The 57,671-nt window shown below is 48.5% G+C and carries 53 protein-coding genes, 2 rRNA genes, 1 pseudogene and 1 riboswitch (1 of these 57 running past the window's edge); of the genes and pseudogenes, 9 read left to right on the top strand and 47 right to left on the bottom strand.

Annotated elements, in window-relative coordinates; genetic code table 11:
- On the bottom strand, positions 1–1,450 hold the 5' portion of the coding sequence (locus BC351_RS20690) for a cache domain-containing sensor histidine kinase (protein WP_079414626.1). Its footprint begins 377 nt before the window's first position; only the first 1,450 of its 1,827 coding nucleotides appear in the window; it begins with the start codon at positions 1,448–1,450; its stop codon lies off the left edge, out of view.
- Between the two features lie 126 nt (positions 1,451–1,576).
- A complete protein-coding gene (locus BC351_RS44385) occupies positions 1,577–1,645 on the bottom strand; it encodes a hypothetical protein (RefSeq protein WP_425270936.1) in 69 nt (22 codons plus the stop codon).
- Between BC351_RS44385 and BC351_RS43525 the strand changes: the two genes are divergently transcribed.
- Both BC351_RS43525 and BC351_RS20680 read left to right on the top strand, forming a co-directional pair.
- Positions 1,638–1,865, top strand: a complete 228-nt coding sequence (locus BC351_RS43525; protein ID WP_079414625.1) for a hypothetical protein — start codon at positions 1,638–1,640, stop codon at positions 1,863–1,865. The two genes, BC351_RS44385 and BC351_RS43525, sit on opposite strands and share 8 nt — an antisense overlap.
- 216 nt (positions 1,866–2,081) lie before the next feature.
- Positions 2,082–2,495 (top strand): thiol-disulfide oxidoreductase DCC family protein, encoded by a 414-nt coding sequence (locus BC351_RS20680; protein ID WP_079414624.1) that lies wholly within the window; start codon positions 2,082–2,084, stop codon positions 2,493–2,495.
- Positions 2,496–2,528: 33 nt separating this feature from the next.
- Here BC351_RS20680 and BC351_RS20675 read toward each other — a convergent pair whose 3' ends face one another.
- Entirely contained in the window at positions 2,529–3,314 is a 786-nt protein-coding gene (locus BC351_RS20675; protein WP_079414623.1) for a DODA-type extradiol aromatic ring-opening family dioxygenase, read from the bottom strand.
- Positions 3,315–3,351: 37 nt separating this feature from the next.
- Between BC351_RS20675 and BC351_RS42940 the strand changes: the two genes are divergently transcribed.
- On the top strand, positions 3,352–3,756 hold the full coding sequence (locus tag BC351_RS42940) for a hypothetical protein (RefSeq protein ID WP_158082167.1): 405 nt from the start codon (positions 3,352–3,354) through the stop codon (positions 3,754–3,756).
- Between the two features lie 730 nt (positions 3,757–4,486).
- Here BC351_RS42940 and BC351_RS20665 read toward each other — a convergent pair.
- On the bottom strand, positions 4,487–5,497 hold the full coding sequence (locus BC351_RS20665) for an N-acetylmuramoyl-L-alanine amidase family protein (protein WP_158082166.1): 1,011 nt from the start codon (positions 5,495–5,497) through the stop codon (positions 4,487–4,489).
- A gap of 158 nt (positions 5,498–5,655) precedes the next feature.
- Here BC351_RS20665 and BC351_RS43950 point away from each other — a divergent pair, with 158 nt between their 5' ends.
- The gene (locus BC351_RS43950; RefSeq protein WP_279628354.1) at positions 5,656–5,787 is read left to right on the top strand and encodes a hypothetical protein; all 132 of its coding nucleotides are present in this window, start codon (positions 5,656–5,658) and stop codon (positions 5,785–5,787) included.
- A gap of 24 nt (positions 5,788–5,811) precedes the next feature.
- Here BC351_RS43950 and BC351_RS20660 read toward each other — a convergent pair whose 3' ends face one another.
- From BC351_RS20660 to purE, 13 genes are all read right to left on the bottom strand, one after another.
- Positions 5,812–7,860, bottom strand: coding sequence for a methyl-accepting chemotaxis protein (locus BC351_RS20660; protein WP_079414620.1), 2,049 nt, complete (start codon positions 7,858–7,860; stop codon positions 5,812–5,814).
- Positions 7,861–8,029: 169 nt separating this feature from the next.
- Positions 8,030–9,289: a phosphoribosylamine--glycine ligase gene (purD, locus tag BC351_RS20655; protein WP_079414619.1), complete on the bottom strand. Its 1,260-nt coding sequence runs from the start codon at positions 9,287–9,289 to the stop codon at positions 8,030–8,032.
- A 66-nt stretch (positions 9,290–9,355) separates the two neighbouring features.
- A complete protein-coding gene (gene purH, locus BC351_RS20650; RefSeq protein WP_079414618.1) occupies positions 9,356–10,903 on the bottom strand; it encodes a bifunctional phosphoribosylaminoimidazolecarboxamide formyltransferase/IMP cyclohydrolase in 1,548 nt (515 codons plus the stop codon).
- Between the two features lie 101 nt (positions 10,904–11,004).
- Positions 11,005–11,616, bottom strand: a complete 612-nt coding sequence (purN, locus tag BC351_RS20645; RefSeq protein ID WP_079414617.1) for a phosphoribosylglycinamide formyltransferase — start codon at positions 11,614–11,616, stop codon at positions 11,005–11,007.
- Positions 11,616–12,656, bottom strand: a complete 1,041-nt coding sequence (purM, locus tag BC351_RS20640; protein ID WP_079414616.1) for a phosphoribosylformylglycinamidine cyclo-ligase — start codon at positions 12,654–12,656, stop codon at positions 11,616–11,618. The genes purN and purM overlap by 1 nt, the downstream gene beginning before the upstream one ends.
- 108 nt (positions 12,657–12,764) lie before the next feature.
- Entirely contained in the window at positions 12,765–14,297 is a 1,533-nt protein-coding gene (purF, locus tag BC351_RS20635; RefSeq protein ID WP_079414615.1) for an amidophosphoribosyltransferase, read from the bottom strand.
- On the bottom strand, positions 14,282–16,525 hold the full coding sequence (gene purL / locus BC351_RS20630; protein WP_079414614.1) for a phosphoribosylformylglycinamidine synthase subunit PurL: 2,244 nt from the start codon (positions 16,523–16,525) through the stop codon (positions 14,282–14,284). The genes purF and purL overlap by 16 nt, the downstream gene beginning before the upstream one ends.
- Positions 16,503–17,198, bottom strand: a complete 696-nt coding sequence (gene purQ, locus BC351_RS20625) for a phosphoribosylformylglycinamidine synthase subunit PurQ (protein ID WP_079414613.1) — start codon at positions 17,196–17,198, stop codon at positions 16,503–16,505. The genes purL and purQ overlap by 23 nt, the downstream gene beginning before the upstream one ends.
- Positions 17,199–17,238: 40 nt before the next feature.
- Complete coding sequence (gene purS / locus BC351_RS20620; RefSeq protein WP_079414612.1) at positions 17,239–17,478, bottom strand: phosphoribosylformylglycinamidine synthase subunit PurS; 240 nt, start codon at positions 17,476–17,478, stop codon at positions 17,239–17,241.
- A gap of 99 nt (positions 17,479–17,577) precedes the next feature.
- A complete protein-coding gene (locus tag BC351_RS20615; RefSeq protein WP_079414611.1) occupies positions 17,578–18,477 on the bottom strand; it encodes a phosphoribosylaminoimidazolesuccinocarboxamide synthase in 900 nt (299 codons plus the stop codon).
- A gap of 24 nt (positions 18,478–18,501) precedes the next feature.
- Positions 18,502–19,797, bottom strand: a complete 1,296-nt coding sequence (gene purB / locus BC351_RS20610; RefSeq protein ID WP_079414610.1) for an adenylosuccinate lyase — start codon at positions 19,795–19,797, stop codon at positions 18,502–18,504.
- A 26-nt stretch (positions 19,798–19,823) separates the two neighbouring features.
- A complete protein-coding gene (gene purK / locus BC351_RS20605; RefSeq protein WP_079414609.1) occupies positions 19,824–20,996 on the bottom strand; it encodes a 5-(carboxyamino)imidazole ribonucleotide synthase in 1,173 nt (390 codons plus the stop codon).
- Positions 20,993–21,478 (bottom strand): 5-(carboxyamino)imidazole ribonucleotide mutase, encoded by a 486-nt coding sequence (purE, locus tag BC351_RS20600; protein WP_079414608.1) that lies wholly within the window; start codon positions 21,476–21,478, stop codon positions 20,993–20,995. The genes purK and purE overlap by 4 nt, the downstream gene beginning before the upstream one ends.
- 180 nt (positions 21,479–21,658) lie before the next feature.
- A riboswitch (purine riboswitch) is annotated at positions 21,659–21,760 on the bottom strand.
- Between the two features lie 311 nt (positions 21,761–22,071).
- On the opposite strand from purE, the gene BC351_RS20595 reads away from it, so the two are divergent.
- Positions 22,072–23,151: a stalk domain-containing protein gene (locus BC351_RS20595; protein WP_079414607.1), complete on the top strand. Its 1,080-nt coding sequence runs from the start codon at positions 22,072–22,074 to the stop codon at positions 23,149–23,151.
- A 75-nt stretch (positions 23,152–23,226) separates the two neighbouring features.
- On the opposite strand, the gene BC351_RS20590 is transcribed toward BC351_RS20595, so the two are convergent.
- The 4 genes from BC351_RS20590 to BC351_RS20575 form a co-directional block, all read right to left on the bottom strand.
- Positions 23,227–23,499, bottom strand: coding sequence for a Fur family transcriptional regulator (locus tag BC351_RS20590; RefSeq protein ID WP_079414606.1), 273 nt, complete (start codon positions 23,497–23,499; stop codon positions 23,227–23,229).
- Between the two features lie 38 nt (positions 23,500–23,537).
- Positions 23,538–25,001, bottom strand: coding sequence for a catalase (locus BC351_RS20585; RefSeq protein ID WP_079414605.1), 1,464 nt, complete (start codon positions 24,999–25,001; stop codon positions 23,538–23,540).
- Between the two features lie 196 nt (positions 25,002–25,197).
- Positions 25,198–25,551, bottom strand: coding sequence for an Rpn family recombination-promoting nuclease/putative transposase (locus BC351_RS20580; RefSeq protein WP_279628353.1), 354 nt, complete (start codon positions 25,549–25,551; stop codon positions 25,198–25,200).
- Positions 25,552–25,607: 56 nt separating this feature from the next.
- On the bottom strand, positions 25,608–26,477 hold the full coding sequence (locus BC351_RS20575) for an Rpn family recombination-promoting nuclease/putative transposase (protein ID WP_079414603.1): 870 nt from the start codon (positions 26,475–26,477) through the stop codon (positions 25,608–25,610).
- A 129-nt stretch (positions 26,478–26,606) separates the two neighbouring features.
- Here BC351_RS20575 and BC351_RS20570 point away from each other — a divergent pair, with 129 nt between their 5' ends.
- On the top strand, positions 26,607–27,380 hold the full coding sequence (locus tag BC351_RS20570) for a hypothetical protein (RefSeq protein WP_079414602.1): 774 nt from the start codon (positions 26,607–26,609) through the stop codon (positions 27,378–27,380).
- A 60-nt stretch (positions 27,381–27,440) separates the two neighbouring features.
- On the opposite strand, the gene BC351_RS20565 is transcribed toward BC351_RS20570, so the two are convergent.
- From BC351_RS20565 to BC351_RS20555, 3 genes are read right to left on the bottom strand one after another with little or no spacing between them, the layout of a single operon-like run.
- Positions 27,441–28,337, bottom strand: coding sequence for a polyprenyl synthetase family protein (locus BC351_RS20565; RefSeq protein ID WP_079414601.1), 897 nt, complete (start codon positions 28,335–28,337; stop codon positions 27,441–27,443).
- A 42-nt stretch (positions 28,338–28,379) separates the two neighbouring features.
- Complete coding sequence (locus tag BC351_RS20560; protein WP_079414600.1) at positions 28,380–29,012, bottom strand: response regulator transcription factor; 633 nt, start codon at positions 29,010–29,012, stop codon at positions 28,380–28,382.
- A complete protein-coding gene (locus BC351_RS20555; RefSeq protein ID WP_158082165.1) occupies positions 29,009–31,231 on the bottom strand; it encodes an ATP-binding protein in 2,223 nt (740 codons plus the stop codon). Before BC351_RS20555 ends, BC351_RS20560 begins: the two co-directional genes overlap by 4 nt.
- A 174-nt stretch (positions 31,232–31,405) precedes the next feature.
- Between BC351_RS20555 and BC351_RS20550 the strand changes: the two genes are divergently transcribed.
- A complete protein-coding gene (locus BC351_RS20550) occupies positions 31,406–31,591 on the top strand; it encodes a hypothetical protein (protein WP_079414598.1) in 186 nt (61 codons plus the stop codon).
- Between the two features lie 142 nt (positions 31,592–31,733).
- On the opposite strand, the pseudogene BC351_RS20545 reads toward BC351_RS20550, so the two are convergent.
- Positions 31,734–32,366: pseudogene (locus BC351_RS20545) on the bottom strand (Rpn family recombination-promoting nuclease/putative transposase); the annotation flags it as partial.
- Between the two features lie 220 nt (positions 32,367–32,586).
- Here BC351_RS20545 and BC351_RS20540 point away from each other — a divergent pair.
- Entirely contained in the window at positions 32,587–33,024 is a 438-nt protein-coding gene (locus BC351_RS20540; protein ID WP_079414596.1) for a hypothetical protein, read from the top strand.
- Between the two features lie 12 nt (positions 33,025–33,036).
- Positions 33,037–33,213, top strand: a complete 177-nt coding sequence (gene sda / locus BC351_RS43945; protein WP_338042423.1) for a sporulation histidine kinase inhibitor Sda — start codon at positions 33,037–33,039, stop codon at positions 33,211–33,213.
- Positions 33,214–33,279: 66 nt separating this feature from the next.
- Here sda and BC351_RS20530 read toward each other — a convergent pair whose 3' ends face one another.
- From BC351_RS20530 to BC351_RS20425, 22 genes are all read right to left on the bottom strand, one after another.
- Positions 33,280–34,257 (bottom strand): aromatic ring-hydroxylating oxygenase subunit alpha, encoded by a 978-nt coding sequence (locus BC351_RS20530; RefSeq protein ID WP_079414594.1) that lies wholly within the window; start codon positions 34,255–34,257, stop codon positions 33,280–33,282.
- 20 nt (positions 34,258–34,277) lie between these two features.
- Positions 34,278–35,423 (bottom strand): BMP family ABC transporter substrate-binding protein, encoded by a 1,146-nt coding sequence (locus BC351_RS20525; protein WP_079414593.1) that lies wholly within the window; start codon positions 35,421–35,423, stop codon positions 34,278–34,280.
- 8 nt (positions 35,424–35,431) lie between these two features.
- On the bottom strand, positions 35,432–35,917 hold the full coding sequence (locus BC351_RS20520; protein WP_079414592.1) for a (2Fe-2S)-binding protein: 486 nt from the start codon (positions 35,915–35,917) through the stop codon (positions 35,432–35,434).
- Positions 35,910–38,303 carry a xanthine dehydrogenase subunit D gene (gene pucD, locus BC351_RS20515; protein ID WP_079414591.1) on the bottom strand — a complete coding sequence of 798 codons (2,394 nt, stop codon included), beginning with the start codon at positions 38,301–38,303 and terminating at the stop codon, positions 35,910–35,912. The genes BC351_RS20520 and pucD overlap by 8 nt, the downstream gene beginning before the upstream one ends.
- Positions 38,287–39,201 carry an FAD binding domain-containing protein gene (locus tag BC351_RS20510; RefSeq protein ID WP_079414590.1) on the bottom strand — a complete coding sequence of 305 codons (915 nt, stop codon included), beginning with the start codon at positions 39,199–39,201 and terminating at the stop codon, positions 38,287–38,289. Before BC351_RS20510 ends, pucD begins: the two co-directional genes overlap by 17 nt.
- A gap of 763 nt (positions 39,202–39,964) precedes the next feature.
- Entirely contained in the window at positions 39,965–40,612 is a 648-nt protein-coding gene (locus BC351_RS20500) for a nucleotidyltransferase family protein (RefSeq protein WP_079414588.1), read from the bottom strand.
- Positions 40,609–41,625, bottom strand: coding sequence for an XdhC family protein (locus BC351_RS20495; RefSeq protein ID WP_079414587.1), 1,017 nt, complete (start codon positions 41,623–41,625; stop codon positions 40,609–40,611). Before BC351_RS20495 ends, BC351_RS20500 begins: the two co-directional genes overlap by 4 nt.
- Positions 41,626–41,658: 33 nt before the next feature.
- Complete coding sequence (gene ggt, locus BC351_RS20490) at positions 41,659–43,254, bottom strand: gamma-glutamyltransferase (RefSeq protein WP_079414586.1); 1,596 nt, start codon at positions 43,252–43,254, stop codon at positions 41,659–41,661.
- On the bottom strand, positions 43,248–44,492 hold the full coding sequence (locus tag BC351_RS20485) for a pyridoxal-phosphate-dependent aminotransferase family protein (RefSeq protein WP_079414585.1): 1,245 nt from the start codon (positions 44,490–44,492) through the stop codon (positions 43,248–43,250). The genes ggt and BC351_RS20485 overlap by 7 nt, the downstream gene beginning before the upstream one ends.
- Entirely contained in the window at positions 44,479–45,768 is a 1,290-nt protein-coding gene (locus BC351_RS20480; RefSeq protein WP_244209113.1) for a M20 family metallo-hydrolase, read from the bottom strand. Before BC351_RS20480 ends, BC351_RS20485 begins: the two co-directional genes overlap by 14 nt.
- Positions 45,761–47,152 carry an allantoinase gene (locus tag BC351_RS20475; RefSeq protein WP_079414584.1) on the bottom strand — a complete coding sequence of 464 codons (1,392 nt, stop codon included), beginning with the start codon at positions 47,150–47,152 and terminating at the stop codon, positions 45,761–45,763. Before BC351_RS20475 ends, BC351_RS20480 begins: the two co-directional genes overlap by 8 nt.
- Before the next feature lie 36 nt (positions 47,153–47,188).
- The gene (gene uraH / locus BC351_RS20470; RefSeq protein ID WP_079414583.1) at positions 47,189–47,545 is read right to left on the bottom strand and encodes a hydroxyisourate hydrolase; all 357 of its coding nucleotides are present in this window, start codon (positions 47,543–47,545) and stop codon (positions 47,189–47,191) included.
- Positions 47,542–49,011 carry a factor-independent urate hydroxylase gene (gene pucL / locus BC351_RS20465; RefSeq protein WP_079414582.1) on the bottom strand — a complete coding sequence of 490 codons (1,470 nt, stop codon included), beginning with the start codon at positions 49,009–49,011 and terminating at the stop codon, positions 47,542–47,544. Before pucL ends, uraH begins: the two co-directional genes overlap by 4 nt.
- Before the next feature lie 189 nt (positions 49,012–49,200).
- Positions 49,201–50,199, bottom strand: coding sequence for an ABC transporter substrate-binding protein (locus BC351_RS20460; protein WP_244209112.1), 999 nt, complete (start codon positions 50,197–50,199; stop codon positions 49,201–49,203).
- 222 nt (positions 50,200–50,421) lie between these two features.
- Complete coding sequence (locus tag BC351_RS20455; protein ID WP_079414581.1) at positions 50,422–51,351, bottom strand: ABC transporter permease; 930 nt, start codon at positions 51,349–51,351, stop codon at positions 50,422–50,424.
- Between the two features lie 42 nt (positions 51,352–51,393).
- Positions 51,394–52,482: an ABC transporter permease gene (locus BC351_RS20450; RefSeq protein ID WP_425270935.1), complete on the bottom strand. Its 1,089-nt coding sequence runs from the start codon at positions 52,480–52,482 to the stop codon at positions 51,394–51,396.
- A gap of 29 nt (positions 52,483–52,511) precedes the next feature.
- Entirely contained in the window at positions 52,512–52,763 is a 252-nt protein-coding gene (locus tag BC351_RS43520; protein WP_244209111.1) for a hypothetical protein, read from the bottom strand.
- Positions 52,760–54,046, bottom strand: a complete 1,287-nt coding sequence (locus BC351_RS20445; RefSeq protein ID WP_244209110.1) for an ABC transporter ATP-binding protein — start codon at positions 54,044–54,046, stop codon at positions 52,760–52,762. Before BC351_RS20445 ends, BC351_RS43520 begins: the two co-directional genes overlap by 4 nt.
- Positions 54,047–54,675: 629 nt before the next feature.
- Positions 54,676–55,209 (bottom strand): chromate efflux transporter ChrA, encoded by a 534-nt coding sequence (gene chrA, locus BC351_RS20440; protein ID WP_079414579.1) that lies wholly within the window; start codon positions 55,207–55,209, stop codon positions 54,676–54,678.
- A complete protein-coding gene (gene chrB / locus BC351_RS20435; protein ID WP_079414578.1) occupies positions 55,206–55,796 on the bottom strand; it encodes a chromate efflux transporter ChrB in 591 nt (196 codons plus the stop codon). Before chrB ends, chrA begins: the two co-directional genes overlap by 4 nt.
- A 255-nt stretch (positions 55,797–56,051) precedes the next feature.
- Positions 56,052–56,168 (bottom strand): 5S ribosomal RNA (gene rrf, locus BC351_RS20430).
- Positions 56,169–56,300: 132 nt separating this feature from the next.
- Positions 56,301–57,671: ribosomal RNA gene (locus BC351_RS20425) — 23S ribosomal RNA — on the bottom strand; the annotation flags it as partial.

Raw genomic sequence — 57,671 nt, 5'->3', positions numbered from 1 at the left:
TTGGAACGGGGAGCATATTTAATGAAGGATCTACATCTAAAGTATAGGTAAACAAACTTGCATAACGTTTGGCCATAAGCTTTAAAAAATTATCTACATTCTGAAGTTCAAAAATCAAAACAGTCTCTTTTTCACCAAACTTCATGGCATAACGCAACATATCTGAGAGCGCAGTACACATATCCATAACTTCATCATTGCCCTTACTTTTCCCATAAGCACCAATGACGGTTAATGTGTTATATAAAAAATGTGGGTTTACTTGAGCCTGTAGGGCGTTCATATGAGCAGCCATTTCTCGTTGATTTGCCTGATCCACAACAATAATTGAATCCCTTAATTTATCCAGTAAATCCTGAAAGGCTTGACCAAGCAATACTATTTCATTCTTAGTATGCAGCCGAGTCGAGTGTAGAATTAAATTCTCCATATCAAAATTAGCAAGCGACTCCCTCAATCTTCGAATGGGCCTTGTCACCATGCCAATATATAAATATAAAAGTCCAAGTATTATACATAAAGCAATAAAATAGATACTAAATGTACTGTACCTTAGATATAAAATTGGTTTATGAAATGAGCTTTCATCGTCTAATAACATCAACGACCAATTCACCTTGGATAAACCAACTGTAAACGCCATGAATGTTTCATTGTTGAGTTTCCAAAGTTTATGATTTACAGTATTTTCGTTTTTCTCGCCTGCTTCTGGCTTCAAACAGCTTATTTGTTCTTTGGGAAAAGGTGAAACCCTAGCATAAATTACCTTCTGATTTCCATCGCATAATAAAATCTGACTAGAAGACTGGGCGTTCCTAAAGGATGCGATTCTTTCAAGTTCTGAAATATTAAAGCTGACCACAACAAGCCCGAGAACCTGATAGTTATCACGAAGTGGGCGCACCAAAGAAATTTCAAGATCTGCATCTGCGGACCAATAACCCGGATGCAATGGTATCCAGATCTTATACATATCAGAGTTCATCCACTCTTGAAATTCAGGCATTCTACGTATAAAATCTTTTGTTACTTGCTGACTATTCATTTTGTTACTAATTTCGATATAGTCGCCATCCTTTGATATCAAACTAATTCGCTCTTTTAGTGGTTGAAGCGCTGTATATGACAATAAGATATTTTTTATTTGTGAGCTAACACCTGGGTTCTCGTCGAAATAGTTATTGTTCTTTGAAAGTGGAATACGCGCAAGAGTATCCATGATGTAATTTGAAGCGTTTACAGAAATCGATAATTTGTCCATACCTTCAAGCATACTATCTAGTTGCTCTTGTATCTTTTGTGTTATTTGTTGTTTATTAGCAACGGCATTACCTTCAACAAAACTTTCTGCATAATAATAAAATAGTAAGTTAATCGCGGACACTATAATAAATGCAAATAAAGAAAAATAAACGAAGATTTTATTCTGTAATCTCAAAGACTTAAACAAGTCATCGCCTCTTTACATTATTTGATGTCCTTATATTTTACTCGAAATCAACACAATTCATCATGGATTTTTCACAGTTCAAATTATGGATAAATTACAGAAACGTATCTTTTTATTTATCCCAAATCAGTCACAGCCTTCTTGATCGAGGCCGGTTTGCGGCCTGGCTTGCGGCGCATTTTCGACCATGACCATGAAGGGCCGGGTCTTCACTTCCGTATCGGTCGGCAAGCCGGTTAAAGGAAACTTGAACGGCAGCGTCGTTTCGACGGCTGTTGATGCCGGTTTAGCTGTCGGTGAAACAGCGGCAGACGGTGTTCCCACAGCCAGCGGGCTGTTCGTTGGTACGGAAGCAGGCGTATTGCCGCAACCTGCAAGGGCTATGACAGAGCATCCAAGGACAACCAGGTGCTAAGACGATGAGTACGGAAAGTTGGCAATGATTTCAACGGGGCTGCACCTCTTCTTCTAAAATAATTCTATCGTTCTAGTAAATAGATTTGCTAGGGATAAGAAAAATAGAAGCTTTTTGTGCCATGCGGCTGAAAAGAGAGTTGGTTCCTGCACGATGATTCGGTATAGTAGAGGGAAAGACTGAACTTAATTTGCCTTTGACAAAGGGGGCTTTGCCTTGACCAAGCCAACCAATGAGCCCGCCATCGTATTGTTCGATGGGGTTTGTAATTTATGCAGCGGAGCCGTGCAGTTCATCCTGCGGAACGACCCGAAGGGGATTTTCCGCTTCGCGTCCTTGCAGTCAGGCAGCGGCCTTAAGCTGCTCGAGCAGCACAATCTGCCAACAGACATCCTCAGCACGATTGTCCTGATTGAAGGCGGCCGTGCCTATACACGTTCAACAGCCGCGCTGCGCATTGCCCGGCGACTGCGGGGCGCTTGGCCTTTGGCCTACGCAGCGATTATCATTCCTGCTCCGCTAAGGAATCTGGTATATGCCTTCATCGCGCGCAATCGCTATCGCTGGTTCGGCAAGTCCGAGATGTGCATGCTGCCGAAGCCGGAGTTCAAGATGCGCTTTTTGGATTAGCGGCTATCGCGTGTTCATGAAGATTACGGCCTCTTAATGCCGCTTCTTGCCCCCAAACATCCAGCAGCACAAGCTCAGCGTGCCCATCTGAAAGCTGTGATGCAGCAGCTTCGCTCTGCGTGTCGTATCCGCCGCGCCCAGCGCCAGCAGCAAAGGCACAAAATGCTCCGGCGTCGGAACCGCCTCACGCACATTAGGCGCTCTTTCATCATACCGTATCAGCGCCTCTAAGTTCCACGTCTCCAGCTGCTCCGCCAGCCACTCGTCGAACTCCACAGCCCATACCTGCGGCACCGGGTTATTCCGATCCAGACGCCGCAGATTGTGAACCGTGCCTCCACTGCCAAGAATCAGAACCCCCTCATCCCGCAAGGGGCCTAGGGCCGCACCGATCCGGTAGTGCTCTTCCGCCGTCAACCGCGGATTCACAGAAAGCACCACCACAGGGATCTGCGCATCTGGGTACATAATCATCAGAGGGGCCCATGCCCCATGGTCCAAGCCCCTCTCGTCATCCAGCTCACAGCGAATGCCCTCTTCTAGAAATAGCTGTTCTATATGCAAACTAAGCGTCAAATCTCCTTTGGCCGGGTATTCCATACTATACAATTTTTCCGAAAAACCCTTAAAATCATAGATCATTTCAGGCTGAATGGCAGCGCTGATTTTCTGCACGCCGCTTTCCCAATGCGCGCTGAACAGCACGATGGCTTTCGGTATGGGAATGCTTCTGGCCAGCTTTTGCAGAAACTCGGTATAAGCATGCTGCTCGATCACCAAGCTTGGGGTACCATGGGCTACGAAAAATGTTGGCAGCATCGCACGCCCCTCCTTTTCTACATGGGAATATCTCCCTATGGCTACATTATACGCTTTTGTTCATTTTTTTAATTTAAATAATGAGGCGGCTTGCCTTTTCGGCAGGGGCGGAGGGGCGAAGCACGAAGGACGAGGGAAAAGGGCATGGCTACGAGCGAAGGTCAAGAGCGAAGGTCAAGGGCGAAGGTCAAGGGCGAAGGTCAAGCGCGAAGGTCAAGGACAAGGACAAGGACAAGGACAAGGACAAGGACAAGGACAAGGACAAGGACAAGGACAAGGACAAGGACAAGGACAGAGACAGAAACAAGGACTTGGGACGGTGGCGGATGGGCGGAGAAGGCATTCGGGGAGCCACGATACAGAACTGGTGAGATTAGTGGTAGCAATTATGAGAATAATCCGGCTAGCTAGGAGGAAGAGGAACTATGGTACGCTATTTTAAGGTAAACTGCTTCTTTTCATGCTCAAAGGGAACTCTGATCCGCTAATTCCTCATTTAGACCACAATTTGGTGTGAAATCGAGCAAATAAGGGAACGACGTTCCCTTTGAGCTGCTTTTGTCGCTAAATCCGCGAAATAACGGATCGTAGTTCCGTTTCGTCGGTTTTTGGGGAATCCATTAGCTACTTTGACTACCCTGACACTCCCCTTTTGGCGTTCTCTGAGCACTCTTGCGGAGACTTCCACCATTCTTACCCGAGACAGCCCTTGGGCCTCTCAGCAAATTTTTGCTACTTTGAATACCCTGTCACTCCTTTTTAGCGTTCTCAGCGCACTCTTGCGGAGACTTCCACTCATTTTAACCTGAGACAGCCCTTCGGCCTCTCAGCAAAGTTTTGCTACTTTGACTACCCTAGCACTCCCTTTTTTGCGTTCTCAGCGCATTCTTGCGGAGACTTCCACCATTCTTACCTGAGACAGCCCTTCGGCCTCTCAGCAAGTTTTGCTACTTTGACTACCCTTTCACTCACTTTTTCGCGTTCTCAGCACGCTCTTGCGGAGACTTCCACCCATTCTTACCTGAGACAGCCCTTCGGCCTCTCAGCATGGTTTTGCTACTTTAACTACCCAGACACTCCCTTTTTGGCGTTCTACACTCACACTAAGACGCCCCCTTTCTTCATCCGTCTCAGAGCAGGTTGGGTGCTTAAAGCGAAGGCGGCTGTTGAATTTACATACTTTGCAGAAACTGTTCAATGCCATCTGCAATGCCTTTAGCCAGCTTCTTTTGGTAGTCCTCGTCCGACATCAGCTCGTCTTCTTCGGGATTCGTCATGAAACCGAGCTCGACCAAGACGACGGGTACTTGGGACCAGTTAAAACCGGATAAATCGCTGCGCGCAGATAGTCCTCTTCCGGACGTGTCCGTTGCAGCCTTTAATCGTTCCAAAAGATAGCCCGCCGCCTCACGGCTGTCAGCTGCAATCGGCTTCACCGCCGCGGTGGAAGCGGAAGGATACAAAACCGAAAACCCCTTGGTCTTCGGCGAGCCATCCCCATCTGCATGAATGCGCACCGCAAGTGCGGCTCCGGCCTCATTGGCCATATCCGCGCGCTGCTTGTTGCTGATATCCACGTCATGCGTCTCACGTGTCATAGCAACCTCAATGCCTCGGCTGACCAGCTCGGCTTTGATCAACAAGGAAACCTCCAAATTGAGCACATATTCCGGTTTCTTGGTACTTACACCAACGGTGCCGGAGCTGACCGCCGGCTTCGTTTCCCTCACATCAGTGCCGACTTGTTCGGGTGTTTGATTCCCTTTGCGCTGATGTCCCGGGTCGAGCATGACCAGCTTGCTGTTACCAGCAGCAGTAGGCTCTGATTTAGGCGCAGGCGTCGGCTTCACTGTTGGCTTAACCAAGGGAGTCGGGCTCGGTGCTGCAACGGACTGAACATCAGCCACTCTTGCGGCAGGCTTGGTATCATCACTGGTAGATAGCTGGACAGGATCAGCCGGTTCATCCGCAGGTGATGGCACCAGCTGCAAAGCTTCTTTCTCAGGTATCGATGCACTCGACTCAGCTTCTATGGCTTGCACTGATGTACTTGTTTTTCCCGATGGGATTAAACTGTCAAAACCAAAACTATAGCTGCAAATAGCAACCAACACACAGCCGATAAGCAGCGTAGCGCTGAAGAGTACTACTACTCGTCGCTTCTGATTTCTTGCCTTTTTCACACAACTGCCCCCCATCTCTCTACTCTTGCCTAAAGCAACTTAGTTTCTTGCTACATTCGTTTCATTACTTGTAAATTCCTGCTAGAAGCCGCAGTATGCATGAAACCGTCCCCTACTGCCAAAACTATCCTAAAGGAATTACCGAAGGAGGCACATATATGGAAAACCTCTGGAACTTCATTATTCATGAGTGGCAATCCATTGCATTACTTGTAGGTGTACTTTTCGCCATATGGTTTGTATATAAAAATAAAGACAAGCTGATCAGAGGCACCAATGATAAAAAGTAAAGGGACCACATAGAAGACAGCTAGTTAAACCTTAAACACGTTTACGACTTCTTGTAGCTCGTCAGCCATCTTCGACAGTGAATGGGAGGCTGCACTAACTTCTTCCATAGAAGCAAGCTGCTGCTCAGCAGCCGCGGCAATACTATGTGTATTCCCCAGCGCTTTACTGGAAAGCTCCGAAATGTGCTCAACAACCTCCACCATTCGTTTAGAATCACTTCGGATATGGGCCGCCGATTGAGATACTTCTTTCACGTGGCCAAAAACATCCCCCACAGCTTGGCGAATAGCCAGAAAGGCTTCATTCGCGCTTTGGCTCATTAGGGTGCCCTCATTGACAGCCTGGTTGCCCTTATCCATGGAATCCACTGCATATCCGATCTCCGCTTGGATATCAACGATTAAGCCGCGAATCCGATCCGCTGCGAGTGCCGACTGTTCCGCCAGTTTACGGACTTCGGCAGCTACAACAGCAAACCCCTTCCCATGCTCACCGGCCCGCGCTGCTTCAATTGAAGCGTTAAGCGCCAACAAATTCGTTTGACTGGATAGCGTTGTAATCCAAGTGATGCTATCGCCGATTTGCGCTGATTTCCCGTTCAATTCATTCACAATCTGGCCCGATTGCTCCATATGACGATGAATGATTTCCATTTGCTCCGTTACTTCGCCTATCGCTTTATTCCCTTTTTCAGCCGTCTCCGCGGTTAGTTCTGTTGATTCGGTTACTTTTCGAACACCGTCCACAATGGCTATAATTTGCTTCGCGATCTCCGTCACCGTTGTTTTCGAAGTTTCATTAAGATGGCTTTGCTCATCAGCGCTTGAGGCGACTTGCTGGATGGCATCTGCAATTTGCTCCGTCGCACGCGACGTCTCCTCGCTGCTAGCCGACAACTGCTCCGACATGGAAGCAACCGTGTGCGTATGCACCGAAATAGATCCAAGCATCGTGCGAAGCCTCTCCATCATTTCATTGAAGGAATGCCCCATTTGGCCTAATTCGTCACTGGTTTTCACTTCCATATGATGGGTTAAATCACCATCCGCAATGTAACCAGCCATGACTTTGGCTCGGCGTATCTGAGCAACCAAATAGCGGCTGAACAAGAAAATGATAAGCATCACAGTAACAACCGCAAGCAGGCCGCCAATCGCCAAAGACGTAACAAGCTTATTCACAGGCTCTTGCAGCTCTTTCTCTGGGATCACTAGGCCCAGTGTCCAGCCGGTTTCTGCGACTTTTTGAAAATAAATACGACTTGTTCCTTTATCATCTGTGAGAATTGACTCCCCTTTTTGCTGAGCAAGAAGAGTTGGCGCTAACCCGCTAATAGAGGGATTCGGATCCTTATCCATACTGATCTTCATCACCTTGGATTTATCCGGGAGAGCCAGATAGTTTCCTTTACCATCAACCAGGAAAGCCCAGCCTGTGCGGCCTACTTTGGTTTCTTCCGTCAGCTTCTGTAGTCTGCTCAAGTTAAAATCCGACGTAATCACGCCAAGGAACTGCTTGTTTTTATCATAAAGGGGGATGCTCGTCGTAACCATAGTGACATTGGTCTTCTCGTCATAAAAAGGATCCGAGTAGGTATACGATTGTTTCGCACTTTGTGCTGCTTTATACCACTCCCAGTGCGGATAATCATACTCTGGGGCGCTATAGTCAGCTGTCAGTTCAATCTTATCCCCTTCGCGAAAGGCATAGGTTGAAACATATTTCGTCTTGGCATTGTACTTGAACGGCTCAAAGAAAATACCTAAACCGAATGTATCTTCACTCGTGTTCAAATCATTGCTCAGTATTTGACTGTAATTGTCCAAAGTCAATTGATTAGGTGCGAATTCCACCGTTCTTGCCAGCACTTCTCCCACTTTGCGATGCGTGGCCAGCTTGCCATTCATCGTACTTGTCACACTTTCGAGCTGCTGCTGCATCTTGAGCCCAATCTCGTTATTAATCAATCCTTTGCTATACACGTAGGCAAACGCAACGATAGCTATCAGAGTAACCATAATCAGTGGAACAAGTAGAAGCATGAATTTAATCTGAATACTTTTTAGTTTCATTCTCTTTGTCTCCTCCGCTTACCTCATTAGGATTAAAGTGTGATAACGGCAAAATTCGACATTTTCACGTACATCCCTCTAGGATTCGAGACCATTTACAAAACAAAAACAACCTCCCGAAGATCAAGAGGTTGTTTGATATACATTCATTTTGAAACTCATCTTCTGCTTATTTCAAAGCTTTCATCGCAATATCCGTCCGGTAATGCTTCCCGTCAAAATGAATCCGATCCAAGTCCGCATAAGCTTTCTGACGAGCTTCAATAATATCTTTGCCGATCCCTGTGATGCCCAGAACGCGCCCGCCATTGGTGACGATTTGACCGTCCTCGATAGCCGTCCCCGCGTGGAACACAAGGGAATCCTGCACTTGATCCAGCCCTGTAATCGGCAGACCTTTGGGGTAAGCGGCCGGATAACCTGGCGAAGCTACAATGACACAAACCGCCGCATCCTCGCTCCACTCGATCGGCTGCTCAGCCAGCGTACCGTTGTTGATGGCAAGGAAAATATCAAGCAGATCGGTTTTGAGCCTTGGCAAAATAACCTGTGTCTCCGGGTCGCCGAAGCGCGCGTTGAACTCAATCGTTTTCACACCGTTCGGTGTCAAAATCAGTCCCGCATACAGCACGCCTTTGAACGGTCGGCCTTCTGCGACCATAGCATCAGCCGTTGGCTGTACGATGTTCTTCAATGCTTCCTGCACAATGGATTCATGGATATGCGGCAGCGGAGAATAAGTACCCATTCCGCCTGTATTTGGCCCTTTATCATTGTCAAACACAGGCTTATGATCCTGCGAAGGCACCATCAGACGAACCGTGGAGCCATCGACAAAAGCCAGCAAGGACATCTCTTGTCCAGTCAGGAATTCCTCAATAACGACACTTGCGCCGGATTTTCCAAACACTTGATCGACCATGATATCGTTAAGCGCAGCTTCCGCTTCTTCCATTGTCTGAGCAACCGTCACACCTTTACCGGCAGCCAAGCCATCAGCTTTGATGACGATTGGTGCTGTTTGACTGCGCAAGTAAGCAAGTGCCGGCTCATAGGAGTCGAAAGATTCGTAAGCAGCTGTAGGAATGCTGTATTTTTTCAAAAGCTCTTTCATAAAAACCTTGCTGCCTTCAATAATCGCCGCGTTCGCGCGTGGTCCGAAAGCTTCGATCCCTTTGGACTCTAGATGGTCAACCAACCCTGCGGCTAACGGATCATCAGGAGCTACCATAACAAGATCAATAGCTTGCTCCTTCGCAAACGTGCTGATTTCATCGAATTGCAGCTCTGTAATCGGCACGCACTCTGCTAATCCGGCAATCCCGCCGTTCCCCGGTGCGCAGAACAATTTGCTGATTTTTGGGCTTTTGCTCAGAGCCCATACAATCGCGTGCTCGCGCCCGCCTCGTCCAATAACTAATACCCGCATGGTTTATACCCCTCTCATGGGGAATGCCCACGGTCTCAGAAACGATCGTGAGCATTCTCAGTTGTTTTAGTGTTTAAAGTGACGTACGCCTGTCATGACCATAGCAATGCCATTTTCGTTGGCAACGCGAATGGACTCTTCGTCCTTGATGGAGCCGCCTGGCTGAATGACCGCCGTAATGCCGGCTTTTGCTGCCATTTCAAGCGTGTCGCCCATTGGGAAAAATGCATCGGAAGAAAGCACGGAGCCTTTCGCTTTGTCGCCAGCTTGCTCGATAGCAATTTTGGCTGCGCCGACACGGTTCATTTGACCCGCGCCCACGCCAACCGTCATATCGTCAGCAACGAGTACGATCGCGTTAGATTTAACGTGCTTAACTACTTTCCATGCAAAAAGCAGCTGTTTCATCTCTTCGGCAGTCGGCTGACGCTCGGACACGACTTTCAGATCCGCTTCTGTCAGTTGGTACGCATCGCTATCTTGCACGAGCATCCCGCCTTCGACCGTTGTAATCACTGGCTGCGCTTTGCGACCAGCGATTGTATCTAAGCCGCTTACTTTGAGCAGGCGGATGTTTTTCTTTTTGGACAGGATATCGAGTGCTTCCGGTGTAAAATCAGGCGCAATCACGATTTCCAGGAAAATCTCATGCAGCAATTGCGCTGTCGCTTCATCAATCGCACGATTCGCAGCTACGATACCACCGAAGATGGACGTTGGATCTGCGTTGTACGCTTTGGTGTAAGCTTCAAGCACGTTTGTACCGATCCCAACGCCGCATGGATTCATATGCTTAACAGCCACAACAGCAGGCTCGCTGAACTCTTTCACAATTTGGAGCGCTGTATTCGCATCGTTAATATTGTTGTAGGATAATTCTTTGCCATGCAGTTGTTCAGCCGTCGTGATGTTGCCAGCAGCTGCATTCGGCTTGCGGTAGAAAGCTGCGCTTTGATGCGGGTTCTCACCGTAGCGAAGATCCTGCATTTTCTCATACGTTACCGTGTAGCGCTCTGGGTAAGGCTCGCCTTGCAGGCCAGTCAAGTAGTCACCGATCAACGCATCGTATGAACCTGTGTGACGGAATACTTTGGCTGCCAAACGTTTGCGCGTTTCCAGCGTCGTGTCGCCCGTTTCTTGGACTTCTTCCAACACCTTGGCATAGTCAGCAGCATCTACAACAACGGATACGAATGCATGGTTCTTAGCTGCGGAACGAAGCATGGTAGGCCCACCGATATCGATGTTCTCAATCGCATGATCATACGTTACATCCGGCTTGGCAATCGTCTCAGCAAAAGGATACAAGTTCACGACAACCAGATCAATATAATCCAATCCGAGCTCTTTCATGCTCGCTTGGTGCTCTTCATTGTCACGAACCGCCAGAAGCCCGCTGTGTACTGCAGGATGAAGCGTTTTGACGCGGCCATCCATGATTTCAGGGAATCCTGTAACCTCGGAAATACCGATAACCGGTACCCCTTTTTCCTTCAACAAACTTTGCGTACCGCCTGTAGAAATAATCTCAACGCCCAACTTCGCCAGCTCGCCCGCGAATTCAACGATGCCTGTCTTGTCGGACACGCTGATCAGTGCTCTTTTGATTGCCACTATGCTTCCTCCCAGAAAATGAATTTATATATAGTTTACGAGTGCTTTTAGCGTTGAAAAATGAAAATCACTTCGGCTTAGCCTGCAAACAGCCTTAACCTCTACAGCCGCACGCCAACCCTGCGGCCATCCAGGCTCACGCGATCCTCGCGCAGCCAGCGGATCACCTGCGGCAGCAGCACGTGCTCGGCCGCATGAATCCGCTCCGCGAGCGATTCCGCGGTCTCGTGCTCGTGGATCTCCACGGCGCGCTGCGCGATGATCGGGCCCGAGTCCAGGCCGCCGTCCACGAAGTGCACGGTGACGCCGGTTTGCTTTACGCCGTACTCGACGGCTTGCTCAATCGCGCGTACGCCCGGAAAAGACGGCAGCAGCGATGGGTGAATGTTGATCATCCGCCCAAAATAAGGCCCAACCAGCACATCCGTAATAATCCGCATGTAGCCAGCCATGACGATCAGATCAACCTGACGCTCTACAAGCTCCTTCAGAATAAGAGCTTCATAAGCCTCGCGGCTTTCATATTCCTTTGGACTGAACACGAACATTGGCACTTTCGCTTCCTTGGCGCGCTCAACCACGTAGGCTTTGGGGCGGTCACAGACAAGAAGCTCGATGCTGACATCAAGCTTCCCCTTCTGTACCTGGTCCACGATAGCCTGGAAATTAGATCCGCTGCCCGAAGCAAAAATCGCGATCCGGTAAGGCTGCATTACACCTCAGCTCCTTGGAACGTCACGACACGCTCGCCTTCGGTTACAACACCCAGACGGTAGGCTTTCTCGCCTTGCGCTTCCGCTGCTGCAATAGCTTTCTCAGCATCGTCTGCGTTCACGATCACAACCATACCAATCCCCATGTTGAACGTACGGAACATATCGTTGTTCGAAATGCCGCCCTCACGCTGCATCAGCGCGAAGATCGGGAGAATCGGCCATGAGCCGTATTGGATCTCTACATTTACGCCTTCCGGCAAAACCCGTGGAATATTTTCGATGAAACCGCCGCCTGTAATATGCGCCATCCCTTTGATCGCTACATCTTCCAACATCGCCAGAACCGGCTTCACATACAGCTTCGTTGGCTCAAGAAGCACATTCCCGAGCTTGTCGCCCAGCTCTTCCACATGCCCTTGCAGCGTATAACCGCCATCTTCCAGCAAAAGCTTGCGCACAAGAGAGAACCCGTTGCTGTGCACGCCGCTTGAAGCCAGACCTAGAACTACGTCTCCAGGACGAATTGTTGTACCGTCGATGATCTTTTTCTTGTCGACGATTCCAACCGTAAAGCCGGCAATGTCATACTCCCCTGACGCATACATGCCCGGCATTTCCGCCGTTTCCCCGCCGATGAGTGAGCAGCCAGACTGCGCACAACCGTCAGCGATCCCTTTAACAATTGCTTCGATTTTCTCAGGAATAACTTTATCGCAAGCCAGATAATCAAGGAAGAACAACGGCTCCGCGCCTTGAACGATAATATCGTTCACACACATCGCAACAGCGTCAATCCCGATCGTATCGTGCTTATCCATTGCAAAAGCGATCTTCAGCTTCGTGCCCACGCCATCCGTACCCGATACGAGCACAGGCTCCTCATACTTGTCTTTGTTCAAGCTGAACAGCCCGCCGAAGCCTCCGAGGTCCGTTAACACTTCAGGACGGAATGTCCGTTTGACGTGCTTTTTCATCCGTTCTACGGCTTCGTTTCCTGCTGCGATATCGACTCCAGCCTTTTTGTAAGCATCTGACACGTCGCTTCCACTCCTTAGTTTTGTCTATGTATCGGGGGGCGTCCGCCTAAGCATCCGGCCCTCCCGTTGTGTATTCCAATTTTTAGCATTTCCTTATTGATTACCCGATTAATCGCAAGCACAACCAACTTTCGTCACATCGACGATTTCCGTTGGATAGCTGTTATCGAAACAAGCCGTGCAATATCCGCTCGCCGCTCCTGCCGAACCTTGACCGATCGAATCAAGCAGTCCCTCTTTGGTTAAAAAATGAAGGGAATCCGCGTTGATCGCCTTGCGAATTTCTTCGATGGAATTCATCGCAGCGATCAGTTCCTTGCGGTCCGGGGTATCAATCCCGTAGTAGCAAGGGTTCATGAAAGGCGGTGAAGAAATCCGCACATGCACTTCCGTAGCGCCAGCTTCTCTCAGCAAATTGACGATGCGCAGCGACGTTGTTCCACGAACGATGGAATCATCGATCATGACTACGCGTTTGCCTTCAACCACTTTGCGCACAGCGCTCAACTTCATTTTGACCCCTTGCTCCCGCAGCTCTTGGCTTGGAATGATGAACGTCCGGCCTGTATAGCGGTTCTTGATCAGACCCAGCTCATACGGGATGCCCGTCTGTTCCGCAAAACCAATTGCCGCTGAAATACTGGAATCCGGCACGCCCGTCACGATATCCGCGTCCACGAAAGCTTCCATCGCCAAACGTTTCCCCATCCGCTTACGCGCAGAGTGAATGTTCACCGTGTCAATATCGCTGTCTGGACGAGCGAAGTAAATGTACTCCATCGCACAGATCGCACGCTTGCCACCCTCGACAAATTGTTCCGAATGGAAGCCGTCGCGATCCAGCACAATAATCTCACCTGGTTGGACGTCGCGGAAATATTCAGCCCCCACCGCATCGAACGCGCAGGTCTCGGAAGCGAACAAGTACGCATCGCCGAGGCGGCCAATCATGAAAGGGCGCAATCCATTCGGATCGAGCGCAGCAATCAACTTATCTTTGGTAATGATCAAGAAGGCGAATCCGCCAACCACTTGATGCAAAGCATCCTTCACCGCATCCACGATATCATCATGTTCCGAACGAGCAATCAAATGCGCCAGAACTTCCGTATCGCTGGTCGTTTGGAAAATAGATCCCTTACGCTCAAGCTCCCGCTTGATAATGTTCGCATTATCAAGGTTGCCGTTCGTTGCAATCGCCAGATCGCCCTCGCGATATTTGAATACGAGCGGCTGCGCATTCGCAAGCTTGCTTTCGCCAGCTGTTGAATAACGCACATGCGCGATCGCCGTAGAACCTGTCAGAGGATGCAGATTATCGTTCGTAAACACCTCTTTGGCAAGTCCCATGCCGCGATAATAATTGAACTTACCGTCTTCGACTGTACAAATGCCGGCACTTTCCTGTCCGCGATGCTGCAAGGCATGAAGCCCGTAGTAGCACAGAGAGGAGGCATCGGGATGACCATACACCCCGAACACGCCACACTCTTCATTCAGCTTATCAAACAATCCGCCTTGGCCGCCAACACCCTCGTTGAAATATTCGCCAGTCCAAAGTTCATGCTGCTGATCCCCCAGTTGAACGAGAGGAGCTGCGGGAAGCTTTAGGGCCTTGGATTGTTCTATGCCATTAGACATGGGATCGCATCCTTCCAGACTTTCGCCAGCTCGCTTACCGGAGACTGGAGACGCTGTTCGTTGTTGATTTTGATCGTCAAATCTGCACCCGTTACGGTTCCGATTTCTTCATACGGCACGCCTTGGGAAGCAATCCAGTGCTTCAATGCGTCTGCTTTGTCAGGTGTTGCGCTCAGAAGAATACGGGACTGCGTTTCACTGAACAATGCGAAATCAGGGCGAAGCTCAGACGTTACGTTAACTGCTGCGCCAACACTGCCACTGATACAGCTTTCAGCCAAAGCTACAGCCAAGCCGCCTTCGGACAAGTCATGCGCAGAAGCGACAAGACCTTCTTGAATGGCTTTCAAAACGGCGTTTTGCAGGCGTTTCTCGGTAGCCAAGTCAAGCTCAGGCGGACGTCCTTCTGTTACATTATGAATCACATATTGGAATTCGCTGCCGCCGAGTTCTGCTTTCGTCTCGCCGAGCAGGATGATGATGTCGCCTTCGTTTTTGAAGCTTTGTGTCGTGATGTGGTCGATGTCATGAACAAGACCAACCATCCCGATGACTGGCGTCGGGTAGATCGCGCCTTTGGAATTCTCGTTGTACAGCGAGACATTTCCGCCGATAACCGGTGTATCCAAGAAGCGGCAAGCTTCTGCCATACCGTCAGTAGATTTCTCCAACTGCCAGAAGATTTCCGGTTTGTCCGGGCTTCCGAAATTCAGGTTGTCCGTAACGGCAAGCGGCTCAGCGCCGGAGCAGACCACGTTGCGCGCTGCTTCAGAAACGGCGATCCGTCCGCCAACTTCCGGATCCAGATACACGTAGCGTCCGTTGCAGTCGGTTGTCATCGCGAGGCCCTTGCGGGTTCCGCGAATCGTTACAACCGCTGCATCCGATCCCGGACGCACAGCTGTTTCCGTACGAACCATGTAGTCATACTGGTTGTACACCCACTCTTTGCTCGCTACCGTCGGAGACGCGAGGACCGATTTAAGCGCATCTGTCAACTTCGTTACCTCTGGGTAACGGGTTGTATCGATAGCTGCGCTAGCTTCGTAATAAGCCGGCACTTTGCTCGGCTTATTGTACACCGGGCACTCGTCGACGAGTGCGCCGACAGGCATGTTCCCCACGACTTCACCGTGGTGGATCAATTTCAGGTAACCGTCATCGGTTACCTTGCCGACTTTGGCGCAGTGAAGACCCCAGCGCTCGAAGATGCCCTTGGCTTGCGCCTCATGCTTCGGCTCAACCACGAAAAGCATACGCTCTTGAGACTCAGACAGCATCATTTCATATGCTGTCATGCCGTCTTCGCGCTGCGGCACTTCATCCAGGTACAGCTCCATGCCGTTGCCTGCTTTACTTGCCATCTCAGCGCTGGAACAAGTGAGTCCCGCTGCGCCCATATCTTGAATTCCGAGCACGATGCCGGAATCGATTAACTCTAAGCATGCTTCCAGCACAAGCTTCTCCATGAAAGGATCGCCAACTTGCACCGCTGGACGCTTGGCTTCAGACTCAGCCGTCAGCTCTTCGGACGCGAATGTCGCACCGTGAATGCCGTCGCGGCCCGTTGCCGGCCCTACGTAGAATACTGGGTTGCCAACACCTTTGGCAACACCGCGTTGAATCATGTCGTGGTCGATGAGACCGACGCACATGGCGTTAACAAGCGGGTTTCCTTCGTAGCTTTCGTCGAACATGACTTCGCCGCCAACTGTTGGAATCCCGATACAGTTCCCGTATCCTGCGATACCCGATACAACGTGCTCGAACAAGTACTTCACACGATCGTTTTGCAGCTTGCCGAAACGCAAGGAATTCAGCAGCGCTACAGGACGCGCGCCCATGGAGAAAATATCACGAATAATACCGCCCACACCTGTCGCCGCGCCTTGGTAAGGCTCGATTGCGGAAGGGTGGTTATGACTTTCAATTTTGAAAACGACGGCTTGGTTGTCGCCGATATCTACGATCCCTGCGCCTTCGCCAGGTCCCATCAGAACGCGAGGTCCTGTAACAGGGAATTTGCGAAGCACCGGTTTGGAATTTTTGTAAGAGCAATGCTCGGACCACATAACGCTGAATACGCCGATCTCCACATAGTTCGGATTGCGTCCAAGGAAGCCGCAAATTTTGGCAAACTCTTCGTCGGTTACGCCCATTTGCTTGTAAATTTTCTGTTCCGCGATTTGTTCGGCTGATGGTTCCTTAGCGGATAGCTGCTGCGTCATGTTTCTCCCTCCAAGCGCTTAGAATTGATGTGAACATTTTCTTGCCGTCTGCTGAGCCCAGAATCTCGTGAACCGCACGTTCCGGATGGGGCATCATGCCAACAACATTGCCTGCTTTGTTGCTGATTCCTGCAATATCGTCCAATGATCCGTTCGGGTTGCTGCCTGCTTCATAACGGAACACGATTTGTTTGTTTTCTTGCAATTCTTTCAGTGTTGCATCATCACAATAATAATTGCCTTCGCCATGAGCGATAGGGATCGTGATGATCTCGCCTTCCGCATAGTCACGCGTGAATGCCGTCGTGTTGTTCTCTACTTTGAGCGCCGTTTGGTGACAGCGGAACTTCATGCCATTGTTGCGCAGCAGCGCTCCTGGCAATAATCTTGCTTCCGTCAGCACTTGGAATCCGTTACAAATACCTAGAATGTATTTGCCTTCTTCCGCCGCTTTCACAACGGATTTCATAACATTCGTGAATTGTGCAATAGCTCCGCAGCGCAGGTAATCCCCATAAGAGAATCCGCCTGGTACTAGGATGCAATCATATTTAGACAAGTCGCTTTCTGTATGCCATACGTAGTCAACCGGTTCACCGATTGAATCTTCGATTGCTTTGTACAAATCGATATCGCAGTTCGATCCCGGAAAAACGAGAACCGCAAAATTCATGACGTGTTCCTCCTTTTAAGTGGTAAGCCTATTCGGTATGTTACGCCAACTCGTAGCGGTAGTCTTCGATAACCGTGTTCGCAAGCAGCTTCTCGCACATAGCTTTCACGCGTGCTTCTGCTTCTGCTTTATCCGTTGTGCCCAGCTCAAGCTCCAAATATTTGCCAATGCGCACCTTGCCAACTTCCTCAAAACCCATCGAATGAAGCGCTCCTTGCACCGCAGTTCCTTGAACATCCAATACGTTCTGCTTAATCGTTACGTAAACCGTTGCTTTCATATCCAATCTCCTCCTCAAAATAGAAGTCCCTCAAGACTCTTATATGTCATTCATCCATCCAAAACGGGAGATTAAGAGCCTCTAGAGGCTCTTATCCCACTACTCCGTCAAACGACGCAAAATCTCTTTATATCGATTGGACGTCTCTTCCACAACAGAAGCCGGAAGCTCGTCTGGCTCGCTGTTTTTGTCCCAGCCCGAACCCGCCAAGTACGTACGAACGGGCTCTTTGTCCATCGAATCAATCTCGATATCGAGCGCATAATTTTCTTGTGACCAATAACGGGAGGAATCCGGCGTGAAAATCTCATCAATAATAATAAGTTCGCCGGCATAAATGCCGAATTCGAATTTGGTGTCTGCTAAAATAATGCCTTTTTGCTCACAAATCGCATGCGCAAGCGTGTAAAGCATGATGCTTTTCTCTTGCAGCTCGTAAGTCAGGTTCTCACCGACCAACGCCACCATTTGTTCTACGGAAATGTCTTCATCATGACCAACATCATTTTTCGCCGCAGGCGTGAAAATCGGATCTTCCAGCCGTTGATTTTTCCGCAGTCCTTCAGGAAGCTTACGACCGTTAATCTCGCCAGTCTGAGCGTACTGTCTCCAGCCGTTGCCCGTGATGTAGCCGCGAACTACACACTCGATGGAGATGCGCTCTGCTTTTTTGGCGACAATAATTCGCTCCTTCAGAAGCTCTCGCGCCGCTGCGTCAGGAATGACAGCATGAAGCTGTTCCACGTCCGTGTGGACGATATGGTTCTTCATGTAACCGCTCGTCACGTTGAACCAGTATTTGCTCAGTGCATTCAGCACGTAGCCTTTGTCCGGAACATCCGGTTTCAACATGTAATCGAACGCCGAGATGCGGTCCGTTACAACGATCAGGAAGTTCTCTCCCAAATCATACAACTCGCGCACTTTGCCTTTGTGAACAAGCGGCGCTTTCACCAGTTCTACCGCTGAATCAAGGATTTTCGTGATCACAGCCAACATTCCCCTCTCCCCTCATTGCAAATGCTATTTCAAACCTAAACGGTCAAAGATCGTGTCAACGTGTTTCAAATGCCAGCTCGGATCGAAGCAATCTGCGATTTCTGCCGGGCTTAAAGCCTCAGTAATAACGGAAGCATTCTCTACGATGTCGCGGAAAGAACGTTGTTCTTCCCAAGCTTGCATCGCTCTTGGTTGAACCGTATCGTACGCTTGCTCACGCGAAAAGCCTTTGTCGATCAGCTTCGTCATCACGCGGCCGGAGAAAGGAACATCATACGTGCTGCGCATGTTGCGTTTCATGTTCTCAGGGAACACCGTCAAGTTCTTGATGATGTTGCCTAGGCGATTCAGCATGTAGTTGAGCAGTTGCGTTGCATCCGGCAGGATAATACGCTCAACGGAGGAGTGCGAGATATCGCGCTCATGCCACAGCGTCACGTTCTCATAAGCGGAAACCATATGTCCGCGAATCACGCGGGACAGGCCGGAGATGCTTTCGCAGCCGATCGGATTGCGCTTGTGCGGCATCGCGGAGGAGCCTTTTTGACCCTTAGCGAATGGCTCTTCCACTTCACGGAACTCGCTCTTCTGAAGCGCGCGAATTTCTGTTGCGAATTTATCCAAGGAAGTAGCAACCAAAGCAATTGTTGCCATGTATTCCGCGTGACGATCACGCTGCAAAGTTTGCGTCGAGATTGGCGCAGCTTTTGTACCCAATTTGTCGCACACATATTGCTCAACGAATGGGTCGATGTTCGCGTAAGTACCGACAGCACCGGAGATTTTACCGAATTGTACACCATCAGCCGCAAAACGGAAACGCTCCAGATTACGCTTCATTTCCTCGTACCAAAGCGCCATTTTCAGACCAAAAGTCGTCGGCTCTGCATGCACCCCATGCGTTCTGCCCATCATCGCTGTATCTTTATGTTCAATCGCTTTATTGCGAAGGATTTCAATGAAATTCTGAATATCTTTGTCCAAGATCTCGTTAGCTTGTCTCAACAAGTAGCCAAGTGCTGTATCAACAACGTCAGTCGATGTTAAACCGTAGTGAACCCATTTGCGCTCAGGCCCAAGCGTTTCGGACACGGCTCTTGTGAAGGCGATCACGTCATGACGCGTCTCTTGCTCGATTTCGTAAATGCGGTCGATGTTGAAGCTTGCGTTCTCACGCAGCACCTTCACATCTTCCTTAGGAATGACGCCAAGCTCAGACCAAGCCTCGCAAGAAAGAATTTCGACTTCCAACCATGCTTGAAACTTGTTTTGTTCCGTCCAAATGTTCGCCATTTCCGGGCGTGTATAACGTTCGATCATTGTGCCGTTCCTCCAATAATTATCATTTACTTACTTTCCCAAATGCTCGTGCGTTCTATCCAAGTCAGTGCATGCTGCACATTGCTTGCCAGGAGATTGATATGTCCCATCTTGCGTTTCTCTTTGGCTTCTTTCTTGCCATACAGATGAACCTTCGCGCTTACGCCTATATCCTCAGCTTCCAGAAAGCCTGGCTGGTCGATTAAGCTTTGCAGCGGCTCGATATGTTCACCAAGCAGATTCACCATCACGACAGGGGTCAGAAGCTCTGTTGAACCCAGCGGCAGGTTGCAAATCGCGCGAACATGCTGCTCGAACTGCGAAGTTCGGCACGCTTCCATCGTGTAATGGCCGGAATTGTGCGGGCGTGGCGCCAGCTCATTCACATAAAGCTGACCATCCTTCGTTAAAAACAGCTCAACCGCGATCAATCCGATGACGCCAAGCGATTCGGCGATGCGAATGGCCAGCTGCTCCGCTTCCTGCTGCACTTCCGCTGGGATGCGAGCCGGTACGATGGATTGATGCAGGATGTTATGTACATGTATGTTTTCCGCTGCCGGGAAAGCTTTCACTTCCCCACGAGGACTTCTCGCTGCAATGACGGATAATTCTTTGTCAAAATGAATGAATTGTTCGAGTACCAGCTCCGTTTTGGCGCGGCTCAGTGTCTCGTAGGCTTCTTCGACTTCATCTAAAGAGCGAATGACCCACTGGCCTTTGCCGTCGTAGCCGCCAGTAGCGGTTTTGAGCACGCAGGGTGTGCCGAAGCGAATAACTGCTTCATGGAGCTCCGCTGCGCTGCCGATTTCCGCGTAAGGCGCAACAGGCACGCCAGCAGCTTCAATCGCTCTCTTTTCCCGCAGACGATGCTGGGTTGTATATAAAAGTTCGCTCCCTTGGGGAACATAGGATTCGTTCATCAAAATGTTCGTAACGTGGGCATCGACGTTCTCAAATTCATACGTGATCACATCTGAGCGCGCCGCCAGCTTCCTCGCGGCTTCGACATCGTCGAAGTCCGCCAGAATCTGCTCATCGGCGACTTGACCGCAAGGCGCGTCTTCCGTCGGGTCGAGCGTCACGAAGCGATACCCCATATTGCGGCCGGCCAAGGCCAGCATGCGGCCTAACTGCCCGCCACCCAGGACGCCGATCGTGCCGCCGGGCTTGATGATCTTGCCATCTGCTGCTGTCATAGCAGGTCACTGCTTTCGATCACCGTTTGCGCGATGCGCTCACGACGTGCTCTTACCTTCGCTTGCAGCTCCGGTTCGAAGGCGCCGAGGATTTGCGCCGCCAGCAAGCCTGCGTTCGTTGCGCCTGCATGGCCGATAGCCACCGTGGCCACCGGAATGCCGCCTGGCATTTGCACGATGGACAACAAGGAATCCAGTCCGTTCAATGTGGACGTCTTCACAGGAACACCAATAACCGGTAGCTCCGTTTTGGCTGCTACCATTCCTGGTAGATGCGCCGCCCCGCCTGCTCCGGCAATAATCACTTGGATCCCACGACCTGCCGCCGCGGCTGCATATTCAAACATCAAATCCGGCGTTCTGTGCGCAGATACCACCTTTTTCTCGTATGGTACTCCGAGCTCTTCCAACATGTCGCATGCGTGCTTCATCGTTTCCCAATCCGACTGGCTTCCCATTATGACACCAACACGTACCGTCATCTCAAACCCACTCTCATATAGTTAAGTCGTTTTGAAAGCTTAGCCTTCAAAACTTTCATTTCCAATAAATCCAATCCAATCAACCTCTAAACCCAAAAAACGCCCAGAGCTAGAATACATGATTCTATCCGCTGGACAGCAAAAGAACCGAATGCAAAAAGACCATCGTCTTCCTATGGTTTCCCTCATTCGCTTCCTCGTAGTCCAAAAATTCATGGTTTTTGGGTAGAAACTTTCAGGCCTTATCCCTGATTTTATACGAGTTGATTCGACATTTTCAATTAGTGCGGGTTCATTTCCCGCTTCCCTAGTTTACTACCAACTGACGTGCGATGTCAATTTCAAAAAGCGAACGTTTTATAACTATTTCTTTCATATAGTTCGTTTTTAGGCAGTGTTTTTCCAATAAACACCGGTTTATATCTTCTTTTCCGTTTTCACTCCTCCTTACGTGATCCATATACTCGGAGAGATTCGAGGAAAGCGTGTTCAATTATTTTCGACAAATCCAAAAAAAATACTTCGAACCTTCTAAATAGACGCACCGTCTAATTCATAAATCACTAAATAAATGCCACAAAGGAGAGATATTAATGAAAAAGAATATGCCAACATTACTGAAAATCACCTTGGCTACAGCCCTGCTAGTCGCTGCAAGTCCAGCTCTGCTGCAGCAGGCAAGCGTTTATGCCCAGACGGAAAGTACCGATTTCGCGATCAAGCTTGCCCCTTTGAAAATCCAAATCGAAGATCAACTGCTGGAAGTACCAGGCGGCAAATCGGTGGACGGCGACACCTATGTTGGTCTTTCTTTTCTCAGTCAAAAGCTTGGCTTAACGACAGCCTGGGATGAGGCTACCAAAACAGTTACCGTCAGCGCCCCGAACAAGAAAATGAGCATGACGAATCAAAGCACCCAATACTCGATGAATGGCCGTGAATTTTACAAGCCGCTGCCGCCTGTCATCGTGGACGGAACCACTTACTTGCCGCTGCGTCTGCTCCTTGAACAAATGGGTTACCAAATCGGATACAACGATCAAAACCATGTAGTTTCTATTACTAAAATTCAAGAAAACGAACTCACCTTGACGAACAAGTCTGATTCGAAAAAGATAACCGACAATCAGAGCATCACCATAAACTATCCTCAAATTGAAGGATGGGCCAATTCCGCGGCAAGCGCGAAAATTAATACATTCATCCAAAGCGAGATAGAGAATTATAAAGATGCCGCCAACAAAGAGCTAAGCAAGATCGGGAACGAGTATCCCTATACTATGGATGTTAATTATCAAATCACGTATAATCAGAAACACAAACTTAGTCTCTACTTTGAAGTATATACATTTACAGGCGGCGCCCACGGGTTCACAACCCATGATGCTCATACGTTCGATCTGGATACAGGCAGTGAGCTGAGTCTTCAGCAGGTGACTTCGACTAATGCCAATTACAAGACTATCATCAATCAAGAGATTAAAAAGCAATTGAAAGAAAGACAATTAGAATCCGATCTACTCGAACCCTTCGAGTCCATCCGTGACGATCAGGGCTTTTATTTGAAAGATGACACGGTTGTCGTATACTTTGGCCTGTACGAATACGTTCCTTATGTGATGGGCATTCTAGAATTCCCGATTCCATTGTCTGCTTTTGCAGCGGCAAAATAAAGATAGTTAAAGCGCCCCAATCGACTACTCGAGGCTAGATCCTCTTTGTAGCGAATGGGGCGCTTCTTTTTACCCTTATGAGCTTAAAGCAGCTTCATATCGTATGGAGCTTCCGATCACGGCGAGCTCTTTCACCAATCCAAGCTGTTTAAATACGTGCAGACTGCTGTTCACTGTCATCGCATTAATCGTCGGATACTTGACCATTAACGCTTCACAAATATCTTTCACCGTCGTATAGCTGCGTTGCGCGTACAGATATTCCAGTAACGCATACCGCTGCGGGGTTAAATGAATGTTTTTGGAACGCATGCGCTGCAGCGCTTGTTCAAGATCATGATGGACCATTCTGGAAACCTCCTCTACGAGTTGCTGCTTTTTATAAGTTAGCGGTTCAAGTGCTGTAAATAGCCTGAAATATCTACGTTCAACCCTGCCGCAAGGCTTTCCCCGAGCTTCGCATCCGCCCGATAGAAATTGCAGATCGCCAGCAGCTTCGATTTCTCATGCACCGAGGACAGGTCACCGACTAAATTGGAAATGAAGTTCGCCTGCTCCTGCTCGCTGAAGCTGCGGAAGGTGTCGCCGGCTTGGGCGAAATCATTCGCTTTGGCAATCTTTTGCCGAGTTGCACTGCCGTGAAGAGGAGTGCTGCTGTCCCGATACTCGGGTGCTTCCTTAGGCTCATCCGCATGACGAGTTGGCTCATAGTTGATACTGCCGGCCTGCGGCTTCATTTGCATAGCGCCGTCCCGTTGGTTATTTTGTACAGTTGCGTAGGGACAGTTCACTGGAATTTGCAAGTAATTTGCGCCTAGACGGTGCCTTTGTGTGTCGGGATAGGAGAACAGCCGTCCTTGCAGCAATTTGTCTTCGGATGGTTCTATTCCGGCAACCAACACACTAGGTGCAAATGCCGCCTGCTCCACATCAGCAAAAAAGTTCTGTGGATTGCGGTTCAACGTCATCGTCCCTACCTTGTGCAGTGGAATCACATCTTCCGGCCAAACCTTCGTTGGGTCCAGCGGATCGAAATCATAAGCATCCAGATCCTCCGGCTGCAGCAATTGCACATGCAGATCCCATTTCGGGAAATCGCCGCGCGCGATGGCGTCATACAAGTCTCTCGTTGCGTGGCTGAAATCCTCCCCTTGAACAGCGGCGGCTTCTGCCTTGCTCAAATTGCGCACGCCTTGATGCGGCTTCCAGTGATATTTCACATACACGTAGTTGCCAACGGAGTTAATCCACTTGAAGGCGTGGACACCAAAGCCGTTCATCTCCCGGTAGTTGGCGGGTGTACCATAATCTGAGAATACCCATGTCAGCATATGCGTAGATTCTGGTGTCAGTGACATGAAATCCCAATAGCGATCAGGAGTCTGAACGTTCGTGTCCGGCGCAGGCTTCAACGAATGAACCATATCTGGAAATTTCATCGCATCGCGGATAAAAAACACAGGCAAATTGTTGCCGACCAAATCATAATTGCCTTCTTCCGTATAAAACTTCACCGCAAAGCCACGCGGATCACGCGCTGTCTCCGGTGAGCTTTGACCGTGGATCACGGTCGAGAAGCGAACGAATACAGGCGTTTCTTTGCCCGCTTCACCAAGAAAGCCAGCTTTCGTATACCGTTTCATCGCATTTTCAACCGTAAATGTTCCAAATGCCCCCGCTCCACGCGCGTGCACCACACGCTCCGGAATACGCTCCCGATCGAAATGAGCAATCTTCTCTAGAAGATGGTAATCCTCCAAAAGCGTAGGGCCATTCTGGCCAGCTGTCCGTGAATTCTGATTATCGCCTACTGGTGCGCCTTGATTCGTCGTTAAGTGATTATGAGTCATTTGCATTCTCCTTTGCAGGTTGAACTTGTAATAATTTCTTATTTATAATAATTATAATATAGTATTTATTTTATTCTAAGTGATAATGATTGTCAATAACTAAACATGTACGAGGGGCTCTCCGCGGATCATTGTTCCTCGCTAACCACCCTTTAAATGAAAAAGACCGCCCTATTAGGGACGGCCATTGGAGTGACTACTTCATTAATTCAACTTTTAATTTTTGGATTTCATCTTTAGATAAGCCCGTTGCCTCTATTACCTTAGCTACGTCCATGCTTACGCCGAGCAAATTCTTGGCTATTTCGATTTTGCTCTTATGCATACCTACTTGCATACCTTTTTGCATTCCTTCTTCCATACCTATTTGCATACCTTTTTGCATTCCTTCTTCCCTAGCCCCATCAATCATCGAAGCCTCATCATGCAGCGCTTTTTGCCTCATTTCATAAAGCCTTCTAGCCTCTTCATTCTGGCTCAGAAATTCTAGTGTATCCATCGCCTTTTGCAACGCCGGTTCGTTCATCGAAATCTCCTCCCATTTGACCAATTTATCCGAGATATCGAGAAAAAAACCGCCCTACTATGAGACGCTCTCTGGTGTGACTACTGCATCAATTCATTTTTTAATTTTTGAACTTCATCTTTAGTTAAGCCCGTGGCCACGATTACCTTAGCTACGTCGATGCCCATGCCGAGCAAGTTTTTGGCTATTTCGATTTTGCTCTTATGCATACCTACTTGCATACCTTTTTGCATACCTTCTTCCCTAGCCCCATCAATCATCGAAGCCTCATCATGCAGCGCTTTTTGCCTCATTTCATAAAGCCTTCGGGCCTCTTCATTCTGGCTCAGAAATTCAAGCGTATCCATCGCCTTTTGCAAAGCTGGTTCGTTCATCGAAATCTCCTCCCATACTTCTGGTTTATCCACACCTTTTAAGAACAACAACCATTTGACCAATTTATCCGAGAACCTGACCTTCTGCTCTTCTAGTTTGGGAAGCTCCATGAAATGGATCTCAATATGGTCGGTCAGTACGAGTCCCATATGATCTTCCCTCAAATGAAACAAATTATAATAACGGTCGTTAGGAATAAATTTGAAGTTTAAAATGTTAATGGTGATTGTCTTTCTGAGCTCTTTATATTTTTGTCCTTCTTCTAGCTGGCTGGCATACATTTTGCTCCAATAATACAAAGTCCGCTTCTCAATGTCGTAACGGTTAAACAATTGAATTTCAATATTCACTTGTTTCCCGTCCGCCGTGCGGGCATGTACGTCCAGGATGGACAGTTTATCGTGCAAAGCATTTTTATCGATGTAAGGGTTTAGAATGTGAATGTCGGTCAATGGACGCGGCTCACTTTCCCTTAATGTTACATTCAAAAAATCGAGCAGTACGTCTTTATTCTCTTCCACTCCGAAAATACGCTTAAATACAAAATCTACTTTCGGGTCAAGTCTATCGAACATAGCGTCAGCTCCATTCCTTTTCCTTACTATTATACCATGATTGATGGGGTTGAGACATAAAAGGAATGCGCAACTTTCCCAAGTTCTTCCACGTAAAAAGAAGAGAAGTTCGCTGAGGAGGGATTACACTTGATATCCGCAACATTTGGAAAACTATTCAAATTTCCGCTGCTTATTCTCATCCCGGTTATTGCGGATGTATTGACAATGCTGGTAGGCGCGGCGCTTTATGGCTTCCATGGCAGCCCCCATCTCACCTTCAAGTTTGCGCTGCAGATGGGATTACCCTCGATAAACACTGTTTCCGAGCAAGGCTTCCTGCCAGGCTCCGTGCAGCTTGTCGGCAGCAGTTTCACCGCTTCACACTTGATTAACAATTTGCTTTTCCTCATCTTCTTTCTCATTGTTCAAGCCTTTCTACAGGGCGGATATGTGGGCTTGCTGCACGAGGCCGTCAATCAACGAGAGCTTTCGTTTGAAAAGTTCGTTATGTATGGAGCTAGATTCTTCATCAGATTTATCTTATTGAGTCTTATCATCATGATTCCCCTGCTCATAATAGGGGGTATTTTGACTGCCGCTCTTCAAATCGCTGGTGCCATATTTATGATACTGATCTATCTATTACTACGCATACGTTTCCTTTTTCTTGAACTATGTCTTGTCGCAGAAGACTGCTCCATTCCTCAAGCCTTCTCCCGCTCGCGCATAGCTTTTGAGAACCGAACGCCAAACACACTACCGCTTATCGGCGCCGCCATTCTTTTTAACCTCATAGCCGGCTTACTTGTTAATGCGCTTTGGCTGCCCCTTCTTTTCTTCGTTCTTCTTATCTTGTACGACATCGTCAGTGCCGCGTTACAGCTTGCTTTCATGAGTGACTACCAGCGCATTCACAGGTAACTCCATCCATGTAAAAAAGCTCACGTTACCGTCCGAATTCAGGATCAGTAACGTGAGCTTCTATGTAGGCAGGAAGTTTCCATAGGTAATTTCTCTAAATTTTTCTTTCCATGGCGAGACAGCTTGAAGCTTTTCATAAATCTCTTCTGCTTTCTGCAAGCAGACGGATTGCACAACACGAGAATATTCCAAGCAACCGGAGTCATGAATCATTTGGCTGAAGGCTTCTTTGTCATGAAGAAGAGTATCTGCGGTAATTTTGCCTGCGTAGTAGTCTTTTAGTGGGTTGAAGGCTTCATCTTCGACAGAGAGCAGGTATAGAATGGGCAGTGTGCTCTTTTTACAGTATAAATCATTCTTCACATCATATCGCATAAGATCTCGCATATCGTTCTGGATCTGATGGATGAGTCCTATGCAGTCCGCCAGTTCATGAAGCTGCTCAATCGTTTCGTCTGAACAATCCAGTGATAAATACCCCATAAAACAAGCCAACCGGAATAGAGAGCCTGATTTCTCCTGTGTCATTACCAGATAGTCATCGACCGTTGATGCCGCATTGATTACATCTTTATGTTGCCCATTAATCGATCGCGCAATAATTTGAGCAACCTCTACCAGCAATTTCCCGTGGACCCGCATTTGCCCTAACTCACCGACCACGCCCATGAGCATTGCTAGAATGGCATTCAGCGTTGATGCTTGAGGGGATTGCATCCATGGTTTGTTTGCTTGGTCTTGATCTTGCAGATCATCAACGATATCCGAAATTAAAACAAATACCTGAGTTATAGCAGCGAGGCGATAGATGTCAGGAGAAGCCCCGCCTAACATCGTATGGGTGCACAATGTAATATTCATCCATGTGTCTTTCTCCTGCTCTTTGTCAGCAATAAATGTTTTAAGTAATTTATTTAAATTCTCCACATATACATAGTCATCAATCATATTGCTCATGTGGCGATGTACGTCCTGTTTCAATTTTTTTCCCCCTGGTGACTACGAATAATATTTACTTTTTATAAACTTCTCAAGAGCTTCTGTCCTAGATTTCACGCCTAATTTATCATAAATCTTCCGTAAATAGTTATCGACCGTTCGCTTACTCATGAAGATTTGATCAGCAATTTGATCATGAGTAGCTCCTTTTACTAACATATTCATCATGAGAATTTCTTCCTCTACCAACGCAAAACTTTCCTTGATAGCTAATTCTGTTAATTGCATTTGGTGAAAGAACGATAGCGGCACCATCGTATGCCCATCCAGAATACAATTCACAATGTTTTTTATTGTCCGTTCACTTGATTCTTTCGATAAAATACCACTTACTTTAATTTCAATAAGTTTATTAAATATCCCACTCAATTCGATCCCCGTGAAAATAACAATATGAATATCTGGATATTTACGCTTGATTTCCATTGCAATCTCAACGCCAGATTGATCCGGCAGCTGATAGTCAAGAAAAACTAGTCCAGGTTGATAGCGCTCCACATGTTCCAGACACTGCTTTCCGTTACCAACAACACCGATGACCTCAATGTGATCGATTTGTTCCAACAATGCTTTGGTTGCTCGAGCAAATAAGGGGTGATCATCGACAACAAGGGTTCTCACAATCTCACTCATGCAGAAATGACCTCCTCAATGGGGATTCTGATTTTAAATATCGTTCCATTTCCCTGCTGTGTCAGAAAATCCATCTGCCCACCCATATGCAGAATTCGGCTCCGTATCTGTTCAATCCCCAATCCTGATGCGCCAATCTCCCTCTGTGTTCCTTCTTTATTGCTAAAACCTATACCATTATCTTCATAGTTTAGATAAAAAACTTGATTGCTTTCCATGATCTTAAACGTAACTTTAGTCGCTTGTGAATGCTTTTTTGCATTGTTTAGCAATTCTTGTACGATTCTAAAAATGTGCCTCTTCGTAGGCAAATCTTTACCTTCAATGAACTTGACTGCCATTGCTTCAAATATCAGTTCAAACGGTGCTGTGTAAGATTCCTTCTCAACATACATTTTGAGCGTTTTAATCAAACCCACTTCTCTCAATAAGTGAGGGTTTAATTCAAAACAACTTTGACGGAGACTCGCATTTATCATATCCACAAAATTATTCATATTCCTTAACTGCTCTTGATCTCCTTTAGGCATGGTAGATTTTTCAGCCAGCGTGGATATTCTTCTTTTAAGAAAAAATAAATCTTGCATTGTTGTGTCATGTAAATCAGTCGCAATCCTTATACGTTCCTCCTCCTGTAGTTCAAACATGACCTTACGAAACCATTGAATGTCCTGCGCTGCAGCTTCATTAGGAAGTTGAGAAGCAAACTGTTGCAAATTGACTGTTAGTTTACGAATTAGATGTACATTTTCTAAGCTAACTTCTAAGTAAGATGTAATTAACTGCAACCACTGTTTCTCTTCTTTAGGCAGTAGCGTATTTGTCCTTTTGCGCGTCATAATGAGATAACTAGTATATGCCTCATGATAGTTCATTTCTATGCACGTATACAAAGGGTTATCTAGTAGCGTTGATGTTTCAACAAGCTGCCGAACTTCTGAAACATCTATTTCTCCTTCATAAATAATTTCCGTATCATTCTTATAACAAAATACGATAGCCCCACCCATCACTTGCAAAGTACTTACAATATCAACAAGTATGATTTCTTTTAACTCCCTGAAACTAGAAATCGTGCCTAGATTTCGCGCAATCTTTTTCAGAGCAGTTTGGAGTAAGTATTTTCTTGGAAATAGGAATGACTCGAGCCGCGTTATCCAATACTCGGCCGCATACAAAACCATAGTTACTATGGTCATTGATCCAATAAAAATAAACAAAATCTGTTTTTCATCAGCCATTTTTTTAAATAGAAAAACATATACGCCCGTAAATAAACTAACAGGTAAGATTGCAAGCAGACCCGCAAACATAATGCGCCTGATAACTTGACCAAAGTCATACAATTGATTGGAAGCAATTAAATAGGCAAAAGAAATAGGAAAAAATAACAAAATCCAACTTGTAAATATAGCGTTTAAAATACGTTGACCTGTCAGTAATTGTGGTAGAAAGGAAAAACATATAATAGGTAAAAAAGAAATTAACCAAGACAACCAAACACTTTTAATAATACTAGACATGTAGGATTGTTGTTTTCGAACTTTGACATATTGAACAGTTAATAGATACATATTTATTAAGAAGCCGAACATGGAGAAGCCTAGAGTTATTGATTTATCATAACTGTACACGACATATGTCAATGACGGTTGAAAGTAAAAGAGTCTTAATCCTAGTGTAAGAACGACAATCCCGTATAAATATTTCAGCATCCATGTCGGTAATTCTATGTTGCCTTTCTCTTTAAAGAAAACAACCAAAAAGTGCAAAAACACAATTGGCATAAGCATCATGAAACTAGTAATCAGAAATTTGCCAATAGTATCCCCTCTTATGGAAGCTCCCAAGCTCATAAAAATGAAAGAAGCACACAGAAAAACAGTTGCTAGTAGTCTAGCAGATTTTGAATGTGACATTTTAGTGAAAAGTAAAATCGCCATGCACAAACTTATGATTTCCTCTAACAATGGGAACATATCGTAAAAGATATTGCTCTTCTTATTTATATTAATTTCATAGTCTGTACCATTTCTTGATATTGTTATGCTTTGTACTTGCTCAATCGCCTGCCATTTCCGAAATAAAATGGAATCGCCTATTGGCTTACCATCCACTTGTTGAATGATGTCCCCTACCTTTAGATCTAACTTTACAGCTGCCCCCTCTGGGGCTAATTCCTTAATTACTATCCTATTCTGGGCTTGTGATAATTCCACTTCAATTCCAACATAAGGGTAATAAAATATGAAAATGGAACACCAAATCTGCAATACTACAAATATAGCTATACATGATCCTATTACAAATTTTTTTATCATTTCGTGTCCTAGCTTTCCAATTATTTGATATAATACTTTTGTATTTCAACCATTCGAGAGGGGTACGACATTATGGCAACTATTCAATTAAATCCAAAATTGCATGAACTAGTCCACATGATGAAGAAAGTGGAATTACAGAGTATCGATAAGCTAAGTATTAATGAATTATCTGCTAGTGAATCTGCTGCTGTAAAAAAAAGCTTTACAGATGTAAGAACAAGCCAATTAGTCGGTGTTCAAAGTTCTTGGACATAATACTAGTCTTATTCTACCAAATAAAAAAGGATTGTATAACTAGCCACTGGCTAATTATACAGTCCTTTTTTACACATTAAAGTGGATACAACGATTATATTGATTAAATAAGACACGTTCATCTGCCTTTTACATTCAATTCCTAATGCCGCTGCCCCTTCAACCTCTCAATCTCCTGCTCAGACAAACCCGTCATTCTACTAATCAGAGAAACCTGGATGCCTTCACCCAGCATATTCCTTGCCACTTCGAATTTACCCTCAGCTCTACCTTCCGCTTTACCTTCAGCTTTACCTTCTTCCCTTGCCCCATAAAGCATCGAAGCCTCATCATGCAAAGCCTTCTGCCTCATCTCATACAGCCTTCTTGCCTCTTCATTCTGGCTCAAAAACTCCAAGGTATCCATTGCTTTACGAAGTTGCGGTTCATTCATAGCCAGCACCTTCCACTTTTCCTTCTCGGTTCCTTTCAGAAACAGCAGCCATTTCACCAAACCTTCTTCAAGGCTCACAGCGTTTTCCTTCAACTTAGGCAATTCAATGAAATGGAGCTCTATATCATCGATCAACGGCAGTTGAGTGACAATCTCCCTAAGCTGAAAAATACTATGGTAAGGTGTATCCGGCAAAAATGAGTAGTTTAGAATATTAATCGTTATACATTTATTCAGCTCTTTATACTTTTGTCCCTCACTTAACTGTGCTTCGTACAATTTGGACCATAAATATAAGCTTCGTTTTTCAATATCGTATTTATTAAACAACTGCATTTCTATACAATTCACTCCTGAATGCAAAAGTTAGCATTATACAAGCTCATTCCATCCATTTGCAAACTAACGCAAAAATATTTACACACTTTGCATGATCATGCAAAATATTTGCATTCAACCCTTTCATATTTGTGATGCCACCAAAGCGAGTTAACATTATGATAATTAGTATAAATATGGAAATTTTTTTACATCTATGGTTGAGCAGAGAGGAGTTCTGGGTATGAAAGATAAAACATTGAGCCGTTGGAGTACCTACGATCCCTTTTACATCGAACTAGCTGACAAGAAAATTGTGGATATCGTCATCACTCATCATGCGCATAGCCGCTGGTGCAGTCGTATTGGAAACGAAAATACCAAGCTTGAAGAAATCTGCTCTTTCTTATGGGATAAGCTCAAGAACGGCAACATCGCATCTTACTATCGAAATGAAGAAGAAGTCTATGTGATTGATGATGATCTGCTTATGGTTGTGCAATTTACGGTAGATGAAACGGAATCGGATCTTATAGGCAACCCTTTACATAAAATGATCGTGATTACGTTTCTTGGACGAATGTCGGAGACAATGGAATTGCGTGATTTAAAAACGTACTACTCTTGGTTGCGGCATTCCCGAAGAATGACGCTGCTTAAAAATAGCAGAAAACGAAAATAATGCAGGAAATGTATGAGGACCATGATGAAATCGCTTAGCAGTCAAAGGCTGATAGATGCCTATTTCAGCTCTATTGATTTAAAATTAGAGAAGGAATTCATACAACTCCTTCTTATCGAAATCAAAAAAAGGAACATCAACATAGACAAGCTGCCCCCCTGTACCCTCAGAGAGGGGGAACGTGAATAAAGACGCTGCTTCCGTATAAGCGAAAAATTTCTTTTTCTCGCTCACACGTCACAGCGTCTTTATGTATTAAGCCGTTCCGAAGCTAACGCCTAGCTCTCGAAGCCGTTTGCGATATGCGATGCTCAAACGGTCCGTGTTCAGATGCAGCTCCGCTTGCAGATCCAGAGGCAGCAGCTCAGGCTTTTGATTCTCGACCATAACCCGATCTTGCTCGATGAGCAGATCTTGAAATTTGACGAAAATCTCATCCGACTCCTCGTAAGCATAATTCCTCTGCTTCAGCATGAAGGCTTTGCTCATCTGCTCCGTCACCGGCAGCACCATCAGGAACAACCGGAAGATGTGATCCGTACCATGATCTCTTTTGGTAAAAGCGACACAGAGCGGACCGAATACTTCGTATACGTATCGGCTATGTACGCCGCGCCCCGTGCCATCGGGATCAGGTTGATACACGACGATTTCATCCGAGGTGAGCACACCATTTTCCTCATTAACTTGATAATCCCCTATTTCAGCAAACTCGCTATCGCCCAGCAAGCCCTCATGCACGAACATGAGATGGGATACATCAAGGAAATTCTCGATAATGCGCGGCCCTGCTGCTTGCAAGGTGTATGGCCCCATGAGCACTTCCTTGAAACCATCAGGAATGAAACTGCTCACCTTCGGCAACGGACTTTGCGGAAGCCCCAGACATACCCAGATGAATCCGTGAGCTTCCACACAGCCATACACGAATGCCCTAGCTTTCGTCGGAATCGCTCGGTCCGCAGGTAAAGACGGAATTCGCGTACATGTACCGCAGCCATTGTAAGACCAACCGTGATATGCACATACGAGCTCATCATCCTTCACTTTGCCCAACGAAAGCGGTACGCCCCGGTGAATGCATAGATCTTTGAACGCGTGAACGCCTTGCGAGGTGCGGAAAACGGCTGCTTTTTCACCTAATACCGTGACAGGAACCGGCTCATCCCCAAGTGCTGACGACAACAAAACGGGATGCCACTCACTAAGCAATGCTGTATCTTGTATCGTCATCGCCCTTTCCCCTTTTTCACTTATTTCGGAATGACACCCTTAATCCCCTTAACAAACCACGTTGTGCCTAAAATCTCTTCGTCTGTCATCTTTTTGCCTTGCTCATAGCGGACTTTCCCGTCTTGATCAATAAGCGGACCTTGGAACACCTCAAAGGTTCCTGCCAAAATGTCTTGCTTTTTCTTCTCCACGAGCACTTTGACATCAGCCGGCACATTCTTACCTAGAGGCGCAATGTCTGTAATTCCATCTTTCATACTTCCAAAATAGGCCTCTGACTTCCATGTGCCGTCCATGATGCTTTTCACCGTTTTCACATAATAAGGTCCCCAGTTCCATTTCGGATTCGAAATGTAGGTCTCTGGCGCAAATCTGTTCATATCGGAGTCATTGCCGATTCCCCAAACTTTACGTTCCGCAGCCGCTTGAATGCTGGCAGGTGAATCCTGATAAGCCGCCAATACATCCACGCCTTTGTCGAGCAAAGAAATCGCTGCTTGTTTCTCTGTTGCTGGATCAAACCACGTGTTGCTCCAAACAACGGATACATCGATATCCGGATTCACGCTTTGAGCGCCAAGTGTGAAAGCATTAATTGTGTAAATAACTTCGGGAATCGGGAATGCACCGACATAGCCCAGGTGATTGTTTTTGGTCATTTTGCCGGCTGCCATGCCTACGAGGTAGGCACTTTGGTATTCGCGCCCCATGTAAGTTCCCAAATTAGGGGACGTTTTGTAGCCTGTTGCATGTAAAAATTTCACATTGGGATGTTTAGAAGCTACATTAACCATAGCATCCATGTAACCAAAAGAGGTGCCGAATACAATCTCGTTCTTCTGAGCCAGCTCCTCAAATACCCGCTCTGCGTCTGGGCCTTCCGGGATATTTTCAACTGTTGTGGCTTTAATACCCAGCTCTTTCTCTAGCATGATACGCCCCTGATCGTGTTCATACGTCCAACCGCCATCACCGGGAACACCGATATAGACAAAGGCGACTCTGGGCAATTTTTTATCAGCTTGCGGAGTTGCGGTTGTTGCTTGTGTTGCAGCAGGTGAGCTTCCCGGTGTTGTTGCCACACTCGTATCCGTCGATTTTGCAGAGCAAGCTGTCATGATCATAAGGAAGATTGCAGTTAGAACAAGCGTCAGTTTTTTTGGCATAATGGCTTCTACCCCTCTCTTTTTATCGACAACCCACATCTTTCTACAGCTCTGAAAATACCTTCATAACCCGTGCATCGGCATATATTCCCGCACAATGCTTGTTCTGCCTCTGCCCTGTTCGGCGCAGGATTCTTCTCCCATAAGGCTGTGAGCGTAACGACCATCCCTGCGGTGCAATAACCGCACTGCAACCCTCCCTCCTCCAGCATCGCTTGTTGGATTGGATGTAGACCCTCTCCTTCGGATATCCCCTCGATGGTTGTGATCTTCTTGCCAGCCGCTTGATAGGCCATGAGCAGACAGGAGTTCACTGGCTTGCCATCCAGCAGTACCATACAGGCGCCGCAGCGTCCAATTTCACATGACACCTTGGTCCCTGTTAAAAGGAGGTCATCGCGCAAAATATCAGACATCCGTTTGGCTGCGGGTACAGGTAGCGCTACTGGTTTGCCGTTTATGGAACACTCCAACACATAAGTTGTATTAATCAATGGCCTCCACCCTTTCTAACCAATCGATGGACTGCACGATGTCTTCTGGTGATATGGGCAATCGATTCACCCAAATGCCGGTCGCTTGCCGAACCGCTGCGGTAATCGCCGGAGCCAACCCAACGGAGCCGATTTCTCCAACTCCCCTTGGTCCGAAGGTATCCCCTTCGGGTAAATCTTCTATAGCTTCTACCCGAATAATCGGTGGACTATCCTTAACCGTTGGAACCAAATACGTATCCAAATTGTGCCGCACATACATGCTTTCTTTCATAATGGCATCCTCAGTCAACGTAAAACCAAGGGCCATGCCGCTGCCGCCTTCGATCTGTCCGAGGAACCCCATCGGGTTAATGACAGGCCCCGCTGCGATGACGTGATCGGTCTGCATGACCTTCACTCGCCCGGTCAGCAGGTTCACTTCCACCTCAACGATTACCGCTGCGTAGGTGTACAAATAATGAGCCCCGACCAGCCCTTCGGGCGTCGTCGGGTAGTCGAATTCCGTATGCGCAAGAATCGGCTTAGCTGCTGCCTCGGCAGCCTTCGCCAACTGCGCATACGTCACCACCGGCAAGCCTGATTCATCGCCCTTGCGATGAATCCCACCTGCGCCGGTGGCCAGCTCTGCGGCTGCGATGCCCGCCAGTACAGACGCCTGCTGAAGCAGCGTCTGCACGAGCGGCGGCTTCAGCCGCTGCAGGGCGCGCCACATCATCGTGGTGGCGCGTGAGGCCGTGCTGGACCCGCTGCTCGGCGCGCGGTCCGTATCCCCGATGACGATGCTAATGTCATCGACGGCGCAGCCGAAGCTGTCCTGCAGCATCAACGTCAGTGCTGCGTAAAGCCCTTGCCCGAACTCCTCGAAGCCGAAGGAGGCCTGGATCTTGCCCTCCGGCGTGAGTTCGAGCCGGCCGCCGGAGTGATCCGGGATGCCGAGGCCGAGCCCGGCGCCGTGCATGACCATGGCGGCGCCGATTCCCCGGCGGATCCATGGGTCTTGGGTTTCGTCTTGCGTTTCGTCTTGCGTTTCGTCTTGCGTTTCGTCTTGGGTTTCGTCTTGGGTTTCGTCTTGGGTTTCGCCTTGACCCTCGCCCGCTCCGCCTTGCTTCATTGCGTTCTCTCGCTTCGCCCAGAGCGGCGACTCCATCACCTTACTCCATACTTGGCTGGCACCCTCAGTCTGCACAATCTGCTGCCCCATCGGACCTGGGTCACCCGGAGCGCGCAAGTTCAGCTTGCGCAGCTCCCAAGCGTCCATGCCAAGCTTCTCGGCCAATCGCTCGATTTGGCTTTCCACGGCAAAAATCACCTGATTGCCGCCAAACCCCCGAAACTCGCCGGATACGCCGTTATTGGTGTACACACTTGTACCTTGTACATCAACATGCTGAATATTATAGGGTCCGATTGCATGCTCCGTAGCAAAATTCAAAACCTCACGCCCCAAAGTCGCATAAGCCCCTGTATCCGCCAAAATGCTAACTTGATGGGCTATCAAATAACCCGCTTCATCGACTCCCGTCTTCATCTTAATCCGCATAGGATGACGCTTGATTCCGGCAATAACAGATTCACGGCGCGAGTTATGCATCTTGACTGGAGAACCTGTCGTCAACGCCAACAAAGCACCAAAAGGCTGCACATTCAGCTCATCCTTCCCCCCAAAAGAACCGCCAATCGGGCTGGAAATTACCCGAATGCGCTCCTCCTCCATGGCGAGAATTCGGGACAGCTGCATCCGATCCTTGTAGCCATGCTGCGTTGGTGAGTATACCGTCAGCCGCCCATCCGTCTCTGGAATAAACAAGCCACCCTCTGTTTCCATATAAGTGTGCATTTGTCGAGGCGTAAAGTACGTCTCTTCTACGATGTAGGCACATCCTGCAAATGCCGCCTCTGCCTCTCCCTGCTGAAGGCTTGTGCGATGCAGCAGGTTCCCTTCCGGATGCAGCTTTAAGACACCTTCATCTAGTGCCGTTTCTGGATTATCTACCGCAGGCAAGGGTTCATACATAACTTCAATCAGGCTCAGCGCATGCTCAGCGATTTCTTCTGTATCCGCAGCTACGGCAGCTAAAGCATCTCCAATGTAACGAACATGGTCGTGACAGAACACAGGCTGATGGGGGAAAGCAATGCCAAACAAATTCAGGCCTGGCACATCCTTGGCAGTCACAACAGCACGTACACCCGGCGTTTGTTTGGCCTTGCTTGTATCTATAGAAAGAATCCAGGCATGGGGGTAGCGACTTCTCAACACCTTTCCATACAGCATGCCGGGTACTGTCAAATCCGTTAAATAACGCAGCTTGCCCGTTACCTTCTCCTCGCCGTCAGGCCGGATAATCCACCTTTTCGCATACGTTTCACGATTTAGGAGCATCCGCCCCGCCCCCTCTTCGCCAAATTTTATAGCATTCGGAAACGATGAGATTAGCTGCAGTTTGTTTCCGATAAGCGACGCCTGCATAATCATCAGCTACGGCATTGAAGCCCTCCGATATACCTTTGTGCAGGGATTGCAGCAGTTGCTTAGATAAGGGCTGACCGATTGTTATAGCCTCCAGCTCGTTAAATCTCGCAGGCACAGCACTCCCTCCACCCGCAGCTATCGCGATGCCTTGAATGGTTCGATCCGGCGCTAATCTCAACCTCCCGGCAACAGTGACTACAGAGGGCGTGAACGTTTCTCTTCGTCCCACTTTCAAATAAAACTCAAATGTATGTTCTTCACCTGTGTGTTCAATCGTTGGTACCGTGATTCCCGTCATCACTTCAAAAGAAGACTGCACAGGCCCCTCTAGCCATTTCTGTAGAGACACGCCTTGCTCGGTATGACCATCAGAACATATCACCAACGCATCCAGCACGAGCAGTGCCGGAATCAAATCACCTGTGCGCGTCACGACATTTCCGCCAATAGAGGCTAAGTTCCGCACAGAAGGGGCTGCAATCTCAGCACAAGCCTGCACCAAAAGCCGACATCTCGCTCTCATTAACTCGTTATCCATTAAATCAGCCAAATGAAGCAAAGGCCCTATATGAATGAGCCCTCCGGCATCAATTGCTAAGCCAGAAAGAGCTTGAATGCGTTCAAGACTAATTAAATGCTGCGGGAGCGGCGAAACGCCATTTTCCCAACGCGTACGGAGCCAAGTACCACCTGAGACCAGCACCGCGTCATCTCCCCATTGATGCTTAAGATGCACAGCCTCTTCCACGCTCGTTGGCTGCCATACCAAAGGCTGCTGCTCTGGCAGCTGATACAAGGGAACTGACATGAACACACCTCCTTCGCGTTTTGCGGATCGTTGGTTATTGGACGTTGGCAGCGAAGCACAGCTTGCTTGCAACTTATTCTCATTCAGCTCACCTGAGTGGAGAGCGATTAGGAAGCCTAAACTTGCAACAACCCCCACCAAACAGGTAGCGAAAGGGAACTACAATCCCTTATTTGTAACAAAAGTGGTCTAATAACCACATTAGCGGAACTACGGTACGCTATTTGTTTAAATATGAGCTTCAGATAGGGCAAACCACCGAAATAGCGTACCCTAGTTCCCTCTGAGCATAGAAACAGGCATTATTGGAGCAAATAGCGTACCCTAGTTCCCTTTCGATATCCTATTGTGGCACTCACAAGCATTTCACTCGACACCACCTAATCACTCACCCAGATTACCCCAAAATATTACTCTCAAATACCCTAACCTTCACCTCCAGCTCTCCCAAGCATTAATCCCGAAATCCCCAACTCTTCCCCTCAGCTACTCCGAAAACTCCCGCATCTCCAGCCCCTCCGAGCACCACGCTCAGTATCCCCCGCTCCTCCAAACTCAGAAATCATTATCCCAAGTAAAACCGCTCTAATCCCATCACGCTTCAATCACATGTATCCTCTTCCGCAAGAAATCGACTTATAAATTAGATCTACTATAAACAATCCAAGAAAACAACGTCAACTAACTTAACGTCATCTTGTATATTCGTATAAAAAATAGCGCATTATTAGTAATAATGCACTCAATACCATTTTTATGTTACTTAAGTTAACATATATTTGCGACTGTAGATTTTTCTCGCCTCTTGATATCGTTCTTCCGTGTCGATGTCCATGAATCTCAAGCTATCTTCCTCTTCAACGATTTGCCCACGATATAGTGGCAGCTGAAACAAGGTTCTAGCCCCAGCGTCCCCTTCCAAGGAGACAGCAGCAGGCCACATTCTGCGTCCCAGAATAACGGGCGGCTTGGGCACCCCTTTATCCCCGCTGGCGACAAAATCATAATCTGCCTCGCTGCCAAAGGTATCAATGAGCCGAGTCAGCATCTCTCCTTCGATGAAGGGCTGGTCCGCCAGCATGACCATGATACCCTCTACATTCGTTTGTCCGGCAGCTTGAATACCGGATTTCAGCGAGTGGGCCATACCCAATTCGGCTTCGGCACAAACTGCAAACCGGCATCGCCCCGATTCCACATAGGTAAGAACTTCTTCAGATAACCATTCCAACAGGTCATCCTTACGAACAACCACTACAACACTGTGCAGCTGCGATTGCAGCGCATGCAGCAAGGCAATGCTGCCAAGTTGTATGCCTTTTGCCATCTCCAGAGACTGCTTGGCAGTCCCCATCCGCCTGCTGCTGCCTGCTGCCAAATACACGCCAACGATCTTTCTCGCGTTGTTCACCACAAGCGGCTCCGGCTCTCTCGCTCTATAGAGGGGGCTCTATCAACGCCACGCTTAATGCTTATCAGCTCAGCTACAATGCTGACCGCATTCTCAACGGGTCCTTCCGAGCCAATAGGCAGGCCTACTGGGTAACGCACCCATTCAGGCCGCTCTATACCGCCAAGCAGCTTCTCTGTGCGTTCACGCGATCCCATTATTCCGAGATAACGCAAGCTGAACTTCATGGCCTCTTTGACGAAGAGAGCATCTTTCTCGAACTGGTGGCTCATCACGACGATATAGTCTTGTGCGTTCAGCTTCAGCTGCATGACCAACTGCTCCGGAAAAGCAACTTCGATCTCTGCTCCAGGGAACCGTGCTTCGGTGCAATAAGCTTCCCGCCAATCCGCGACTACGACACGAAATCCGCTGCTCACCGCCATCTGCACAAGGGGCATAGCATCTGCATTGGCCCCAAATACAATAACTCGCGGCTTTGGTTTAAATAAGCTAATATGCGAAGATAATGAGGATTGCCGATCCGAAACATGATCTTCCAACAGACACGCTGCAGTAGGATATGGCTGCTGAAATTGTTCATACCCATGAAGAGAATATGCAATTCCTGAATACCCTTCAGTTATTTCTCGCACCAGCTGCACAGACTCTCCGCGGTCCAAGAAAGCTTTTACCGCCAACAAGCTAACCAGCATTTCCCCGCTGACAGGCTCAAGCAAAATGCGAATCAACCCGCCGCAGCCGATGGTTTCACCCCAGCCGAAATCGTCAGCCGGCCTCATGTCGTATTCCACCATTTGCGATTTTTGAGATTCCCATACGGCAGGTACGTAGGCGAAGAGATCGGCTTCCAAACAGCCGGGAGAAATACTACCGACCATGCTCCCATCTGCCATAAGCAGCATTATAGCCCCTTGTTTGCGATAAGCATGACCTTCCACATGAATAACCGATGCCAATACACGCGCCTGACAATTACTCTGCACTGCTTGCAGAATATCATAGGCCTCCATCACTCATCGCTCCTCGCTATATGGAACTCTGGTTTACCAACCGATCGCTAAGCCGTCGCCTCGCGGATCAGCAGCCCCGCTCATAAAACCTTTGTCATCTATGACAATTCCCTGCGCTTGCCCCATAATACCATCCCACGGATTCACCGGTTCGACACGATGCCCCCACTTTTTCAACCGTGTATAGACGTCGCCATCCAGCCGATGCTCCAGCTTCAGCGCATCCCCATCCTCTCCCCATGTACGGCCATATACCCAGCGGGGTAGCGCAATCGCTTCCTGAATAGATAAGCCATAATCCAGAACCCCGGTCAGAATAGACAGCTGCGTCTGCGGCTGGCCTTCTCCCCCTTGAGTTCCATACAGCATATAGGGTTTTCCGTCTTTGCTGACCATTGCAGGCATTAAGGTATGAAAGGACCTTTTGCCAGGCTCCAAGGCATTCGCGCAAGCCGCATCCAGTGAGAAGAAAGATCCCCGATTTTGCATAATAATCCCAGTATCTCCTGGCACATAGGCGGCACCGAAATCAAAATACAAACTTTGAATAAAGGAAACGGAATTGCCTTCCTCATCCACCACTGCGGCATACGCCGTATCCTGTCCAATGGCCGGTGACAAGTGTTCGCTCACCTTAAGCGGTTCAGCTTGAATGTCGTTCCACAGCTCTTTGGCGTACGTTTTTGAAAGCAAACGATCCAGCGGGATTTCCCGGAAATGCGGGTCTGTTAAGTACAGATCGCGGTCTTTGAACGTTTTTTTTATTACTTCCGACACCACATGATAAAAGTTTGCTGACGCTCTAGGAATCTGGCTAATCTCTATATTCTCCAGCATATTCATCATCATCAGTGCTGTGAATCCTTGTGAGTTCGGCGGCATTTGATAGATATCGTACCCGCGATAGGTGGTCGTGAGCAGCTCAACCCACTCTCCTGTATACTGTTGAAAATCTTCTTCCCGCAGCAGTCCGCCGTCTTGGTGAATACTTTTTACGACAGACTGCATGACGGCCCCCTTGTAAAAAGCATCTCTGCCTTCTCGCTGAATCTGGCGCAGCGTCTGGGCTAGTTCCTTCTGAATAAGCCGGTCCCCTTCCTTCAAAAGCACGCCATCCGCCATAAACAGGCTGCTTAACGGCTCAGATGCACGGATGAATGATTCATCCTTCCGCATCCAGTAGAGCAGATTACGCGAAATCGGGAATCCTTTATCCGCATATGCGATCGCTGGCTCCAGCAGCTTCTCCCATGACAGTTTTCCGTACTTTTCCCATACCTGCCACCATGTATCAACCATGCCTGGCACCGTGATCGCACTGAGAATGCCTCTTTGGGGAATTGCCTGCAATCCTTTCGCTTTATAAAAATCAGGTGTCGCCAGCGCAGCTGACTTCCCGCTTCCATTGAATCCGATATATGCGCCAGCAGCCGCATCGTGCATGAGGAAGAACGCATCTCCGCCCAGCCCCGTCATATGCGGGTAAACAACGCCAAGTGTCGCGCTTATGGCAATAGCAGCATCAAAAGCATTGCCACCCTGCTGTAGAATTGCGCTGCCCACACTGCTTGCCAAATAATGAGGTGTAGCAATCATCGCTCGCTCCGCACGTGGCATGATGTTTAACATGGACGTTCCTCCTCTTTGCGGGCATATACGGTTAATGCGGCTTGCAAAGCTTTACCGCTTGAAATGGCTGCGTCGTGCCATAGGAGCACTGCTTCCAAGGCACCCAGTACATGAAGCACATTTTTCTGATTACAGCTAAAGCCCATGGTACCTATACGCCAGATTTGGCCTTTCAACGGTCCGAAAGAGCTTGCGATTTCGATTCCAAAGCTGTTGAGCAGCATAGCGCGGACGGATTCTCCATCAATGCCATTCGGAATACGGATGCAGGTAACGACTGGCAGCTTGCAATCCGGATTGCCGTATAACGTTAGGCCCATCGCCTCCAAGCCTGCAACTAAGGCAGCCTCATGATGCTTGTGACGATCATAACGCTGCTCTAAACCCTCTTGCAGAACCAGACGCAAGCCTTCGCGCAAAGCATACAGCATCGAAGTCGACTCCGTATGATGATTGAGGCGTTTCGGACTCCAATAGTCCTGCAGCTGGCCAAGGTCGAAATAATTGCTCGCAACCGGCTTGCCGTCAGCAACCGCTGAGCCTTTTTCACGCAGTCCGCGTTCAATCGTTTTGCGCTTCAACACCTTGGCTTCGACTCGCTCATTATAGGTAATGGGAGACATACCGGAAGGAACGGATAAACATTTCTGCGTTCCCCCAATTACGGCATCCAGCTGCCAGTCATCCGTCTGCAGCGAGACACCGCCAATCGTGGCAACAGCATCTACGACCAGCAGCGCATCTATTTCCCGACAGGCCGCCCCAATCCCATCCAAAGGTTGAATGCAGCCTGTAGAGGTTTCGCCGTGCACAATCGCAACAATACTCGGCTTCTCACGGTGTATGGCAGCAATGATTTCCTCTGGCCCGAAGACGGTGCCCCACTCCCTCTCCAGGATGACCACTTCAGCGCCACAGCGTTCAGCGATCTCGACAAGCAAGTTGCCGAAGCGTCCGTAGATCGGAACAAGCACCTTGTCCCCTGGCTCAATCACACTGACCAGCACTGCTTCAATCCCTGACCGGGAGGTGCCATCTATCGGGAAAGACCATTGATTCTTCGTTTGAAAAACATCCCTCAGCATTTCCATCGTCTCATTCATCAGCTCTGTGAACTCCGGATCAAACTGACCAAGAATAGGGTAGGACATCGCGCGCAAGACACGCGGATCGACCTCAACAGGGCCTGGGGTCATAATCGTTCGCAGCGAGGGCGATAAGTCTTTATAGGATTTCATCAGCTTTACCCCCATACCCATATTGGTATAACACATGAACCAGTGTTTGAAACCCAACCACCAGCTCCTCCGGTTCCGTGAACTCATCAGGACTGTGGCTTATGCCACCGCGACTTGGCACGAAAATCATCGCGGACGGACAGATGGGCCCGAATAATTGCGCATCATGTCCTGCTCCGCTTGGCAGCTTCATGCTCTGAAATCCATAAGCTGTACAGGCAGTTTCAATTTCTGCCGATATGCCTTCGTGCATCGCCACGGGCGAAGCATGTAAATTTTCCACCGTTTCTATAGTAAGCTCTCTTCGTCTTGCGATTTCATTGAGCTTTGTTAGCAATTTTGTACAAAACAGATCCATTTTCAACTCATCGGTATGTCGAATATCCAGCGTAAACTCAACTTCGCCTGGTACAACATTGGAAGTTCCACGCTTCACATGGAGCCTGCCAACAGTCGCTACGAGCGGCTCCCCTTCTTCGAGCGCCATTTGCTCTGTGACAACGACCATTTCAGAAGCACCTGCAAGCGCATCCTTCCGCATTGTCATCGGTGTCGTACCGGCATGATTCGAATTGCCTTTAACAACTACGGTTAACCGAATTTGCCCGACAATGGCGGTTACTATGCCAATCTGCTTCTTTTTATAGCCAAGGACAGAGCCTTGTTCAATATGAATTTCGATGTAAGCTCCGATATCCTCGCGTTTGGCGGGATGATCGCCCAAATTAGCGGTTTGAAATCCCGCTTCACGCATCGCTTCAGATAAGGTGATGCCCTCGGGATCGGCAACGTCAATACTGCCAGCCAAAGACCTTACCCCAGTTACATGTCCGGACCCCCAATAAGCGAGCGGGAACCGACTTCCTTCTTCTTCACAAAATGATACGACTTCTAGGCTCCTTTTGGGCACCCCATATACCGCCTTCAAATACCCGAGCGCCATCATGGAGGCAACGACACCGTAGGCGCCATCGTATTTGCCTCCGTTTTTCACGGTGTCGACATGAGAACCTGTCAGCACCGGCCTCAGCGTATAACGGTTTCCTTGTAATTTGCCATAAACATTGCCCACCGCATCAAAGCTGGCTTCAAGCCCCAACTCCTGCATCTTGGCCAGAAGAGCCTGCTGCGCTTGCAGCCATGGCTCCGTGTACAACAGCCGAGTCACGCCACCATCCGGCGCAGCACCGTAGGTAGCGAGCCAATCCAGCACTTCCAGCATGTGCTGGGCATATTGGAACAATACCTCGCGTGAGTTCGATAACCTTTCAGCCACGCGACTCACCTCCCGCAGCAGCGTGGCGCAGCCAGGCTCCCTCCGTCTCACCCATCACACCTTCATGCAGCCCATACACCTGGGTGCCCCGTAGAAAAGTCGCCTTCACACGGCAGCCAAAGGTTTTGCCCACATACGGACTATGCTTATGCCGATATAAAAGATCACTGGCTTGAAGCGAATAGTTTAGCTTCATATCCACAAGAGCCAAATCCGCATCCGCTCCTAGGGCAATTTCACCCTTGTGCGGATACAGCCCAAAGCGTTTGGCCGGCTCGGTAGACAACATCTTGGCGAGCAGCGGCAGCGGCACATCCCTGCGGAGATGGCCTTCGTCCAGCATCAGCTCGAGCGAGCTTTGCGCCCCGGAAATGCCTCCCCACGCCTCGAAAAAATCCCCTTGCTTCATTGAACTCGGGCATGGTGAATGATCCGAGGCGAGCATATCCAGCTTTCCGCCAATCAACGCTTCCCATAGCCGATCTTGATCCTCGGCTGTGCGAAGCGGCGGCGCACACTTGGCTGCTGGACCTAGGCGATCTAGATCAGCGCTCGTCAGAACCAAATAATGCGGACACGTTTCCACCGTGACATCCAGCCCTCGGGCTTTCGCTTCTTCGATCACCTGCACGGCTTCCGCGCTGCTAATGTGCACGAAATGCAGCTTGCAGCCGGTTTGTTCCGCATAATAGAGCGCTCGGTTGACCGCTTCCAGCTCGGCGGCTATCGGCCTAGTCGCAACGAAATCGAGCGGCTCCCGCTTGCCCTCCAGCTGCGCTTGAGCTGCCAGCTTGGATACGATCTCCTCGCTTTCTGCATGCAGGGCAAGCACTAGCCCTAAGCGAGCGATTTCCTTCATTCCTTCCAAGAGGGTCAGGTCGTCCACTTCAGCAAAAATATCTTCCCCTTCGCCACCAGGACAAGACATGAACGCTTTGAAGCCAATCACGCCAGCTTCCGCTAACTCCTGCAAATTCCCGACATTTCCGGGAACAAGCCCACCCCATAGCGCGTAATCCACCGTAGAGCTGCCCTCAGCAGCTTCCAGCTTTCGCTCCAATGCTTCGAATCGCACGGTTGGAGGCACACCGTTGAGCGGCATGTCGATATACGTCGTGCAGCCTCCTGCCGCAAGCGAAACAGAACCCGTAGCAAACCCCTCCCAATGCCCTAGCCCAGGCTCATTAAAGTGGACATGGGCATCGACGACGCCAGGCATAATCAGCAGATTGTCCGCGTCATATACAGGCGTTTGCTCCGAGTACACGAGGTTTCCACCCAGCGCAGCAATTTTACCGTTTCGAATACCGATATCCAGCTGGCTTACATCATCGATCAAGACTACGGTACCTTTGCGAATCACGAGATCAAATTGATCCTCCATGCCGAACCCTCCCTCGGAGCCATTTCTAGCCTAACATTAGCTCCCCCGATAGGTGTTGTACCCCCAGGGAGCGACTAACAACGGCACATGATAATGCACATCAGCTGCCGATATTCCGAATCGGACCGGCACTTCATCCAAAAAGGCAGGCTCCGCAAGCGCGATACCTATCCCTCTAAAATAATCACCAACATGAAAAACAAGCTCATAAATCCCGGGCCGGAAATCTTCCCCGCTTACCATCGGTCCCTCAAGTCGGCCATCGCTATTCGTTACGCCCGAGCTTATCTTCTCTGACTTTCCGTCTTGAAGGCGGTATAACGCGATGTATACTTCACTAGCGGGTCTACCGCTGCTAATATCCAAGACATGCGTTGTTATTCCTTTGCTCATAGCCCCTCCAGATCGTGCTTTGTCATCGAAAACCCTTGGAAGCCATATGGCGGTCTAGGTTCCGTAAACACCTTGCCCTCGCCTGCGGAGGCTTGCTCCAAGATCGTTTCCCACGTACGATTGTTCGACTCGAAGCGAATTTCTTTCAATTGCGGAAAGCGAATTAGCGAACGTTGTCCGATCCGATAAATGAGGTTTTGGATAGAGGGAGAATGCTGTTCATGGAATACGGTATGGGCAATATCCCGAATTTGCTCAGCAGCCACATAATGGCCGAGATCAGAATCCAAGGCATCCTCCACTTCTTCGTAACTCCACGACATATCCAGGAAAATAAACAGCGGACGATCATATGACTCCGGCAGCGTTGTATACTCATCCCGCACGAAGCCCGCGAAAGAGCTTCCTTTTACCTTAATCAGCTTCAGGTCTGCTATACCGCCCGAATGCTCAGCGATGACAATGCCTTCCTCGGTCCGAATTGTTTCAACCAATGCTGTAGGATGTTCATTCTGGGAGTAACGGTAGACAAGCTCGCTATTCACTAAACCTTTGGCCCCAGGCACTGACAGTACATCGAAGGACACTTGATCTGCTGTCATTTTCACACCTGTCATCTGCGGGTACGTCTCTAGAAGCTTGCGCCCGGCATACGCCAGAAAACCCTCCGCTGTAGCGCCTTCATATTCCCCGGCCTTGCGCAGAATGAAGTTCTTCATTGAGTCTGTCGCTACGACCATCGTATTATCGCCTTCCGTAAACGAAGTGAAGAACTTCTCACCGCTGACAGCTACCTTGATATTCATCCCGAACAATACGTTATCTCTACCTGTGAAGCCTGATTCTGGTATGACGGTTAAATGAGTCAGCGGCTTTGCATAAGACCGATATACCCACACGTCACCTTTGCCGTAATACATGATTCTCTCTGATCCGCTCGTTTGTTTCATCGTCGTTTCCTCCGCTTCCCTCATCCATATGGCTTCTAGGCGAAACCGCCCAATTTTACAAACCTCCTGCAAGGCTTTGCCCATTTCTTCCTTCACACCACGCTGTAACCTCACCCGTATCGCTTCGCGAATGGTATCTTTGGTCTGTCCCTTGACCGCCATGATAAAAGGAAACCGGAAAGCCTCCGTATACTGCTTGTTATACTTAAGAAACAACTCATATTCTTCCGCTGATAGCTGGTCTAGACCGGCACTGGACTGCTCCTGAACAGAATGGTCCGTCATCTTCACTCGCGTTCCCAGATCTGGATGCGCCCGCAGAAGCGCTAATTGCTCATCGGGATTCGCTCGCCAAACCTCACGTTCGAACGCGCTGATCAGATCCTGTTCCGTTGCAAAAGGCTGCGAACGCCAAGCCCGCTCTGCAACCCATGAGGAATGCTCATAAAGAGGTCCGAAGGCATGGGTGAAATCTTCCTGATTCATCGCGTTCACTTGATGCAGCATTAATTTCATGACATCTTCACCTCTTTGTCTAAGTTAGCTCCAGCCATTCTTGATCAAGATTTGTTTCATTGTAAGTGCGTCTTTCCTATGGGTCAATTTATATGATAGAAGTTTGTAAACTTTCATAACATGAGCAACTTTTTTTGTAAAATAATAAAAAGCCGCCGGGAATATGAAACCTTCCCAGCGGCTTTTGCCTTATTTCAAAACACTTTTCAAAACATCATCAATTATTTTACTGTTAGCAATTGCTCCGCTGTACAACCAGCTATGAGACTTGTCGAATTCGTAGACATGCCCATTCTTCACGGCAGGAATGCTTTTCCATACTGGATCGTTCAGCAGCTGCTCTCCTTCGCCCTTGCCGCGAATCAAGAAAATATGATCGGCATCCAATTGAGCTAAAGCCTCCATGGAGATGGCTCGCCAGTTGGCCGTACCTGTGCTGGAAATTTGTTTAACCACATTCGGTACCTTGAAGCCAATGTCCTGATACAACACTGCACCGCTCGATAAGCTTTCACTCACAACGTAAACCGCCTTCGCCGTTACCCACAAGGCAGCAGCCGATTGCGAGCCATTCGCCTTCTCCAGCTTCTCTTTGGCTTCTTTGGCTTTCGCATCGTACACATTCAGAGCCTGCTGAGCTTCCTTCGATTTATCAAAAACCTCGCCAATCTTTAGCAGCGCCTGACGCCAGTTATTGTTGATCTCATCCCCCAATACAAAGGTTGGGGCGATTTTGGAATACTGCGCATACTTTTCACCAGATACTGCACTCGTTCCTCCGATAATCAGAAGATCCGGATTGAAACCCGTAACCGCTTCGAACGGAAGTTCGGATGGCAGCGTCGGAATGCCGTTCAAACTGTCCTTCAAGTACTCCTGAATGCCGTTGGCAACAGCCCATTGGGCGACAGGCTTGATGCCAAGTGTGATCAAATGATCTTCGAGGTAAGAACCGATGATGCGCTGCGGGTTTGCTGGAATTGTCACCTTATTGCCGAGTCCGTCAGTCATCGTCTTTGCCGCTTTAGGAGCAGCAGCCGAAGCCGCTGGCGAGCTGGCTCTTGGAGAGGTAGACGTCTGGGCGGCGGTATCCCCTGCCTTATTGCTTCCACAAGCTGATATGATTAATGTCATACTTATTAAACTGACTAGTATTCCTGCAAACTTCTTGCCTTTTCTCTGTTTCACGACAATCTTCCCCTCTGACAATCGAATGTATGAATAAGTATGCGAAACTGGACTAACAACTTTTATAATGATAACAATTATCATTATCAACGTCAATCGAATGCTTACAATGAAGCAAATACAAAAAAGGCCAAGCAGTGTACGATACCTGCTCGCCCTTTAGGACTACAATTCATGCTCACTCATTCCCACTCCCTCCCTATAGGTTAGGCAATGGGTTTATTAAAATCTTTGCTCCCGAATATAAGGGACACCAAGCGCTTCCGGCGCACCTGATGGCTTATTGCGATTGCGCCAGCCTAGGAACATCAGGACCAGAATGGTCACAATGTATGGTATCATTTTCAAGAAATAAGAAGGAATATGACTGCCAATCAATTGCACACGGAAGCCGAGAGTATCGAGCACGCCGAAAAAATAAGCGCACGCTAAAGCGCGAATCGGGTTCCATCTAGCAAAAATGATGAGTGCCACCGCGATCCAGCCGCGCCCCGAGGTCATGCCTTCATTCCATGTCGGTGTGTAGACGAGCAGCAGATCCGCTCCGCCAATCCCAATCAGCATCGACCCGATAACTAGACAAGCGTAGCGAACAGCAACGACCGGAATCCCCATAACATCTGCCGTTGCGGGATTGTCCCCTACCGCTCTCAGATGAAGGCCCCATGAGGTCCGGTGGATAAACACATGCATCGCTAGGACTAGCACGAAGCTAAACCATGTGAATAGATCCAAATGCGCAAAAATCTTGCCGAGAAACGGTACATTTTCCAGCCAAGGCAAATCAAGCTTCGGAACGGCTCCAACCAGCGGCTGCCCGCTCACAGGTTTTCCTAGATACGCACTCAGTCCTGCACCGAATATCGTCATCGCTAGACCGCAAACGACCTGATTGGCATGCAGGGTTACACATAGAAAGCCATGAAGCAATCCCAGCATACCACTCACGGCTAATACGCAGAGCAAGGTTAACGCCAAGCTTCCAGTATGAATGAAAACTAAACAAGCAATCACAGCGCCCATCAACATCAAGCCTTCAGCGCCTAACTGTGTGATTCCGGATCTTTCGATAAGAATCCCGCCCAATACCGCTAGCAGCAGCGGAGTACCGGAAGAAATTGCGGATATCAGTATTTGCGTTAGCATCTCCATTGCTCCTCATCCCCCATTCAGCATCATTGTGACTCAAGTTTCTCAGCGGTTGCTGCGAATACGGAATTTCCCTGCCATATTGCCGGCAATCAGGAAGAACAGGATAGCCCCTTGAATCATGGAGGAGGTGGAGGAGGGAAGTCCGATCGTTTGCACACTGTACCCGCCTACGATTAGCCCCCCGAAGAGTACTGACGACACAACCAGTCCCAGTGGATTCAGCTTTGCCAGCCAAGCCACGATAATCGCAGTATAGCCATATCCCGGAGAAATCCCGTACATGAGCCGATGCGCCACTCCCGACACTTCACCCATTCCAGCCAGACTCGCCAAGCCCCCGCTAATCATCATGACAACAAGGACGTGTCTGGAAATACGAATGCCCGCATTCCGCGCAGCTTCCGCATTAGCTCCTATCAAACGAAGTTCATATCCCCACCGCGTATATCGAATCATAAAAGCATAAATCAGCAGGGCAACGACTGCAAAAATAATGCCCAGATGGAGTCTCGAAGTCCCCCAAGTGGGTAACGTTTGTGCTGCAGTGAACATTGGCGATCCTGGGAAGTTGAAGCCTTTGGGATCTTTCCATGGGCCAAACACGGCATAATTAAGAGCCAGCATCGCCACATAATTTAGCATAAGAGAGGTAATAAGCTCATTTACTTGAAAATAGTTCCTAGGTATGGCTGTCAGCAATCCCCAGAAGCCTCCGGCAACTATACTTGCTGCCACCATAGCTGGAATGGATACATACATCGGCAAATGTGGAAAATAGACCGTAATCGCTGTAGCCGCCATAGCACCGGCGAGAAACTGCCCCTCCGCCCCGATGTTCCACACCGAAATCCGATAAGCGATCGAGACCCCCAAACCGCATAAAAGAAGCGGAATCGCCTTCACCAACGTCTCGGTAAGACCAAAGGAGGAGCCGAATGCCCCATTCAGCATTTTGCTATAGACCGCAATTGGTTTCATGCCATTAAGCGATATAAATATGCCGCAGGCGATAAGCGCCAATCCGATGGATACAATCGTTACCCACCATGGGCTGTCGCGACCGGCCGGATCAATCTCGAACCGATAGGGTAAACGGAAGCTCGCTTCTCGTTTAGCACCTTTATTTTCCATAGGAAGTGTGCCTGCCGCTTGTTGTTCGCTCACCCTGCATCCTCCTCAGATCCCGCCATTAATAGGCCAATAGCTGCGCGATTCGCGCCTTCACGTGGAATATCGCCCACAATACGCCCGTTATACAACACGATGATCCGGTCAGCCAGCTGCAGCACCTCATCCAGATCCTCCGAAATCAGCAGAACAGATCGTCCCTTCCTGCGCAAACCCTCCAGCACATCATGGACACCTGCAGTTGCCCCGACGTCAAGACCTTGCGTTGGGTGAACGGCTATCATGAGTTAGGATCTTGATCAATCTCTCTGGCTAGAAGCAGCTTCTGCTGATTGCCCCCTGACATAAACTGAACGGGTGCATCCAACCCTGATGTCCGCACATCATAACGCTTAACCAGATTCTGCGACCAAGTGCGATTACTCCCCGTGCGAAGCATACCAAAGCGTGATCGCTCCTTGGAACGGTAGGTTTTGAACAGTAAGTTATCAACCGTGCCAAGGCTTCCTGCGAGGCCGCTCTTCATCCGATTCTCCGGCACATGGGCAATCCCCAGCTCAATAGCGGCGCGTACGGACCCGTTGCGCAGCTCATGTCCGTCGAAACGAACATTGCCTTGCTTCCAAGTGCGCAGCCCTGTAAGCACCTCGGCCAGCTCTTTTTGCCCATTACCAGAAACGCCGGCTACACCAACAATCTCTCCCTCGCTCACATGAAAATCAAGCCCATCCAGCACCTTGCGTCCATGCTCCGCATACACGTCCAACCCCTTCACTACAAGCATGGGGCTGCCATGTATCTTCTCTCTTACTGCCGTGCGACTTTCGAAGTTCTCTTGTCCGACCATGAGCTGCGCTAAATCGCGTTCACTCGTCTCCGTTTTCGCCATCGCAGCAATCATCTTTCCTTTGCGCATGACCGAAATCCGATCCGAAGCGAACATGACTTCCTTTAATTTGTGCGTCGTCATAATAACGGTCTTGCCTTCTTTTTTCATCCTGTTTAAGGTTTCGAATAATTGCTCAACCTCACCTGGTGTTAACACCGAGGTTGGCTCATCCAAAATAATCAAATTCGCACCGCGGTACAACGTCTTCACAATTTCTACGCGCTGCTGCTCGCCCACGGATAGCTGCCAAATCGGCCGATCTACGGGGAACGGCAGCCCAAAATGCTTCGAGATCGCTGCAATCTCCTCAGATTTCTTCGCGAGCCAGCCCGGCCCCCTCCAGAACGAGGAGCTCTCTCCAAGTACAATATTTTCTGTGGCCGTTAAGGTCTGAACGAGTCGGAAATTTTGAAACACCATGCCGACACCATGCTTCATCGCATCCTTCGGCGATCGAATACGCACCTTCTCGCCGTGAATGCGAATCTCTCCGCTTGTAGGCCGGTATACCCCTGAGAGCATGCACATCATCGTACTTTTGCCGGCGCCATTCTCCCCAAGCAGCGCATGAATCTCTCCTGCTTTTGCTCGAAAATCAACATGATCGTTCGCCGTCACAGATCCAAACTGTTTGACGATCTGAACCATTTCCACGGAATACCCAGCCGTTGTCTGCATGTGTGCCCTCCTTCTCCATCCTAAAAGACCCTTATATACTCAAAACAGCATCTCCCTCCTCAGGGCTATGCTGTTGCTGCAAACAACTCTATACATCTTTGAAGCCTCGTTTGTTCCTATTTTTTTCACTATACGGTTAGGCGATTTGTACGTCAATTAACATCACATCACTTTTGGTGATTACACGAAAAATACGTCATCCTTTGTGCCTGCACCCAAAGCTCATGTGCCTATATGTTGCAATCGCGTTGCTCACCTAGCAATGGTACTGGTGATATCGCTAGCGCCTTCTCTGGCACTCCATGTTTCTCCGTTCGTGGTTTCCACCGAGCACGGTGCTCGGATCGGCACCGAAAGCCTGCAAAAGTGCAGGCTTTTCCAACGAAATCGCTTGAAAGGGGGGAATGCCTGCGATTATGCAGGAATTTCGACACTTTTTATCCAAAAATTAAGAAAAAGCTTCAAAAGCATGCAGAAATGCAGGAATTCCTATCCATCTGGTTATTTCATAAATAAAAGGATGCATTTTTGCAGGTTCTTGGAATGCTGCAGCCACTCGTTTCGCTAGTGTTACAAAAAAAGGACTGCCACAAGTAGTCTCACTACTTGTAGACAGTCCTTCCGGTATTTTACGAAAGAAATACACCACCATACACAAAGCCCGCAACAATCACAAAAGCAGGATGCACCTTCCGTTTTTGTATGAGATAAAAAGCCACCGCAGCTATGCCGAAAAACTGCAAGTACCCGATCGTTTTCGTCGACTCCACAAGGCTGCTCCATGTAACCAGCACCATCATAATCGCGATAACGGGTTGAACGAGCAAAGTCATGCCTTTAATGGCTGGAGACTTCTTATATTTCTGGAGGATATTCAGCAGGATTATAAGTGCTATTATCGAGGGAACAACGGTTGCTCCAACGGCTATCACAACTCCGACCCATCCACCAATCTGAAACCCGACATATGCGGCGATCTTCGTCGCGATAGGGCCAGGCAGCGCATTGCCTAAAGCTAACATATTGGAGAACTCACTGCTCGTCATCCAAGCATGATGCGGAACGATCTCTTGATACATCAGTGGGATCGACGAAGGTCCACCCCCGTAACCGAACACATTAGCCAGGAAAAAACTAACCAATAACTGCCACCAATCCATCATACGCCCTCACCTTTGCCAAGCGGCTTCTTGCCTTTGTTCCACTTGTCCTTTACTTTATGATGGAACGCGCCATAGAATAGGAAAAGAAAAATGACAATGGCCGGATGCACAGAAAAGGTTTGCAGCAATAAGAAAGAGATCACAAAAAAAGTAATGCCTGCCGCCCATCCTAAGCCTTTGATCGCCTTTTCGCCAAACTCGTACGCCATCACGCCCAGCATGACCGCTACAATCGGAACTACAGCCGCTATCATGCCTTTAATCACTTGTGAAGTGCTAAAGAAATTAATAAAGGAATACAAACCCACCATCGCCACGCAAGTTGGAACAATATGCGCCAGCACACCAACCGCCGCACCACCTGCTCCTTTAAGACGATATCCCAGATACCCCGCCAGCTTCGTAGCAATCGGCCCAGGTAAAGTGTTAGCGATCGCCAGCACTTCCATGAACTCTTCATCCTTCATCCACTGAAAACGCGTAACCGCCTCATACCGAATTAACGGCACGATCGAAGGCCCGCCACCATACCCCAGGATCCCCGTCCGAAACATCGCTAAACCAATCTGCACATATGCATTTGCCAAACTTCTCACTCCTATCTCTACAAGCCACCCTGCTCGTCTATGTACACACAAGATTATACGGAAAGAAACTAAGCCTTATTGTAAACTAAATTCGCCTACACTTTATGAATCTACCCTCAACTTTGTAAAAATGACAAAGATTCCTCACCTTATTGGCACTTGGCTGAAATCGCAGCATTGGTACGCTACAGCTCAAGGTTCCCTTAAATAAACAAAAAACCTTACGAGGATTTCTCCTTGTAAGGTTTTATTTCTGCTTGGCAACGTTCTACTCTCCCAGAACCCTGCGGTTCAAGTACCATCGACGCTGGAGGGCTTAACGGTCGTGTTCGAGATGGGAACGCGTGGGTCCCCTCCGCCATCATCACCAAACAGTCAAAGCGTGGTTTGCGCCTTGAAAACTAGATACGAAACGTGCGTAAAGTTAGATGTTCTTAGGATTTCTGGGCCCCAATCAAGTATTCGGAATCAGCTGCAAAGCTTATCTTCACTTGGTTGGGTACTTAGGTTAAGCCCTCGACCGATTAGTATTCGTCAGCTGCATACGTTGCCGCACTTCCACCTCGAACCTATCAACCTCGTCGTCTACAAGGGGTCTTACATACTGGGAAATCTCATCTTGAGGGGGGCTTCGCGCTTAGATGCTTTCAGCGCTTATCCCCTCCGTACATAGCTACCCAGCTATGCCTCTGGCGAGACAACTGGTACACCAGCGGTACGTCCATCCCGGTCCTCTCGTACTAAGGACAGCTCCTCTCAAATTTCCTACGCCCGCGACAGATAGGGACCGAACTGTCTCACGACGTTCTGAACCCAGCTCGCGTACCGCTTTAATGGGCGAACAGCCCAACCCTTGGGACCTACTTCAGCCCCAGGATGCGATGAGCCGACATCGAGGTGCCAAACCTCCCCGTCGATGTGGACTCTTGGGGGAGATAAGCCTGTTATCCCCAGGGTAGCTTTTATCCGTTGAGCGATGGCCCTTCCATTCGGTACCACCGGATCACTAAGTCCGACTTTCGTCCCTGCTCGACTTGTAGGTCTCGCAGTCAAGCTCCCTTATGCCTTTGCACTCTGCGAATGATTTCCAACCATTCTGAGGGAACCTTTAAACGCCTCCGTTACATTTTAGGAGGCGACCGCCCCAGTCAAACTGCCCACCTGACACTGTCCCCATACCGGATCACGGTACCAGGTTAGAACTCCGATACGATCAGGGTGGTATCCCAACGTCGCCTCCACCCAAGCTGGCGCTCAGGCTTCAAAGGCTCCCACCTATCCTGTACAGATCGTACCAAAGTCCAATATCAAGCTGCAGTAAAGCTCCATGGGGTCTTTCCGTCTTGTCGCGGGTAACCTGCATCTTCACAGGTATTAAAATTTCACCGGATCTCTCGTTGAGACAGCGCCCAAGTCGTTACGCCATTCGTGCGGGTCAGAATTTACCTGACAAGGAATTTCGCTACCTTAGGACCGTTATAGTTACGGCCGCCGTTTACTGGGGCTTCAATTCATAGCTTCGGGTTGCCCCTAACCACTCCTCTTAACCTTCCAGCACCGGGCAGGCGTCAGCCCGTATACTTCGCCTTGCGGCTTCGCACAGACCTGTGTTTTTGCTAAACAGTCGCTTGGGCCTTTTCACTGCGGCCCCCTCGGGCTATTCACCCTACCGAGGCACCCCTTCTCCCGAAGTTACGGGGTCATTTTGCCGAGTTCCTTAACGAGAGTTCTTCCGCGCGCCTTAGAATTCTCTTCTCACCCACCTGTGTCGGTTTGCGGTACGGGCACCTTCGCCTGGCTAGAAGCTTTTCTTGGCAGTGTGAAATCATGACCTACGGTACTTAAAGTTTCCCTCCCCATCACAGCCCAGCCTTA

This window comes from Paenibacillus ferrarius (genome assembly GCF_002027705.1).
In the GTDB taxonomy this organism is placed as follows: domain Bacteria; phylum Bacillota; class Bacilli; order Paenibacillales; family NBRC-103111; genus Paenibacillus_E; species Paenibacillus_E ferrarius.
Note: the sequence above shows the minus strand (reverse complement) of the source record. Positions and strands in the feature narration are given on the sequence as shown.

Bases quoted from the DNA above. Each gene is read 5' to 3' on its own strand.
- pucD (WP_079414591.1), bottom strand. From the start codon at position 38,303: ATGCTCCTAAATCGTGAAACGTATGCGAAAAGGTGGATTATCCGGCCT.
- BC351_RS20450 (WP_425270935.1), bottom strand. From the start codon at position 52,482: ATGGAAAATAAAGGTGCTAAACGAGAAGCGAGCTTCCGTTTACCCTAT.
- BC351_RS20510 (WP_079414590.1), bottom strand. From the start codon at position 39,201: ATGTCAGTTCCCTTGTATCAGCTGCCAGAGCAGCAGCCTTTGGTATGG.
- purB (WP_079414610.1), bottom strand. From the start codon at position 19,797: ATGATCGAACGTTATACACGCCCGGAAATGGCGAACATTTGGACGGAA.
- BC351_RS20550 (WP_079414598.1), top strand. From the start codon at position 31,406: ATGGCAACTATTCAATTAAATCCAAAATTGCATGAACTAGTCCACATG.
- chrA (WP_079414579.1), bottom strand. From the start codon at position 55,209: ATGATGGATTGGTGGCAGTTATTGGTTAGTTTTTTCCTGGCTAATGTG.
- BC351_RS43950 (WP_279628354.1), top strand. From the start codon at position 5,656: ATGGAAAACCTCTGGAACTTCATTATTCATGAGTGGCAATCCATTGCA.
- purK (WP_079414609.1), bottom strand. From the start codon at position 20,996: ATGACAGCAGCAGATGGCAAGATCATCAAGCCCGGCGGCACGATCGGC.
- BC351_RS20660 (WP_079414620.1), bottom strand. From the start codon at position 7,860: ATGAAACTAAAAAGTATTCAGATTAAATTCATGCTTCTACTTGTTCCA.
- purE (WP_079414608.1), bottom strand. From the start codon at position 21,478: ATGACGGTACGTGTTGGTGTCATAATGGGAAGCCAGTCGGATTGGGAA.
- purL (WP_079414614.1), bottom strand. From the start codon at position 16,525: ATGACGCAGCAGCTATCCGCTAAGGAACCATCAGCCGAACAAATCGCG.
- pucL (WP_079414582.1), bottom strand. From the start codon at position 49,011: ATGAAATTAATGCTGCATCAAGTGAACGCGATGAATCAGGAAGATTTC.
- BC351_RS20445 (WP_244209110.1), bottom strand. From the start codon at position 54,046: ATGCAGACAACGGCTGGGTATTCCGTGGAAATGGTTCAGATCGTCAAA.
- BC351_RS42940 (WP_158082167.1), top strand. From the start codon at position 3,352: ATGGCTACATTATACGCTTTTGTTCATTTTTTTAATTTAAATAATGAG.
- purD (WP_079414619.1), bottom strand. From the start codon at position 9,289: ATGCGGGTATTAGTTATTGGACGAGGCGGGCGCGAGCACGCGATTGTA.
- BC351_RS20590 (WP_079414606.1), bottom strand. From the start codon at position 23,499: ATGGTCCATCATGATCTTGAACAAGCGCTGCAGCGCATGCGTTCCAAA.
- BC351_RS20530 (WP_079414594.1), bottom strand. From the start codon at position 34,257: ATGACGATACAAGATACAGCATTGCTTAGTGAGTGGCATCCCGTTTTG.
- BC351_RS43525 (WP_079414625.1), top strand. From the start codon at position 1,638: ATGACCATGAAGGGCCGGGTCTTCACTTCCGTATCGGTCGGCAAGCCG.
- purS (WP_079414612.1), bottom strand. From the start codon at position 17,478: ATGAAAGCAACGGTTTACGTAACGATTAAGCAGAACGTATTGGATGTT.
- BC351_RS20540 (WP_079414596.1), top strand. From the start codon at position 32,587: ATGAAAGATAAAACATTGAGCCGTTGGAGTACCTACGATCCCTTTTAC.
- uraH (WP_079414583.1), bottom strand. From the start codon at position 47,545: ATGAGCAAAGGAATAACAACGCATGTCTTGGATATTAGCAGCGGTAGA.
- BC351_RS20615 (WP_079414611.1), bottom strand. From the start codon at position 18,477: ATGTTGGCTGTGATCACGAAAATCCTTGATTCAGCGGTAGAACTGGTG.
- BC351_RS20455 (WP_079414581.1), bottom strand. From the start codon at position 51,351: ATGGAGATGCTAACGCAAATACTGATATCCGCAATTTCTTCCGGTACT.
- purF (WP_079414615.1), bottom strand. From the start codon at position 14,297: ATGTCTAATGGCATAGAACAATCCAAGGCCCTAAAGCTTCCCGCAGCT.
- BC351_RS20560 (WP_079414600.1), bottom strand. From the start codon at position 29,012: ATGAGTGAGATTGTGAGAACCCTTGTTGTCGATGATCACCCCTTATTT.
- BC351_RS20485 (WP_079414585.1), bottom strand. From the start codon at position 44,492: ATGAAATCCTATAAAGACTTATCGCCCTCGCTGCGAACGATTATGACC.
- BC351_RS20475 (WP_079414584.1), bottom strand. From the start codon at position 47,152: ATGGAGGATCAATTTGATCTCGTGATTCGCAAAGGTACCGTAGTCTTG.
- BC351_RS20565 (WP_079414601.1), bottom strand. From the start codon at position 28,337: ATGAGCAATATGATTGATGACTATGTATATGTGGAGAATTTAAATAAA.
- purQ (WP_079414613.1), bottom strand. From the start codon at position 17,198: ATGAATTTTGCGGTTCTCGTTTTTCCGGGATCGAACTGCGATATCGAT.
- BC351_RS20575 (WP_079414603.1), bottom strand. From the start codon at position 26,477: ATGTTCGATAGACTTGACCCGAAAGTAGATTTTGTATTTAAGCGTATT.
- BC351_RS20675 (WP_079414623.1), bottom strand. From the start codon at position 3,314: ATGCTGCCAACATTTTTCGTAGCCCATGGTACCCCAAGCTTGGTGATC.
- BC351_RS20595 (WP_079414607.1), top strand. From the start codon at position 22,072: ATGAAAAAGAATATGCCAACATTACTGAAAATCACCTTGGCTACAGCC.
- sda (WP_338042423.1), top strand. From the start codon at position 33,037: ATGAGGACCATGATGAAATCGCTTAGCAGTCAAAGGCTGATAGATGCC.
- BC351_RS20525 (WP_079414593.1), bottom strand. From the start codon at position 35,423: ATGCCAAAAAAACTGACGCTTGTTCTAACTGCAATCTTCCTTATGATC.
- BC351_RS43520 (WP_244209111.1), bottom strand. From the start codon at position 52,763: ATGATAGCCGTTCACCCAACGCAAGGTCTTGACGTCGGGGCAACTGCA.
- ggt (WP_079414586.1), bottom strand. From the start codon at position 43,254: ATGTTAAACATCATGCCACGTGCGGAGCGAGCGATGATTGCTACACCT.
- BC351_RS20495 (WP_079414587.1), bottom strand. From the start codon at position 41,625: ATGGAGGCCTATGATATTCTGCAAGCAGTGCAGAGTAATTGTCAGGCG.
- purN (WP_079414617.1), bottom strand. From the start codon at position 11,616: ATGCAGCCTTACCGGATCGCGATTTTTGCTTCGGGCAGCGGATCTAAT.
- BC351_RS20585 (WP_079414605.1), bottom strand. From the start codon at position 25,001: ATGACTCATAATCACTTAACGACGAATCAAGGCGCACCAGTAGGCGAT.